49 protein-coding genes, 2 tRNA genes and 1 rRNA gene (1 of these 52 cut by a window edge) are annotated in these 56,058 nt (G+C 55.1%); 22 read left to right on the top strand and 30 right to left on the bottom strand.

Annotated elements, in window-relative coordinates; translation table 11 throughout:
* Positions 1-110, bottom strand: a 16S ribosomal RNA gene (locus ACUVOF_RS16860); the annotation flags it as partial.
* Between the two features lie 485 nt (positions 111-595).
* Complete coding sequence (gene tyrS, locus ACUVOF_RS16855) at positions 596-1,795, bottom strand: tyrosine--tRNA ligase (protein ID WP_447045436.1); 1,200 nt, start codon at positions 1,793-1,795, stop codon at positions 596-598.
* Between the two features lie 142 nt (positions 1,796-1,937).
* Between tyrS and ACUVOF_RS16850 the strand changes: the two genes are divergently transcribed.
* Positions 1,938-3,077 carry an anhydro-N-acetylmuramic acid kinase gene (locus tag ACUVOF_RS16850; RefSeq protein ID WP_447045435.1) on the top strand — a complete coding sequence of 380 codons (1,140 nt, stop codon included), beginning with the start codon at positions 1,938-1,940 and terminating at the stop codon, positions 3,075-3,077.
* A gap of 36 nt (positions 3,078-3,113) precedes the next feature.
* Here the strand turns inward: ACUVOF_RS16850 and ACUVOF_RS16845 are convergent, their stop codons facing one another.
* Positions 3,114-4,157, bottom strand: coding sequence for a type IV pilus twitching motility protein PilT (locus tag ACUVOF_RS16845; protein WP_447045434.1), 1,044 nt, complete (start codon positions 4,155-4,157; stop codon positions 3,114-3,116).
* 32 nt (positions 4,158-4,189) lie between these two features.
* Between ACUVOF_RS16845 and ACUVOF_RS16840 the strand changes: the two genes are divergently transcribed.
* The 6 genes from ACUVOF_RS16840 (at position 4,190) to ACUVOF_RS16815 (ending at position 8,871) form a co-directional block, all read left to right on the top strand.
* Positions 4,190-4,906: a YggS family pyridoxal phosphate-dependent enzyme gene (locus ACUVOF_RS16840; RefSeq protein ID WP_447045433.1), complete on the top strand. Its 717-nt coding sequence runs from the start codon at positions 4,190-4,192 to the stop codon at positions 4,904-4,906.
* Between the two features lie 80 nt (positions 4,907-4,986).
* The gene (proC, locus tag ACUVOF_RS16835) at positions 4,987-5,811 is read left to right on the top strand and encodes a pyrroline-5-carboxylate reductase (protein ID WP_447045432.1); all 825 of its coding nucleotides are present in this window, start codon (positions 4,987-4,989) and stop codon (positions 5,809-5,811) included.
* Positions 5,812-5,852: 41 nt separating this feature from the next.
* Positions 5,853-6,446, top strand: a complete 594-nt coding sequence (locus ACUVOF_RS16830; RefSeq protein ID WP_113269719.1) for a YggT family protein — start codon at positions 5,853-5,855, stop codon at positions 6,444-6,446.
* A 114-nt stretch (positions 6,447-6,560) separates the two neighbouring features.
* Positions 6,561-7,787: a homoserine O-succinyltransferase MetX gene (gene metX / locus ACUVOF_RS16825; protein WP_447045431.1), complete on the top strand. Its 1,227-nt coding sequence runs from the start codon at positions 6,561-6,563 to the stop codon at positions 7,785-7,787.
* Positions 7,787-8,380 (top strand): methionine biosynthesis protein MetW, encoded by a 594-nt coding sequence (gene metW / locus ACUVOF_RS16820; protein WP_447045442.1) that lies wholly within the window; start codon positions 7,787-7,789, stop codon positions 8,378-8,380. Before metX ends, metW begins: the two co-directional genes overlap by 1 nt.
* A gap of 41 nt (positions 8,381-8,421) precedes the next feature.
* Positions 8,422-8,871: a DUF4426 domain-containing protein gene (locus ACUVOF_RS16815; RefSeq protein ID WP_447045430.1), complete on the top strand. Its 450-nt coding sequence runs from the start codon at positions 8,422-8,424 to the stop codon at positions 8,869-8,871.
* A gap of 25 nt (positions 8,872-8,896) precedes the next feature.
* Here ACUVOF_RS16815 and sfsA read toward each other — a convergent pair whose 3' ends face one another.
* Together sfsA and ACUVOF_RS16805 are read right to left on the bottom strand one after the other, a co-directional pair.
* Positions 8,897-9,625: a DNA/RNA nuclease SfsA gene (gene sfsA / locus ACUVOF_RS16810; protein WP_447045429.1), complete on the bottom strand. Its 729-nt coding sequence runs from the start codon at positions 9,623-9,625 to the stop codon at positions 8,897-8,899.
* Positions 9,625-10,785, bottom strand: coding sequence for an aminotransferase class I/II-fold pyridoxal phosphate-dependent enzyme (locus ACUVOF_RS16805; protein WP_447045428.1), 1,161 nt, complete (start codon positions 10,783-10,785; stop codon positions 9,625-9,627). The genes sfsA and ACUVOF_RS16805 overlap by 1 nt, the downstream gene beginning before the upstream one ends.
* Positions 10,786-11,001: 216 nt before the next feature.
* Between ACUVOF_RS16805 and dksA the strand changes: the two genes are divergently transcribed.
* The 11 genes from dksA (at position 11,002) to ACUVOF_RS16750 (ending at position 23,479) form a co-directional block, all read left to right on the top strand.
* Positions 11,002-11,439: an RNA polymerase-binding protein DksA gene (gene dksA, locus ACUVOF_RS16800; RefSeq protein WP_088702211.1), complete on the top strand. Its 438-nt coding sequence runs from the start codon at positions 11,002-11,004 to the stop codon at positions 11,437-11,439.
* Positions 11,440-11,564: 125 nt separating this feature from the next.
* The gene (gluQRS, locus tag ACUVOF_RS16795; RefSeq protein WP_447045427.1) at positions 11,565-12,500 is read left to right on the top strand and encodes a tRNA glutamyl-Q(34) synthetase GluQRS; all 936 of its coding nucleotides are present in this window, start codon (positions 11,565-11,567) and stop codon (positions 12,498-12,500) included.
* A 1-nt stretch (position 12,501) separates the two neighbouring features.
* Positions 12,502-12,678 carry a hypothetical protein gene (locus ACUVOF_RS16790; protein WP_175540387.1) on the top strand — a complete coding sequence of 59 codons (177 nt, stop codon included), beginning with the start codon at positions 12,502-12,504 and terminating at the stop codon, positions 12,676-12,678.
* On the top strand, positions 12,668-15,616 hold the full coding sequence (locus ACUVOF_RS16785; protein WP_447045426.1) for an ATP-binding protein: 2,949 nt from the start codon (positions 12,668-12,670) through the stop codon (positions 15,614-15,616). The genes ACUVOF_RS16790 and ACUVOF_RS16785 overlap by 11 nt, the downstream gene beginning before the upstream one ends.
* Positions 15,594-16,982, top strand: a complete 1,389-nt coding sequence (locus ACUVOF_RS16780; protein ID WP_447045425.1) for a sigma-54-dependent transcriptional regulator — start codon at positions 15,594-15,596, stop codon at positions 16,980-16,982. Before ACUVOF_RS16785 ends, ACUVOF_RS16780 begins: the two co-directional genes overlap by 23 nt.
* Before the next feature lie 886 nt (positions 16,983-17,868).
* Positions 17,869-19,251 carry a polynucleotide adenylyltransferase PcnB gene (gene pcnB, locus ACUVOF_RS16775; RefSeq protein WP_447045424.1) on the top strand — a complete coding sequence of 461 codons (1,383 nt, stop codon included), beginning with the start codon at positions 17,869-17,871 and terminating at the stop codon, positions 19,249-19,251.
* A 9-nt stretch (positions 19,252-19,260) separates the two neighbouring features.
* Positions 19,261-19,752 carry a 2-amino-4-hydroxy-6-hydroxymethyldihydropteridine diphosphokinase gene (gene folK / locus ACUVOF_RS16770; protein ID WP_447045441.1) on the top strand — a complete coding sequence of 164 codons (492 nt, stop codon included), beginning with the start codon at positions 19,261-19,263 and terminating at the stop codon, positions 19,750-19,752.
* Positions 19,753-19,938: 186 nt separating this feature from the next.
* On the top strand, positions 19,939-20,730 hold the full coding sequence (gene panB, locus ACUVOF_RS16765; RefSeq protein ID WP_447045423.1) for a 3-methyl-2-oxobutanoate hydroxymethyltransferase: 792 nt from the start codon (positions 19,939-19,941) through the stop codon (positions 20,728-20,730).
* A gap of 83 nt (positions 20,731-20,813) precedes the next feature.
* Positions 20,814-21,686, top strand: coding sequence for a pantoate--beta-alanine ligase (gene panC, locus ACUVOF_RS16760; RefSeq protein WP_447045422.1), 873 nt, complete (start codon positions 20,814-20,816; stop codon positions 21,684-21,686).
* 28 nt (positions 21,687-21,714) lie between these two features.
* Positions 21,715-22,095 (top strand): aspartate 1-decarboxylase, encoded by a 381-nt coding sequence (panD, locus tag ACUVOF_RS16755; protein ID WP_447045421.1) that lies wholly within the window; start codon positions 21,715-21,717, stop codon positions 22,093-22,095.
* 205 nt (positions 22,096-22,300) lie between these two features.
* The gene (locus tag ACUVOF_RS16750; RefSeq protein ID WP_447045420.1) at positions 22,301-23,479 is read left to right on the top strand and encodes an acetyl-CoA C-acetyltransferase; all 1,179 of its coding nucleotides are present in this window, start codon (positions 22,301-22,303) and stop codon (positions 23,477-23,479) included.
* Between the two features lie 70 nt (positions 23,480-23,549).
* On the opposite strand, the gene ACUVOF_RS16745 is transcribed toward ACUVOF_RS16750, so the two are convergent.
* The 16 genes from ACUVOF_RS16745 to rlmE form a co-directional block, all read right to left on the bottom strand.
* Positions 23,550-24,719, bottom strand: a complete 1,170-nt coding sequence (locus tag ACUVOF_RS16745; RefSeq protein WP_447045419.1) for an MFS transporter — start codon at positions 24,717-24,719, stop codon at positions 23,550-23,552.
* A gap of 138 nt (positions 24,720-24,857) precedes the next feature.
* Positions 24,858-27,026: a polyribonucleotide nucleotidyltransferase gene (gene pnp / locus ACUVOF_RS16740; RefSeq protein ID WP_447045418.1), complete on the bottom strand. Its 2,169-nt coding sequence runs from the start codon at positions 27,024-27,026 to the stop codon at positions 24,858-24,860.
* A gap of 187 nt (positions 27,027-27,213) precedes the next feature.
* A complete protein-coding gene (gene rpsO, locus ACUVOF_RS16735; RefSeq protein WP_007111823.1) occupies positions 27,214-27,483 on the bottom strand; it encodes a 30S ribosomal protein S15 in 270 nt (89 codons plus the stop codon).
* A 122-nt stretch (positions 27,484-27,605) separates the two neighbouring features.
* Positions 27,606-28,526: a tRNA pseudouridine(55) synthase TruB gene (gene truB / locus ACUVOF_RS16730; protein WP_447045417.1), complete on the bottom strand. Its 921-nt coding sequence runs from the start codon at positions 28,524-28,526 to the stop codon at positions 27,606-27,608.
* A complete protein-coding gene (gene rbfA / locus ACUVOF_RS16725; protein WP_447045416.1) occupies positions 28,526-28,942 on the bottom strand; it encodes a 30S ribosome-binding factor RbfA in 417 nt (138 codons plus the stop codon). Before rbfA ends, truB begins: the two co-directional genes overlap by 1 nt.
* 18 nt (positions 28,943-28,960) lie before the next feature.
* Positions 28,961-31,540 carry a translation initiation factor IF-2 gene (gene infB, locus ACUVOF_RS16720; RefSeq protein WP_447045415.1) on the bottom strand — a complete coding sequence of 860 codons (2,580 nt, stop codon included), beginning with the start codon at positions 31,538-31,540 and terminating at the stop codon, positions 28,961-28,963.
* 27 nt (positions 31,541-31,567) lie between these two features.
* Entirely contained in the window at positions 31,568-33,082 is a 1,515-nt protein-coding gene (gene nusA, locus ACUVOF_RS16715; protein ID WP_113269737.1) for a transcription termination factor NusA, read from the bottom strand.
* Between the two features lie 72 nt (positions 33,083-33,154).
* Positions 33,155-33,616, bottom strand: a complete 462-nt coding sequence (gene rimP, locus ACUVOF_RS16710) for a ribosome maturation factor RimP (protein ID WP_113269738.1) — start codon at positions 33,614-33,616, stop codon at positions 33,155-33,157.
* Positions 33,617-33,941: 325 nt separating this feature from the next.
* Positions 33,942-34,018, bottom strand: a tRNA-Met gene (locus ACUVOF_RS16705).
* 189 nt (positions 34,019-34,207) lie between these two features.
* Positions 34,208-34,294: transfer RNA gene (locus ACUVOF_RS16700), tRNA-Leu, on the bottom strand.
* Positions 34,295-34,338: 44 nt separating this feature from the next.
* Positions 34,339-34,698 carry a preprotein translocase subunit SecG gene (secG, locus tag ACUVOF_RS16695; protein WP_022520708.1) on the bottom strand — a complete coding sequence of 120 codons (360 nt, stop codon included), beginning with the start codon at positions 34,696-34,698 and terminating at the stop codon, positions 34,339-34,341.
* A gap of 4 nt (positions 34,699-34,702) precedes the next feature.
* Complete coding sequence (gene tpiA, locus ACUVOF_RS16690; RefSeq protein ID WP_447045414.1) at positions 34,703-35,452, bottom strand: triose-phosphate isomerase; 750 nt, start codon at positions 35,450-35,452, stop codon at positions 34,703-34,705.
* Positions 35,453-35,546: 94 nt separating this feature from the next.
* Positions 35,547-36,896 (bottom strand): phosphoglucosamine mutase, encoded by a 1,350-nt coding sequence (glmM, locus tag ACUVOF_RS16685; RefSeq protein ID WP_447045413.1) that lies wholly within the window; start codon positions 36,894-36,896, stop codon positions 35,547-35,549.
* Positions 36,893-37,807, bottom strand: a complete 915-nt coding sequence (folP, locus tag ACUVOF_RS16680; protein WP_447045412.1) for a dihydropteroate synthase — start codon at positions 37,805-37,807, stop codon at positions 36,893-36,895. The genes glmM and folP overlap by 4 nt, the downstream gene beginning before the upstream one ends.
* Positions 37,808-37,914: 107 nt before the next feature.
* Positions 37,915-39,948 (bottom strand): ATP-dependent zinc metalloprotease FtsH, encoded by a 2,034-nt coding sequence (ftsH, locus tag ACUVOF_RS16675; RefSeq protein WP_447045411.1) that lies wholly within the window; start codon positions 39,946-39,948, stop codon positions 37,915-37,917.
* A 276-nt stretch (positions 39,949-40,224) separates the two neighbouring features.
* Positions 40,225-40,872 carry a 23S rRNA (uridine(2552)-2'-O)-methyltransferase RlmE gene (gene rlmE, locus ACUVOF_RS16670; RefSeq protein WP_447045410.1) on the bottom strand — a complete coding sequence of 216 codons (648 nt, stop codon included), beginning with the start codon at positions 40,870-40,872 and terminating at the stop codon, positions 40,225-40,227.
* 114 nt (positions 40,873-40,986) lie between these two features.
* On the opposite strand from rlmE, the gene yhbY reads away from it, so the two are divergent.
* Positions 40,987-41,313, top strand: a complete 327-nt coding sequence (gene yhbY / locus ACUVOF_RS16665; protein ID WP_113269879.1) for a ribosome assembly RNA-binding protein YhbY — start codon at positions 40,987-40,989, stop codon at positions 41,311-41,313.
* Between the two features lie 96 nt (positions 41,314-41,409).
* Here yhbY and greA read toward each other — a convergent pair whose 3' ends face one another.
* The 5 genes from greA to ACUVOF_RS16640 form a co-directional block, all read right to left on the bottom strand.
* Positions 41,410-41,886, bottom strand: a complete 477-nt coding sequence (greA, locus tag ACUVOF_RS16660; protein ID WP_113269745.1) for a transcription elongation factor GreA — start codon at positions 41,884-41,886, stop codon at positions 41,410-41,412.
* A complete protein-coding gene (gene carB, locus ACUVOF_RS16655) occupies positions 41,883-45,113 on the bottom strand; it encodes a carbamoyl-phosphate synthase large subunit (RefSeq protein ID WP_447045409.1) in 3,231 nt (1,076 codons plus the stop codon). Before carB ends, greA begins: the two co-directional genes overlap by 4 nt.
* Positions 45,114-45,180: 67 nt before the next feature.
* Positions 45,181-46,326, bottom strand: a complete 1,146-nt coding sequence (carA, locus tag ACUVOF_RS16650; RefSeq protein WP_447045440.1) for a glutamine-hydrolyzing carbamoyl-phosphate synthase small subunit — start codon at positions 46,324-46,326, stop codon at positions 45,181-45,183.
* A gap of 411 nt (positions 46,327-46,737) precedes the next feature.
* Positions 46,738-47,544 carry a 4-hydroxy-tetrahydrodipicolinate reductase gene (dapB, locus tag ACUVOF_RS16645; protein WP_447045408.1) on the bottom strand — a complete coding sequence of 269 codons (807 nt, stop codon included), beginning with the start codon at positions 47,542-47,544 and terminating at the stop codon, positions 46,738-46,740.
* A 119-nt stretch (positions 47,545-47,663) separates the two neighbouring features.
* Positions 47,664-47,945 carry a DUF2218 domain-containing protein gene (locus tag ACUVOF_RS16640; RefSeq protein ID WP_447045407.1) on the bottom strand — a complete coding sequence of 94 codons (282 nt, stop codon included), beginning with the start codon at positions 47,943-47,945 and terminating at the stop codon, positions 47,664-47,666.
* 271 nt (positions 47,946-48,216) lie between these two features.
* Here ACUVOF_RS16640 and ACUVOF_RS16635 point away from each other — a divergent pair, with 271 nt between their 5' ends.
* From ACUVOF_RS16635 to ACUVOF_RS16625, 3 genes are read left to right on the top strand one after another with little or no spacing between them, the layout of a single operon-like run.
* Complete coding sequence (locus tag ACUVOF_RS16635) at positions 48,217-49,350, top strand: ABC transporter substrate-binding protein (protein ID WP_447045406.1); 1,134 nt, start codon at positions 48,217-48,219, stop codon at positions 49,348-49,350.
* 4 nt (positions 49,351-49,354) lie between these two features.
* The gene (locus ACUVOF_RS16630; RefSeq protein ID WP_447045405.1) at positions 49,355-50,410 is read left to right on the top strand and encodes a FecCD family ABC transporter permease; all 1,056 of its coding nucleotides are present in this window, start codon (positions 49,355-49,357) and stop codon (positions 50,408-50,410) included.
* The gene (locus ACUVOF_RS16625) at positions 50,404-51,153 is read left to right on the top strand and encodes an ABC transporter ATP-binding protein (RefSeq protein ID WP_447045404.1); all 750 of its coding nucleotides are present in this window, start codon (positions 50,404-50,406) and stop codon (positions 51,151-51,153) included. Before ACUVOF_RS16630 ends, ACUVOF_RS16625 begins: the two co-directional genes overlap by 7 nt.
* Here ACUVOF_RS16625 and ACUVOF_RS16620 read toward each other — a convergent pair.
* The 4 genes from ACUVOF_RS16620 to grpE form a co-directional block, all read right to left on the bottom strand.
* Entirely contained in the window at positions 51,150-52,055 is a 906-nt protein-coding gene (locus ACUVOF_RS16620; RefSeq protein WP_447045403.1) for a DMT family transporter, read from the bottom strand. The two genes, ACUVOF_RS16625 and ACUVOF_RS16620, sit on opposite strands and share 4 nt — an antisense overlap.
* A gap of 91 nt (positions 52,056-52,146) precedes the next feature.
* Positions 52,147-53,289, bottom strand: coding sequence for a molecular chaperone DnaJ (dnaJ, locus tag ACUVOF_RS16615; protein WP_447045402.1), 1,143 nt, complete (start codon positions 53,287-53,289; stop codon positions 52,147-52,149).
* A gap of 151 nt (positions 53,290-53,440) precedes the next feature.
* Positions 53,441-55,375 (bottom strand): molecular chaperone DnaK, encoded by a 1,935-nt coding sequence (gene dnaK / locus ACUVOF_RS16610; RefSeq protein WP_447045401.1) that lies wholly within the window; start codon positions 55,373-55,375, stop codon positions 53,441-53,443.
* Positions 55,376-55,533: 158 nt separating this feature from the next.
* Positions 55,534-56,058, bottom strand: the 3' portion of a protein-coding gene (gene grpE, locus ACUVOF_RS16605; RefSeq protein WP_447045400.1) for a nucleotide exchange factor GrpE. 117 nt of this gene lie beyond the right edge of the window; only the last 525 of its 642 coding nucleotides appear in the window; the start codon falls outside the window, past its right edge; its stop codon occupies positions 55,534-55,536.

Here is a 56,058-nt window from a genome sequence, read left to right as displayed (position 1 = left end):
TCACCCGTCCGCCGCTCGTCAGCATCCCGAAGGACCTGTTACCGCTCGACTTGCATGTGTTAGGCCTGCCGCCAGCGTTCAATCTGAGCCATGATCAAACTCTTCAGTTTAAAATCATTGTGATCCTTACTCGTCACTCGAAAGTAACAAAAGCGGATCAAACTTGGCTCAAGGTTCAAACGAATTCACTGTGATACCTACCTCACCACGTTACTTAAAAGTAACGACATGAAGAGTATCGTTGTGTTCGCCTGCCTTGATATTTAGTGATTTGTCACTAACATCAGCAAGCGCCCACATGAATTACCTGATCAAATTGTTAAAGAGCTGCTTTCGCTGTCGTAAGCTGCGTAAAGCAACCTGGCCGCCGTTGAACTGGCTTGCCTCAGCGAGGAAGGCGTATTCTACGCACTTCCTGGTGATTGTCAAGGGCGTTGTTTTCGATGTAAACCTGACCACATCAAAAACCGCTAACTACCTGACAAACCGAAGGTTTTCACCTTCATTCACCGCTGGTAACGCTTGGCGTCCCCGGCAGCGGATGCGTACTTTACGGATTCGCTGCCGGGTTGGCAAGGGCTTTTTAGCAGAAAGTTCAAATAAGTGTCACACGAGCGTAACGCTTCTTGCCTGCTTGGATCACGTAGCTCTTACCTGTCGCTAACATGGTGTCCTTAGCCACCACCTCACCGTCGACTTTAACCCGCCCATTCCCCAGCATGTCTTTGGCTTGAGCGCTGTTGTTCGCAAGCTCTGCTCTATTGAGTACCGCAGCAATGGGCGCCTGTGCGCCACCTTCAAAATCCACTGTCACTTCCGGCAAATCTTCGGGCAGTTCGCCATCGGCTAATTGGTTACCCGCGGACTTATGGGCATTAGCTGCCGCTTCGTCACCGTGGTAGCGAGCGATCAACTCACGCGCCAGCTCCATTTTCACATCACGCGGGTTCGCCCCCTGTTCCACGCTCTGCTTCAACGCCTCGATCTCTTCGTTGGATTTCAACGAAAGCAACTCAAAGTAGCGCCACATTAAGCTATCCGGCATGGAGACCAGCTTATTGAACATGGAGCCAGGCGCTTCATCGACGCCAATATAGTTACCCAATGACTTGGACATCTTCTGCACGCCGTCCAACCCTTCCAGCAGCGGCATGGTGATAACCACCTGAGGCTCCTGACCGAAGTGCTTTTGGATTTCGCGACCCATCAATAGATTAAACTTTTGATCGGTACCGCCCAGCTCCACATCGGCTTCAAGCGCGACTGAATCGTAGCCTTGCACCAGCGGGTAGAGAAATTCGTGAATCGCTATTGATTGATTGGCCTTGTAACGCTTTTCAAAGTCATCCCGTTCCAGCATACGTGCAACGGTGCTTTGCGCGGCTAGCTCGATCATTTTGGCGGCGGAGAGCTCACCAAACCACTCGGCATTAAAACGCACCTCGGTTTTTTCTGGATCGAGGATTTTGAACACCTGCTCCTTATAGGTTTCAGCGTTGGCTTTAACGTCCTCTTCGGTGAGCGGTTTGCGCGTCACGTTTTTACCGGTGGGGTCACCAATTCGCCCGGTGAAATCACCAATAAGAAATATGACGGTATGCCCCAGATCCTGAAACTGACGCATTTTGGTCAGCAGGACGCTGTGACCCAGGTGCAGGTCAGGGGCCGTGGGATCAAAACCAGCTTTAATACGCAGCTTACGGCCTGAGGCTAGTTTCTTTTTCAACTCATCCTCAACCAGGATTTCATGCGTACCCCGCGCCAGCAGCGCTAAAGCCTGATCCACCTCACTCATTGCCTCTCTCCACTATATAAGAACCGTCCTGGCCGGACGTCAGGTGTTAAATAGCCGACGATGTTACCATGCCCGTTCGCCTTGGTTGAGCCTTCGTTTAGCTCTGGTTTGATCTTAGCCCCCGCTTTGTACGAGTTCGCTTATGAAAACGCCTACCGCTTCGCCGCTTTACTATATTGGCCTGATGTCGGGTACTAGCCTGGACGGTATCGATGCCGCGCTCATCGCCATCGAAAATGACTTACCGCTGCGCCTACTGGCGACTCACGCCGAGCCAATGCCTCATGGCTTGCGGGAGCTGCTACTGACGCTCTGCCATGCGGAGCAGGTGAGCTTTGCCCAGTTGGCCGCGGCCGAACATGCTTTTTGCCAGTGCCAGGCCCAAGCCGTAAAACAACTACTCACGCCGCTGTCGGTAAAGCCTGAGCAGATTAGCGCTATTGGCAGCCATGGCCAAACCATCGAACATGCCCCTGCAGGGCACGCTGGTGGCCCGGCTTACACACTACAGCTGGATAACCCCAGCCTGTTGGCAGAACTGACTGGCTGCACGGTGGTGGCCGACTTCCGCCGTCGCGACCTCGCTGCTGGCGGCCAGGCCGCGCCGCTGGCACCGGCCTTTCATCAAGCGCTGTTTGGGCGAGCGGACGCGCATCAGTTGGTGCTTAATTTAGGCGGCTTCGCCAATCTCACTTGGCTTTCTAGGCAATCAAGCGACCCAGTGACCGGTTTCGATACCGGGCCCGCCAATGTTTTATTGGATGGCTGGTTTGCCCTGCACCAGGGAGGTCGCTTTGATCAGGACGGCGATTGGGCCGCGAGCGGGAAGGTAGATGAAGCGCTATTGGCTCGACTGCTTGCCGAACCGTTTTTCCAGCAGCCGCCGCCGAGAAGTACGGGGCGTGAGCTATTCCATCTGGATTGGCTTCAACAACACCTCAGCGGCCAGGAAACCGCCGCCGATGTGCAGGCGACGCTGGCTGAACTCACCGCCGTCAGTGTCGCCCAGGGGGTTGAACAACTGCGGATCGATAATGGCCCGCTCACGCTGATTACCGCTGGCGGCGGCGCGCACAACGCGTATTTGATGCAACGCATTGCCTACCACCTCCCTCGCGCTACGCTCACTTCGCCAGCGGCGTACGGCTGGCCTGAAGACTGGATAGAAGCCGGCGCCTTTGCCTGGTTGGCACACCAGCGTCTGCACCACCTGCCTGGCAACCTACCCTCGGTCACCGGCGCGTCAGGGCCGCGAGTGCTGGGTGGTATTTACGCCAGCTAATGAACGAAGCCACTATTCGTGCGTGGCGCACGCAGATTACTCATCGATCGACGAGAGCGTACCTTTTGCCTGCGCCTGGGCATCTTCGATGCTCACTACGCCTTCTTTCACTAACCGCGATAGCGCGGCATCCAACGTTTGCATGCCCAGGCTGCCGCCGGTTTGAATCGCGGAGTACATCTGCGCCACCTTGTCTTCTCGAATGAGATTACGCACTGCTGAGGTGGCAATCAGCACTTCATGCGCCGCCACACGCCCGCCGCCCTGACGTTTAAGCAACGATTGAGACACCACCGCCTGGAGCGATTCCGACAACATCGAGCGCACCATGGCCTTCTCTTCGCCGGGGAAGACATCAATAATACGATCAATGGTTTTTGCCGCCGATGTGGTGTGCAGCGTTCCCAACACCAAATGCCCCGTTTCAGCAGCGGTCAACGCTAGTCGAATCGTTTCCAGGTCACGTAGCTCGCCGACCAGAATGACATCCGGGTCCTCACGCAGTGCACTTCGCAGCGCGTCGGCAAAGCTATGGGTGTCACGGTGCACTTCGCGTTGGTTAATCAAACAGCGCTTACTGGCGTGCACAAACTCAACAGGATCTTCAATGGTAAGAATGTGCTCGTAGCGGTGGTCGTTAATGTAGTCAATCATCGCGGCCAGCGTGGTGCTTTTACCCGAGCCGGTCGGCCCGGTCACCAGCACCAAGCCACGCGGTAGCATTGCCAGGCGCTCAAACACCTCGCCAAGACCTAGGGCCTGCAGGGAGAGCACTTGGCTGGGAATGGTGCGGAATACCGCCCCTGCACCGCGAGCCTGCGTAAATGCGTTAACACGAAAGCGCGCAACGCCGGACACTTCAAAGGAAAAATCAATTTCCAAGTGTTCTTCATAGTCGCGCCGCTGGCTATCGTTCATGATGTCGTAGATCAATTTGCGCACATCGTTATTATCGATAGCGGGCACATTGAGCCGACGAATATCGCCATCAACACGTATCATAGGCGGCAAACCGGCCGAAAGGTGCAAGTCAGAGGCATTCTGCTTTGCCGAAAATGCTAGCAGTTCGGTAATATCCATCTCTCTTCCCAGCTGCGGTAAGGTGCTTGAGTATGACAGACATCGCGCTTAACGAGTCACTCGGCTATTCATACGCTCAGGCGCGTGAACGCCTGCGGAGCGCATTAGAAGACGCGGGGCGTGCCAAAGATGCAGCCAAGCTACTGGCAGTCAGCAAAACCAAGCCAGCAGCAATGGTTCGTCAAGCCTGGCAGCTTGGCCAACGTGAATTTGGTGAAAACTACTTGCAGGAAGCGCTGGAGAAGCAGACTGAACTCGCTGATCTTGATGGCATTGTATGGCATTTCATTGGGCCGCTGCAGTCCAACAAGACTCGTTCGGTGGCCGAGCATTTTGACTGGGTGCACAGCGTTGATCGGCTAAAAATTGCCAAGCGCCTCAGCGAACAGCGGCCCACGCACCTTGCGCCGCTGAATATCTGCCTGCAAGTTAATGTCAGCCGCGAAGAGAGCAAAGCCGGTGTACTGCCGGAGGAAGTAGAGGAATTGGCCAAAGAAGTCGCCGCGCTGCCTAACCTGCACTTGCGCGGCTTAATGGCGATTCCCGCCCCGGCGGAGGGTGTCGACGCTCAGCGCAAGCCATTAGCCGCGCTTCGTGAGAGTTTAACCGCGCTACAGCGCACATTGCCCGACGCGCCTCTTGATACACTCTCAATGGGCATGAGCGACGATTTAGAAGCAGCGGTACTGGAAGGCGCCACGCTGGTAAGATTAGGCACCGCGATTTTTGGCGCCCGTCAAATGCCTTAAGCACATAACGACATGCTGCTAGCAAGTGCAACCCGCACGCTGACTGAGTCAGCTATCACACTTCACTAAAGGACACCTATATGGCGAACAAGATTACCTTTATTGGGGCCGGCAATATGGCCAGCGCCATTATCGGCGGCCTCATCGACAGTGGTGTTGAGCCTTCTACTATTACCGCCACCGCGCCGAACGATAGCGAACTGACATTGATTAAAGAACGCTTAGGCATCAATACCGACACCGATAACAACGCGGCGGTGGCGGACAGCGATGTGGTGGTATTGGCGGTAAAACCGCAAATCATGCGCAGCGTCTGCGAAGCGCTGCGCGACAGCATTCAGCGTCAACAGCCATTGGTTATCTCGATTGCTGCCGGTCTGGACGCTGACACTATCGATCAGTGGCTAGGCGGCCAAAACGCCATGGTGCGCTGCATGCCCAATACACCCTCGCTGGTCGGTTATGGCGCCAGCGGCCTCTACGCCAATGCCCACGTCAGCGATGCCCAGCGTGACGTGGCCACCCAGCTAATGGAAGCGGTCGGCATTGTCGAGTGGGTAGAAGAAGAAGCGCTGTTAGATGCAGTAACCGCCGTTTCTGGCAGTGCCCCGGCCTACTTTTTCCTGATGTTCGAAGCCATGGAAGAGGCCGCGGTCAAACTCGGCTTACCTGCCGCCACCGCACGCCGCCTCGCTATTCAAACCGCAATGGGTGCCGCTACCATGGCCCAGCAAAGTGATAAAGACCCTGCCACGTTGAAACAGAACGTCATGTCACCGGGCGGCACGACAGAACGTGCCATTCAGCATATGGAAGAGGCACAATTACGCACCACCATTGCCGACGCCATGCAGGCCTGCGCTGATCGTGCCCAGGCGATGGCCAAGGAACTAAGCGGCCACTAACACGCAGTCGTTCAGCAACGAATCATCAAGGAGACGAAATAATGGGCAATGAATTGGGCAGTGCAGGGTTAATGCTGGTAAATACCCTGATCAATATTTACCTCTTTTTACTCATGCTGCGCTTTCTGCTGCAAGCGTCAAGGGCCGACTATTACAACCCACTCAGCCAGTCGGTGGTCAAGATTACCCAGCCGTTAGTGGGTCTCTTCCAGGGTTTTTTAGGCCCCGTGGCCGGTCGTTTTGACCTCGCAACGTTAGCAGCGGGCTTTGTATTAAAAATAGTCAGCATTATCGCCATTTTTATGGTGATCGGCGTTGGCATGCCCCCCATTGCGGGACTGTTAATCGCAGGCGTGGCGGCCTTAGCGAACGCGATTTTAAAGATCTACTTCTTCGCTCTAATTGTGATGATCATTCTGAGCTGGGTAGCGCCCAACGCCAGCCACCCAGGCGCGCTGCTTGTGATGCAGTTGGTGGAACCGATTATGGCACCCGTGCGCAGAGTCATCCCGTCGTTGGGCATGATCGACCTTTCACCCATTGTGGTGTTTATTGCCATTAACCTGATTGATGGTTTAGTGGTCGGCTCCCTGATCCGTGCTGCGGGTATTTCTGGCGCACTGGTCGGGCTGTGATGGCAATTGCCAATCTTTTGTTCTAATGAATCCTGTTTCAGTTGATTTAGTTTCAATAGTTCTATTCGACAGGCCTCATTCAGTCGTACTCTTTCAGCAGGACTAACGCCTTCAATGCCTGACTCAGATACGCTTGCGTTTGCAGACCAACCGCCGTCTTCCGTCGGCCTTGTTACGCCACATTTAGCGCGCTTCGACACGCCGCTCTCCCTCGCTTGCGGCAAAGTGCTGCCAGCCTACGAGCTGATTTACGAAACCTACGGTACGCTGAACGTTGATCGCAGCAACGCCGTACTGATTTGCCACGCGCTTTCAGGTCACCATCACGCCGCTGGCTACCATAGCGAGGAAGACCGCAAGCCAGGCTGGTGGGACGCCCATATCGGCCCCGGCAAAGCGATCGATACCAACCGATTTTTTGTTGTGTCGCTAAACAACTTGGGCGGCTGCCACGGCAGTACCGGCCCGGTTAGTCATAACCCGGAAACCGGCCGTCAGTGGGGGCCTGAATTCCCCATGGTGACGGTCAGTGACTGGGTGGTCAGCCAGGCGAGACTTGCCGACCACCTAGGGATTGAGCGCTGGGCCGCTGCGGTAGGTGGCAGCCTGGGGGGCATGCAGGTAATGCAGTGGACGATGACTTACCCCGAGCGGGTCGCCAATGCAGTCGTCATTGCAGCGACACCCCGGCTCTCAGCACAAAATATTGCCTTTAACGAAGTGGCCCGCCAAGCAATTCGTTCAGACCCGGAATTCTTCGATGGCTGGTACGCCGAACACGACACCGTGCCCAAACGCGGGCTTAAGCTCGCGCGCATGGTAGGCCATATCACCTACTTGTCAGAAGACGCCATGGGCAGCAAATTTGGCCGCGACCTGCGTAGCGACGACCTCAACTTCGGTTTCGATGTTGAGTTTCAGGTGGAATCCTATCTGCGTTATCAGGGGGATACATTTTCCGCCGCCTTCGATGCCAACACCTACCTGTTGATGACCAAAGCACTGGACTACTTTGACCCAGCGGCTACCCAAGGCGGTGACTTTGCCAAAGCCCTGGCGCCTGCGCAGTGTCCGTTTTTGATTGTCAGCTTTACTACCGACTGGCGCTTTCCGCCTTCGCGCTCTCGAGAACTGGTCGATGCGCTCACCCGCGCGGGCAAAGCGGTTAGCTACGCCAACATCGACTCCCCCCATGGGCACGATGCTTTCTTACTCTCAGAGCCGCGCTACGACGCCATCTTCAGCGCCTTTATGAACCGCGCTGCCCGCGAGCTTCATCTCGCCGAAACGGGCGGAGATGAAGCGGGTAAAGATAAAGCGAGCCTGGAGGAGATGCCATGATGCGCGCCGATCTTGAACTGATTTATGACTGGGTGCCTGAGGGGGCGCATGTGCTTGATCTCGCCTGTGGCAATGGCGAACTGCTTGAGACTCTTGCGCGCAACAAGGGCGTGACAGGTTATGGCTTAGAGATTGATCACGACGGCATTAATGCCTGCGTGGAACGCGGTGTTAGCGTGATTGAGCACAACCTGGATGACGGTTTAAGCAGCTTTTGTGACAATAGCTATGATCAGGTGATCATGACCCAGGCGCTACAGGCGCTACGCCGTCCGGACAAGATGCTCGATGAAATGCTGCGCGTCGCCGAAGAGGGCATTATCACTTTCCCCAACTTCGCCTACTGGCGTCACCGCGTTCATTTGGGTCTGCGTGGCTATATGCCGGTATCCAAATCGCTGCCCCACGCCTGGTACGACACGCCCAACATCCACCTCTCAACGTTCAACGACTTTGAGCATCTGTGCCGCGAGAAGGGTCTCGTCATTGTTGATCGTGCAGTGGGCGTGGGAGATCATCAAGGGCACTGGAAATCACGGCTTTGGCCCAATCTATTTGGTGAAATTGCCATTTTCCGCGTTCGCCGACGCTAGGCTTAGACATTCAACTTATCGATCATCAAAGGAGCCACGCCATGTTACGTAGATTAATGATCGGTGCCGCTCTTGTCGGCACGCTCTTCGCTACCGCTGCTGCCCACGCTGAGCAGTTCGTCAGCGTGGGCGATTACGAGATTCACTACAGCGCGGTGAACAGCAGTTTTTTAACGCCGGAAGTGGCTCAGGCAAACAACCTCCAGCGAAGCGCTAATCGCGGCCTGGTGAATGTCAGCGTACGGGAGCGCCAGGAGGATGGCAGCACACGTCCTGTTAACGCCAGTGTGCAAGGCCAAGTGAGTGGGTTGACGGGCGTTCAGGAATCGCTCAGTTTTCGCACCGTGCACGACGGTGATGCCACTTACCATCTTGCGCCTTTTACCATGCGCGAAGATGAAAGCATGCGCTTTGAGCTAAGCGTGCGCTATGACCGTAACGCCGCCCCCGAGCCGGTGAACTTTATCCAACGTTTTTATATTGACCGTTAGACCTTAACCTTAGCCGCAAAACACCTTATAACCGCACGGGCAGCTTCCGGGTTAACTGCACTCCCGTCGGGTGCCCCTGCTCTCTCTCTATGGTAATACCGTAGGCCAGCACTTCCACCCCGCTGGCCGATGCTTCTGCCAGGGCTGCAGCATAAATTGCGTCGATATGGGCTGCGGCGGCCACGTCAACAATGCCTTCGTGAGCGACACAAAACAACAGCACCGCCCGTTCGCCTTTCTCCGCCAGTACCCTCAGCGAATGCAGATGCTTGGTACCACGCACGCTGACCGAATCGGGGAAGTAGCCGTGGCCGTCCTGCTCTTTGAGGGTGACCTGCTTCACCTCGATATACGCACGCCCCCGCACAGGATCATCGAGCATAAAATCGAGACGGGCATCGGCCACTTTCACTTCTCGGCGCAAAGTGGCATAGCCTGCCAACGGCGCTAATTCGTCCGCCGCCAGCGCCGCTTCCACGATACGGTTAGCGCGGCCGGTATGCACTGAGGCGAGCGCCACCTGCCCATCAGCCTGTGGCAGCTCGATAAACTCCCAGGTCCAGGCTAGTTTGCGCTTAGGGTTATCGCTGGGTGACAGCCACACTCGGCAGCCCGGCACGTTCACTGCTTTCATTGAGCCGGTATTGGGGCAGTGTGCGACTACCTCGCGGCCATCATCCAAGCGCACATCGGTTAGAAAGCGCTTATAACGCTTGATCAGCGTGCCCGGCACCAGCTCTGGATAGGCCAGCATCACAGCCTGCTCACAAAACGCTCAATCCGCGCCACCGCTTCTTCCAAACGGGCGACATCATTGGTGAAAGCAATCCGCACATGGTGTTCACCGCCGCGTACGGCAAAATCAATGCCGGGGGTAATCGCCACATTTTCTTCCAGCAGCAGGCGCTCGCAGAAGGTCTGGCTATCGCGGCTGTAGCGGGAGATATCCAGCCACAAATAGAACGCCCCTTGGGGTGGTAGATCCGGCGCCAGCCCCAAGCTGGCCAAGCCTTTCAACAGCACCTGACGGCGCTCTTTCAGGGTTTCACGGCGCTGTTCAAGAATATTCCGGCACTCGGGCGTAAACGCCGCCAGCGCTGCATGCTGTGAAGGGGTCGCTGCGGCCAAAAACATGTTTTGCGCCAGCCGCGTTAACGGCTCCACGGCATGCTCAGGTGCCACCAGCCAGCCCAAGCGCCAGCCGGTCATGCCGAAGTATTTTGAGAAGCTGTTGACTACAAAGGCGTTGGCCGAGAGTGAGGTCACCGATAGTGGCGCACCATCGTAGTTGAGCCCCTGATAGATCTCATCGACGATAACCTCGCCTTCGCGCTCAGCAACCGCCGTCAGTACGGCAGAGAGCTGCTGCGCGCTCAACGTGTGGCCGGTAGGGTTAGAGGGCGATGCCAGCATGGCAAGACTCGTCTCCTCGCGCCAGTGCTCGGCGACCAAAGCCGCATCTAACTGCCAACCGCTGTTGCGCCCCACGGTTACCGCATCGATCTCAGCGCCCGCCAATGCCATAAAGTGACGATTGCAGGGGTAGTTCGGGTCAGCCATTAGTACTCGTGAGCCGGTTTCGACCAATAGCTGGCTGGCCAACATCAGTGCCCCCGACGCACCTGGCGTCACCAATATACGCGTAGGATCCACCGTGGCATTAAAGTGCTCAGCATAATGCCCGGCGATCGCCTCGCGAAGTGCGGGTAAGCCCGCTGCGGGAGTGTAGCGAGTATGGCCACTGGTCAGCGCCTGCTGCCCAGCAGCAATAATCGGCTCCGGCGTAGCAAAGTCGGGCTCGCCCACCTCCAAGTGGATCACGTCGTGACCGGCGGCTTCCCGCGCCTGGGCCATTTCCAATAAATGCATGACCCGAAAAGGGGCAACGTGATCGACGCGCGAATTCCAGGCCATAACGGCTCCTTCATCTCATCATTTTAAAAAACCGGGCAAATATTGAAAAACTAACTAAAACATGGCGCTAGTCATATTCAAGGCCCGCCTATCGTAGAAAGCTCGCCATTATGCTTGCAACCCAGTCATTTTTCAGCTAAACAAGCATCCCTTTGGCGTGAGATCGTGACAGTCGCTCATGGTCGATCAGTAGTCACATATGTAAGGGGCAGTCCCATGCCAGTAGCAGAAAAGAAACCGGAAGCGTCCAAGTCCTTCACCCCGTATGAGCCAGCACCGGGCGAAGAGTATATGAACGAGCAGCAGCTAGCACACTTCCGTCAGCTGCTGCTGGATTGGAAACAGGATCTCATGGAAGAGGTGGATCGTACCGTACGCCACCTACAAGAGGATGCTAACAACTACGCCGACCCCGCCGACCGCGCTACCCAGGAAGAGGGTTTCAGCCTGGAGTTACGCACCCGGGATCGTGAGCGTAAACTGCTCAAGAAGATCAACGAAACCATCGATAAAATCGATGATGATGACTACGGCTTTTGCGAAGCCTGCGGTGTCGAAATCGGCATCCGTCGATTGGAAGCTCGCCCGACCGCTACGCTCTGCGTGGATTGCAAGACATTGGCGGAGCTGAAAGAGAAACAGCTTGGCGGCTGAGTTCAGATGGAATGTGATAGCCAAGCACGGGCACCTATGGGTGCCCGTTTTTGTTATCGGCGCTCGCCTGACCTACCCAAGAGGGCGCTACTATCTAGGACAATGCTGACTAGGACAACCCTGATATGCCCCGCTCGTCCCGCTACCGTGGCCGCTTTGCCCCTACCCCCTCGGGTCCGCTGCACTTTGGTTCGCTGGTCGCCGCCTTAGGCAGCTATTTAGACGCCCGTGCGGCCGGTGGGCAATGGCTGGTACGCATAGAAGATATCGACCCACCGCGCTGCCCTCAAGGTGCGGCGAGCACTATCCTACGCCAGCTGGAAACCTTCGGTTTCGAGTGGGACGAAGCGATTATTTGGCAACACACCCGCGGCGATGCTTACCAACAGGCTCTCGACCAGCTTATCCAACTTGGCCTTGCCTACCCCTGCAGCTGTTCGCGCAAGCAGTGGCAGGCGTTTGAGATCTACCCCGGCTGGTGTCGCGAGGGTGTTTGCGATGCGAATAAACCGGTGGCCTGGCGGCTGCGCAGCGACCTTGGCAAGCGCCCGACCTGCTGGCAAGACCGATTGTTCGGCGAACAGCGGTTTGACCCGGCTGAACTGGGCGACGTGGTATTGAAGCGCAAAGATGGCCTATGGGCGTATCAGCTCGCCGTGGTAGTAGATGACGCCGAGCAGCAGATTACCGATGTGGTACGCGGGCTCGATTTGCTCGACAACACCCCTTGGCAGCACCAGCTGCAGAGTGCGCTTCAGTTACCGCAGCCACGCTACCTACACTTGCCGCTCATCGTCACTACCGAGGGCCAAAAGCTCTCGAAGCAAAATCTGGCCCCCGCTTTGAGCGAGAATGAGCAAGGCGTGCGCGGCCAGCTTTTTCAGGCGCTTGAAGCGCTGGATCAAACGCCGCCGCAAGCGCTTGCCACTGAGCCACCAGCGACTCAGTTACACTGGGCGATAGCAAATTGGTCGCTGCAACGATTACGGCCCACGGCTCACCGCCAAACGCCAGCATCAATGCCACCATCGACACCATCTTCAGTACCAACAGGAGATTGATATGTACGTCTATCGCATCATGTTGTTTTTGGTGTTCGGCGGTTACTTGCTCTCACCGCTGCTAATGAACGGCTGGAGTGACCCTGAGTCTGCCTGGTACCGCCCGTTTGCCATCTGGGGCGGTTTGATTGCCTTAACGCTCTGGCTGGAGCAAAAGAGGAAGCTTGATGAACGTTGAGTTAATCGGCGTCCTACTGCTTGGATTAGGCTACTTGGCATTACTGTTTGGCTGTGGCTTTGCAGTGGAACGTGGCTGGGTGCCCGTACGCATTACCCACCACCCGATTGTTTATACCCTTGCGCTGGGTGTTTACGCCAGCGCCTGGGCAGTTTACGGCAGCGTGGAAATGGCCGCCCATGCAGGGTTTGGGTTTCTTGCTTACTATCTGGGCGCAGCAGGGGCATTTTTGCTCGCCCCCGTCCTGCTGGTGCCTATTCAGCGCATCACCCGCACCTATCAGTTGACCTCTCTCGCAGATCTGTTTGCTTTTCGCTTTCGCTCACGGTGGGCGGGTACGCTAGTAACCTTAGTCAGTCTGTTGGCAGTGCTTCCCCTGCTCGGTATTCAAGTACAGACCATGGGCGATGCCATCGATTTTTTGAGCGCCAGCCAAGCGGGGAGCAGCGTTGCTCTGCTTTTTTGTGCGCTGATTGCCATCTTTGCAGTGATGTTTGGCGCACGTCACTCTCAGGCTCATGGCCGCCATGACACCCTGCTCAGCGCCATCGCGTTCGAATCCCTCGTTAAGCTGCTGGCAATGCTCGGGCTCGGCGCGGTGGCACTGTGGATGGTTTTTGACGGCCCTGGCGACCTTCACTTATGGCTGGAAGGCCCCGGCGCTGCTCTTCAGCAACAGACACCCCAGCTTGATCCAGCTCAGTGGCGAACCCTGCTACTGCTGTTTTTCGCCGCGGCCTTTATGATGCCGCACCTGTTTCATATTAGTTTCGCAGAAAGTCTATCGCGGCATACCTTGCTACAAGCCAGCTGGGCGCTGCCGCTATTTTTACTGCTAATGGCGCTGCCCGTACCATTGATCTGGTGGGCGGCTCAATCAGTCAATCCCGACATACCCATCGCGGCCTATGCCGCTTTTCTGATGACAGAACACTGGTGGGTAGGTGCGCTAGCGTTTATCGGCGGACTCGCCGCCGCCAGCGGCACCATGATTATGATCGCCCTGGCATTATCTGGCATGTTGCTCAACCACATTGTGTTGGTGGCTAGGCCGCCAGAGGCACGCAGCGATTTATACGGCTGGCTATTGTGGTTACGTCGTGGGCTGATGGTTGCGGTGATCATTAGCGGCTGGCTGTTTTACCAGTGGGTAGGCCGCCATCACGGCTTAATCGGCTTGGGGTTAGCCGCCTTTGTGGGTATGGCCCAATGTCTGCCCGGCATGCTGGCACTTCTCTATTGGCCGGGCGCAAACCGTAAAGGCATGATTGTTGGCTTGGTCGCGGGCGTCATTGTGTGGTTGTGGGGCCTCTGGGTGCCACTTATGTTCTCCCTGCCTGCGCCATCGCTGCCCTTTACGCCGCTTACTCCCGCCGATGCACCACTGTGGTACAACATCACGCTGCTGTCGTTAACAACCAATATCCTGCTACTGATTGTCATATCGCTGTTTACGCGTACTTCTGAAGGGGAACAATCCGCCGCGGAGGCGTGTTCGGTGGATGCGGTGATCCGTTCCAAGCGCTTTCCGTTAGAAGCCGCGACGGCTAGCGACTTTTCCGCCCACCTGGCCCATGCCCTCGGCGATGAAGCCGCCAGCCGCGAAGTTGCTCGTGCTTTGAAAGCGCTCAACTTAACGCCTCAAGAGCGTCGCCCCTACGCACTGCGCCGTTTACGCGACCGCATCCAGGCCAATCTTTCAGGGTTAATGGGGCCATCCGTGGCTCGGGATATTGTTGACCGCTACCTTCCCTACCGCCACGACAACACCCCTGAAACCGACGACATCCACTTTGTCGAGAGCCGCTTGGAAGCCTACCGCTCGCGGCTCACCGGGCTAGCCCGGGAACTTGATGGCTTACGCCGCCACCATCGCCAAACGCTGGCTTATTTGCCTGTAGGGCTATGCGTATTGGGCGATGATGATGAGCTGCTGATGTGGAACCAAGCACTCTCACAGCTCTCGGGGATCAGCGGTGAAAGCGTCATCGGCTCGCGCCGCGACAGCCTACCCGCTCCCTGGCCCAGCCTGCTGGGCAGCGTAATAGAGGCCACGTCAACGCCGCTCTATAAACAGGCCGTTACGCTGCACGGCAAGGACTACTTTCTGACCCTGCACAAAGCGATTCTCAGTGGCCATGACAGCCGCGGCGGTAGTGTCATCCTGATTGAAGACCATACCGAAATGAAGTGGCTGGAAGACGAGCTGGTGCATGCAGCGCGCCTCGCCTCAATTGGTCAACTAGCTGCCGGGGTTGCCCATGAAATCGGCAACCCGATTACCGGCATCTCGTCACTGGCGCAAAATTTACGCTACGACACCAACGATCCGGCGCTGCTGGAAACCGCTGACCAAATACAGCAACTCACTCAGCGAGTCACCAAAATCGTCAACTCACTGGTTGGCTTTGCCCACGGTGGCCGTCAAACGGTGCCACTCCCCAGCTCCCCCGTTGCGCTTGCATCGATAAGCGAAGATGCCTTGCACTTGATCCACCTAGCCCGCTCGGGAGAGGATGTTACTTTAACGTATGCTATACCCGATAATCTGGTGGTACGTGGCGATGCTCAACGGTTAACCCAGGTGATGGTTAACCTACTCAGCAATGCCAGAGATGCTTGCGGCCCAGGTGGGCAAGTGCACATTGACGCAGGCTGCCATGAGCAACTTGCCTGGTGGCGGATAACCGACAATGGCCAGGGCATCGATCCAAAAGTACGTGATCACTTATTTGAACCCTTTACCACCACCAAACCAGCAGGCGAAGGCACCGGTCTCGGCCTTTCACTGGCTTATCAAATTATCGCCGAGCACCAGGGTAAAATAGAGGTGGCCTCACCACCGCCCGGACAGCCTCGCGGCACTGCCATTACTTTATGGCTGCCGCTTTACCAACAGGATGATCAGCTAACCCATGCCCAGGATTCTGATTGTTGAAGATGAAGCGATTATTCGCAGCGCGTTAAAGCGGCTGCTGGAACGTCACGACTACACGGTCAGCGAAGCCGGCAATGCGGAGGAGGCGTGCCAGCTTGAACTTACAGGGTTCGATCTCATTATCAGCGACCTACGCCTACCCGGCGAGCCAGGTACATCTCTGATTGCCGCTGCGACACCCGTGCCGGTATTGATCATGACCAGCTATGCAAGCATGCGCTCGGCGGTAGATGCGTTAAAACAGGGCGCGGTGGATTATGTCGCCAAGCCGTTTGACCACGCCGAACTGCTGGAAACCGTTGAGCGGATCCTACATAAGCAGTCGATGCAGCAAAGCCCGCCGCCGGATATCACTGACGCAGGCGGCGGACGCCAGACCATGATCGGCAACTGCGTTGCCATGCAGCAGGTGTACACCCGCATTCGTAAAACCGCGCCAGCAGATGTCACCGTATTGATTCTAGGCGAGTCGGGCACTGGCAAAGAACTCGTGGCGCGCGCCATTCACCAGCAGAGTAAGCGCGCTAAAGCACCACTGATCAGCGTAAACTGCGCGGCAATTCCCGAAACACTGATCGAATCCGAGCTGTTCGGCCATGAAAAAGGCGCCTTTACCGGCGCTAGCGCAGCACGCACAGGCTTGGTGGAAGCTGCCGATGGCGGCACGCTATTTTTGGATGAAATTGGTGAACTGCCGCTGGATGCCCAGGCGCGCCTGTTACGTGTGCTGCAAGAGGGGGAAATCCGTAAAATTGGTTCGGTAGAAACCCGCCACGTTAATGTCCGCTTAATTGCCGCCACCCACCGTGACCTACGCGCGCTCTCAAAAACCGGCGAGTTCCGCCTCGACCTTTACTACCGCCTGAATGTCATGCAGATCGAGTTGCCCCCCCTGCGCGAGCGTGAGGAGGACGTCCTTGAGATTGCCGATATTCTGCTCGACAAGGCGTGTAAACGTCATGAGCGCACGGGCCTGCGCCTATCCCGAGCGGCCCGCCAGGACCTGCGTGATTACCCTTGGCCGGGCAATGTTCGTGAGCTGGAGAACGCCCTTGAACGCGGGGTCATTCTTGCCGAGGGGCATCTCATCCATCCGGATGACTTAGGTTTAACGCCAACGCCGGCTCGTCCCCATTCCCCTTCCGCCAGCACCTCAGTGCTCAGCGGCGGCGTAGATAAAACCGCTGAAGAGAATGAAGATGACCTCTCTTTGGAAGATTACTTTCAGCACTTTGTGCTCGAGCACCAAGATCAAATGAGTGAAACCGAGCTGGCGCAAAAGCTCGGTATTAGCCGGAAAAACCTCTGGGAACGGCGCCAGCGGCTAGGCATCCCGCGCAAAAAAACTGCCCGCCGCCCAGGCTAATGGCCTGGTATCGGCTCGGCAGCTGCCATCTAAGACCATCGTCTAATATGCTGATTTAAATGGCAATTACCCTCTTCTTCGCGGCTATAAAACTGTTACCTTCCCACTCAACGGCGTGCACAAACGGACGCAAAAGGGGTAACACTTTTCAGACTAAAAAATTCCTCTACTTTTTTTAAAATGCCAACCACCTGAAATTTATGGTTTATCTAACAGGTGGCACAGCGCCTGCAATATTACTGAGTAAGAAAAACAAAATGGGCATAGCGGTAGGTCACTAACAAAAACAACATGACCCGCCCTAACCTGAGCCACAATAAAAACAACAGGGCCAGGTAGAGATAACGGTACCAATAAAAACAACAGGCTTGAGTCTCATTACTTGCTGGCGCAGGCAACACAGGCGCTGACAACAATAATAAAGAGTGTAAGTAGCCCGAAAGGACGCGACGTATACAAGACTTGCATCCTAACAACAACAATAGCAGTCAATGTGTACACCCCGGCGCCAATAATAATTTCCCGGGGGGAGAAAAGTTCGCGGTTGGATTATTGTTTTGAATACGAGGCGGTCGGAACCATCGTGATCCTTACGCCTACCGACTGCGGTGCGTATTCAGGGCGATGTGCCATCATGAAGAAAAACAGCAGCATGGACGCTGATTTGCTGCTTAATAGGGGAGGCTCTCTTAGCCTCCCTTTTCCGTGTCTGGGGCTTGCGTTATCCACGCAAGCGCCAAGCGCTTTGCAAACCGCTCTTTGCAAGCCCCTCTTTGCAAGACATAGAGGGTCGGCTACACTCAGCCACTAACTGTTTATGTTCAGTACTCGTTTGAAGTGCTTAATAATGACTATTTTTTCGTACCCTGCGAGTTGAAATTATCGCATGTTTAAAGGATTTACCCGTTTCCTACACAGCCCGGGGGAGCAATTGAAGACCTTGCTCGATCCCCAAGAGAGCACTACCAACGCACTCTCTCCACGTAACATCCCTCGGTCCGAGCACCCTGTTTCTCGCCAACATATTAGCGATGCTGCTCTAAAAGTGCTTTATCGCCTCAGTGGCGCAGGTTACGACGCTTACTTGGTGGGCGGCTGCATTCGCGATGCACTGCTTGGCAAGATGCCCAAGGACTTCGACGTTGCCACCAACGCCACTCCCGAGCAGGTACGCGATCTGTTTCGTAACTCGCGACTGATCGGCCGCCGTTTTCGGATTGTCCATGTGCGCTTTGGCCGCGAGGTCATCGAGGTCACCACCTTCCGTGGCAAACCCCAAGACGAGCATGGCGATCACATTGCCCACCAGTCCGATGAAGGGTTACTGCTGCGCGACAATGTATGGGGCAATATCGAAGAGGATGCGTTGCGTCGCGACTTCACCGTTAATGCCCTCTACTACAATATTGCCGACTTCAGCATCACCGATTTTGCCAATGGTGCGAAGGACATTGAAACGCGCACCCTGCGTTTAATTGGCGACCCGGCGACGCGTTATCGCGAAGACCCCGTCCGGATGCTCCGGGCGGTGCGCTTTGCAGCCAAGCTGGACTTCACGCTAGCCCCTGCCACCGAAGCGACGATGTACGATCAGGCGCCGCTGCTGCTGCAGATACCGCCAGCGCGGCTATTCGATGAAGTACTCAAGCTGTTTATGTCGGGCCACGGTTTGGTGACCTTTCGTATGCTGAGCCACTACGGTCTATTCGGCATGCTGTTCCCTGAAGCAGAAGAAGCCATGGCCGATGCCGCCTGGGCAGAAGAGCTAATCGAGCAAGCGCTTACCAATACCGACAAACGCATTGCCGAAGAGCGCCCGGTCACTCCGGCCTTCCTGCTGGCAGCATTTTTGTGGGCGCCGGTTAAACAACGCCAGGAAGAGCTGGAGCAAGAGGGCATGCCGGCTATTCCTGCCTTGCAAGCCGCCGCTCAGCAAGTGGTCTCTCGTCAGTTAGAATTCACATCAATTCCCAAGCGCTTTGGTATTCCCATGCGGGAAATTTGGGAACTGCAGCAGCGGCTGCCTCAACGGCGTGGTAAAAAAGCCTTTCAAACTCGTGAGCATCCACGCTTTCGGGCGGGATATGACTTACTCCTGCTACGTGAGCAAGCGGGCGAGATACCGCGCGGTTTGGGCGACTGGTGGACCGCCTTTCAGCGCGGTGATGAGCACGAGCAGCGTCGCTTGCTGCAAAAAGTTGGCGGTGACCCTGCGAGCCAAGGCGATGGACGTCGCAAACGGCGGCGTAAGCCGCGTGCGACAGAATAGCGAGACCCAATAGTGGCATTTCAACTTGCCTATATTGGCCTTGGCAGCAATCTTGAGTCACCCGTTGAGCAAGTTCGTCAAGCCCTGAACGAGCTTGCCACACTGCCGTTGAGTCGATTGACAGCAGCGTCATCACTCTATGTTAGTCGTCCTGTCGGGCCGCAGGATCAACCGGACTTTATCAATGCCGTGGCAGCGCTGGAAACGCGCCTTTCTCCATTGGCCCTGCTTGACCAACTTCAGGCCCTGGAACAACAGCATCGCCGCCGCCGTCAGCGTCACTGGGGGCCCCGCACGCTCGACCTTGACCTGCTGCTCTACGCTAATGACCAGATTAATTCGTCGCGTTTGCGCGTACCACACCCGCAAATGACTGCCCGGGCCTTTGTACTAGTCCCCCTCTCAGAGATCGCCCCCTCTCTCAATTTTCTCCACCAGCCGCTATCTGCATGGCTTGAACGTGTTGAGAATCATGGCTTGGAACGCCTACCCGACGCCTAGTGTGCAGCTAACGCTACCATTTGACACAAATCTCGACACCGACCACCCATTCAGGTAACAATTGCCGGTTACGCCATACACAATAATGGTCGGCTGCCTCGGGTATGTCTGAAAATTCAATAAGCGCAGCACGTTTCAAGCATAGCCTTTGTCGTATCGGCCTTACGTAGAACACGAGAGTACGCCATGAAAACCGTCACCCTAAGCACGCTGCAAGCCTACAAGCAGGCTGGTGAGACATTCAGTTGCCTGACCGCCTACGACGCCTCCTTTGCGCATGCGGCAAGCCAGGCAGGCATTGATGTATTATTGGTCGGCGATTCACTGGGCATGGTGCTACAAGGCCATAACAGTACCTTACCCGTCACTATCGAAGACATCGCCTACCACACCCGCTGCGCGGCACGTGGCAAAGGCCATAGCCTATTGATGGTTGACTTGCCGTTTATGAGCAACGCCACCACCGAGCGCATGCTGGAAGATGCGGGCGTCGTAATGCGTGCAGGGGCGGAACTGGTTAAGCTGGAAGGCGAAGCATGGATGGCCGATGGCATTCGAGAACTGACCCGCCGCGGCGTACCCGTCTGCGCCCATCTGGGCTTAACCCCCCAAACGGTGCATCAGTTAGGCGGTTATAAAGTGCAAGGGCGTGACGCCGCTCACGCCGAACGGATCATTAACGATGCTAAAGTTTTGGTCGACGCAGGCGCCTCGGTGATTCTGCTCGAATGCGTCCCTACCAGCCTGGGCAAAGCAGTAACCGAAGCGCTGGATGTGCCGGTGATCGGCATTGGCGCTGGCCCCGATACCGATGGTCAGATTCTGGTCATGCACGATGTGCTCGGCATCACCCATGGTCGTACGCCGCGCTTCGTCAAAAACTTTATGACCGACGCAGACAACATTCAAGCAGCCTTCGAGCTTTACCATAACGCCGTTAAAAACCGCACCTTCCCGGCCCAAGAACACTGTTTTTGAAAACGGTTTCTAAGGATTGGTTTAAAAGACAGTTTCGCACGGCTCGCCTATCCGCCGCCCTTTAACATTACCTTGAAACGATTATGCGCACTTTGCGAGAAATTGATCAGCTACGCAGTACGCTGCAGGAACACCGCCAGCGCGGTCAGCGCATTGCCTTGGTGCCCACCATGGGTAACCTCCATGCCGGGCATCTAGCACTGGTGGCCTGCGCGCGCCAGCACGCCGATATCGTAGTCTCAAGCCTGTTTGTAAACCCGATGCAGTTCGGCCCAGGGGAAGATTTAGACGGATATCCGCGTACCTTTGATGCCGACCAAGCGCAGTTAACCGACGCCGGCTGTGATGTTCTGTTCGCGCCTGCCGTGAGCACGCTCTACCCAAACGGGTTAAATGCTCAGACTCGCGTCCATGTCCCCACTGTCGGTGAGGGACTATGTGGCGGTTCACGCCCAGGTCACTTCGACGGTGTTTCCACCGTGGTCAGCATGCTGTTCAACCTGGTGCAGCCAGACGTCGCCTGCTTTGGGGAAAAGGATTACCAACAGCTTGCCGTCATTCGTAAGCTGGTAAGCGACCTGCACATGCCGGTCGAGATCATCGGTGTGCCTATCGTTCGTGCTGAGGATGGCTTGGCGCTGTCTTCACGCAATGGCTATTTGAATAGCGAGGAAAGGGCTAAAGCTCCCGCGTTGTATCACACACTATGTACCCTGCGTAGCGCCCTGGAGCGCGGCGAGTCTATCGAAAAGGTACTACACCAGGGCAGAGCCACGCTGTATGATGCGGGCTTTACACCAGATTACCTAGAGCTGCGCGATACCATGCTCGGCCCAGTTAGCTCTGCAACGCGCCAAGCGATACTGCTGGCGGCTGCCAAGCTCGGCCCTGCGCGGCTAATTGATAACCTCCCTGTTCAACTCCCGGCTAGCAATGTCAGTGGTAACAGAGAATAACCAAACAACGGGTCATAAAGGAATTCACATGCATACCATTATGCTCAAAGCCAAGCTGCACATGGCACGCGTTACTCATGCAGTACTCAACTATGAAGGCTCCTGCGCCATCGACGGTGAACTACTCGATCTAGCGGGTATTCGTGAAAACGAACAGATTCAAATTTATAACGTCGAAAACGGAGAACGCTTCACCACTTATGCCATTCGCGGTGAGGAGGGCTCTAAACTGATCTCCATCAATGGCGCCGCTGCCCATCTCGCTGCACCGGGTCATCGCATCATTATTTGCAGCTACGCCCACTACTCTAATACCGAACTGGAAACCCATCAGCCTGCGCTGGTGTATCTCCAGGAAGGCAACCACGTCAGCCACACCAGCAATATTATCCCCGTCCAGTTAGCGTAGTCTTAGCGTATCTAACCCTTTTCGATGACGGGCCACATGTTGGCCCGTTTTTATTTGCCTATAAATGCGTATTGCCGCAAAGCACCCCCTTCCCCTATGCTGAAGAGACGGCTGACAGAGTACGAATAAAAGAGTACGGCTGACAGAGTACGCCTATCGGGCATCTGGCTTCAGACTGTCTGTTATTTATTCCAGGAGTCATCTTATGAAAGAAGTAGTCATTGTTGCGGCTCGTCGCACCGCTGTTGGTGCTTTTGGTGGTTCGCTTGCTGGCATCCCTGCAAGTGATCTTGGCGCTTTAGTGATTAAAGATATCCTCGAATCCACCGGTGTCGCCCCTGATCAAGTTGACGAAGTGCTGCTAGGACAGGTGCTTACCGCGGGTGTGGGTCAAAATCCAGCTCGTCAGGCGTCCATCAAAGCGGGCCTGCCGGATTCCGTCCCGGCCATGACCATCAATAAGGTATGTGGCTCTGGGCTTAAAGCAGTACACCTAGCGACGCAAGCCATTCGCTGCGGTGATGCAGAACTTATTCTGGCGGGCGGCCAAGAGAACATGTCTGCGTCTCCCCATGTATTGCCCAACTCGCGTACCGGCCAACGCATGGGCGACTGGAAAGCGATCGATACTATGGTACACGATGGCTTGTGGGACGCCTTTAACAATTACCACATGGGCATCACCGCTGAAAACTTAGCCGAGAAATACGGTATTACCCGCGAAGAGATGGATAAGTTTGCCGCTCAGTCCCAGCAGAACGCTGCGAATGCTATCAAAGAGGGTAAATTCAAAAGTCAGATCGTGCCGGTACATATCCCTCAGCGCAAAGGCGATCCAGTCGTCTTTGATACCGACGAAAACCCGCGCGAAGTCACTGCCGAAAAACTTGGCGGCATGAAGCCTGCGTTTAAAAAAGATGGCACCGTTACCGCGGGTAACGCCTCCTCACTAAACGACGGCGCTGCCGTGGTGATGATTTGTTCCGCTGAAAAAGCCAAAGAGCTTGGCCTCGAACCGCTAGCGCGAATTGCCGGTTATGCTAACGCTGCCGTTGACCCGGCCATTATGGGTATTGGCCCAGCACCAGCGACACGCCGCTGCCTGGAAAAGGCGGGCTGGAGCCTGGATGACCTGGATTTAGCAGAAGCCAACGAGGCGTTCGCTGCACAAGCGCTTTCGGTCAACAAAGAGCTGGGCTGGGATGTCAGCAAGGTGAACGTTAACGGCGGCGCAATCGCGTTAGGCCATCCTATCGGGGCTTCCGGTTGCCGCGTGCTGGTATCGTTGCTGCATGAAATGATTGCCCGCGATGCCAAGAAAGGCCTCGCGACGCTGTGTATCGGCGGTGGTCAGGGTGTGGCCTTGGCTATTGAACGGTCTTAATAGTTCCTCTCAGGCAACTAGCAAACAATACCCCCGTTTTTACGGGGGTATTTTTTTGGTTCGTTCTTGCTCAACGACGCTTTTCCCCCACAATGCGCGAAGGCGTTCGCCATACCAATAGCGCCCCTAGTAGGAATAATCCTGACGCGGCCCACATGGCAATAGGCAGGCTAGTGCCATCGACAAGTCGCCCACCCAGCATGGCGCCTAGGCCAATCGACATATTGAAGGTAAATGCCATTAAGGCCGTGGCGGCTTCGGTATTGGGCGCGGTGCGCAAAATCCAGGTTTGAATGCTGACCGATACGCTGCCGAATACTGCGCCCCACGCCATTAGCAGCATAACGCCGCTGCTTGGCTGGACACCCAGCAAAGGAAATGCAGCGACGAAGACCAGCAGTAGGCTGGGAATCGCCAGCACTGCTCGGTAAGGATGTCGGCCGGCGAACATGCCTGCCGCAATATTGCCCACAATGCCTGCCGCCCCATAGAGCAGTAGCAAGCTGCCCACATGGCGCTGAGAAATACCACTGATCTCCTGCAGGATGGGGCTAATAAAGGTGTAGGCAGCGAAGTGCCCGACTACCACAAAAGCCGTGGTTAACACCGCCACACGCACACCACGATTGCTAAACTGTTGCGCCAATACACGCAGACGCACTGGCTCTCTTGGCGGTAACGGCGGCAGCCAGCGCCACAGCGCAATGGCCGTCAACATGCTTAGTCCGCCCAACGCTCCAAAGGCCACTCGCCAACTACTGAGATCCCCCAATAGCGTACCCAATGGCACACCCAACACTGAGGCTGCTGCAACGCCACCAAATATCATCGTCATCGCCTTAGGTACCTTCTCCTCGGGTACTAAGCGGGGGGCGATACTGCCAGCAACTGCCCAAAAGCCACCAATGCTGAGCCCTACCAATACGCGAGCGGCAAGCAACAATGCAAAGCTGCTTGCCAGTGCCGAAAAAGCACTGCCCACCACCATCACAACCATGAGTAGCGTCAGCATGATACGTCGATCCAAGCGCCCTACAGCAACCGGTAAAAGCGGGGCTGAAAAGGCCGCAACCACACCAGGAACGGTAACCATTAATCCTGCCATGCCAGGGGTAACATCCATACTCGATGCCACCTGAGATAACAGTCCAATCGGCAGTTGCTCTGCAGTTACCAATAAAAAGATGCCAATCATCACGGCCACCACCGCCCACCAGCGCGGTGCCTGTTCCTGCTCCATAGCTGCTGCTCCCTGCCTAACCAACCTTCGTTTAATAAGCTTGCGCTCAATAAAAAACACCGCCCCCGCAGCCAGAGGCTACGAGGGCGGTGTCAGGAACCTAACCAGCGATTTAGATCGTCATTAATAAATTAACGCTTAAATCGTAGATTCGGTTTCCGTTGTTTCCGCTGCAAAAGCGGCTTTCTCTTCTTCAGTGATCTCTTTCATCGACAGCTTCACGCGGTTGCGATTGTCGATATCGAGCACTTTAACGATCACGTCATCGCCTTCGTTCAAGAAGTCACGTACGTTGTTCACTCGCTCGGCAACGATCTGAGAGATATGCACCAGGCCGTCAGTACCCGGCATAATGTTAACAAACGCGCCGAAATCGGCAATACGCACGACCTTGCCGTGATACAGCTTGCCGATTTCCGCTTCAGCGGTAATCGCCAATACGGTGTCTATCGCCCGCTTCGCAGCGGCTTTATCTTCCGCGTAGATACGTACAGTGCCATCATCGTCCAGGTCGATAGAAGCGCCGGTGTCTTCACAAATCTTGCGAATCGTCGCGCCGCCTTTACCGATAACGTCACGGATTTTATCTGGATCGATTTTAATCGTTGCCATAGAGGGCGCGTTGTCAGAGACATCGCTACGGCTCTGGCTGATCACAACATTCATCTGCTCGAGAATACTCAGACGCGCGGTCAGTGCTTGCTGCAGCGCGAGCTCCATAATCTCTTCATTGATGCCTTCGATCTTGATATCCATCTGTAGGGCGGTGACGCCCTCTTCGGAACCGGCCACTTTAAAGTCCATATCGCCAAGATGATCTTCATCACCCAGGATATCGGTCAATACCGCAAAGCCGTCTGGATCTTTTACCAAGCCCATGGCAATACCGGCGACCGGTGCTTTGAGCGGAACGCCCGCGTCCATCAAAGCAAGCGAAGAACCGCACACTGAGGCCATCGAGCTTGAGCCGTTAGACTCGGTAATTTCAGACACCACACGAATGGTGTAGGGGAAAACGTCTTCTGACGGCAGCATTGCCTGCACGCCACGACGCGCTAAGCGACCATGACCGATTTCACGACGCTTCGGGCCACCCATAAAGCCAGCTTCGCCCACTGAGTAGGGAGGGAAGTTGTAGTGCAGCATGAAGCGGTCTTTACGCTCACCTTCCAACGATTCGATAAGCTGGGAATCACGCAGCGTACCCAGCGTCGCCACGGCAATCGCCTGGGTCTCACCGCGGGTGAAAACGGCAGAACCGTGTGCTTTGGGTAGCACACCTACTTCGATGGCCAAGGGACGCACGGTTTGGTTGTCACGACCATCGATACGCGGCTCGCCTTTGACGACGCGTGAACGCACAACGCGTTTTTCCAAACCCGCGAAGGCGCCTTTGACGTCATCTTTGCTGAACTTGTCGTTAACCGGTTCGCCTTCATCGGCCGCCAGTTGTTGAATCGCCTGGTCTTTCAGCTCCGCCAATGCATCCTGACGCTGCATTTTGTCGGTAATGCGGTAGGCATCGCCCACCTTGGCCTCAAAAGCATCGGCAATGGCAGCTTTCAGCGCCTGGTTCTCTTCGGCAGCTTGCCACTCCCAGCGCGGCTTGCCCGCTTCAGCGGTTAGCTCTTTAATCGCGCTAATCGCAACCTGCATCTCCTGGTGGCCGAACAGTACAGCACCCAGCATTTCGTCTTCAAGCAGCTCTTTGGCTTCGGACTCAACCATCAGCACCGCTTTTTCAGTACCAGCGACGACCATGTCCAGCTCAGAAGTAGCGAGTTCTTCCACGGTGGGATTGAGGAAGTAACCCTGCTCTTCGTTAAAACCAACGCGTGCCGCACCAATCGGGCCACTAAACGGCACGCCAGAGATGCTCAGCGCCGCGGAGGTGCCAAGCAAAGCGGCAATATCCGGATCGTGGTTACGATCGGTAGAAAGAACGGTACAGACAACCTGCACTTCGTTCATAAAGCCCTTAGGGAATAGCGGACGAATAGGGCGATCAATCAGACGCGAGGTGAGCGTCTCTTTTTCAGTCGGGCGCCCTTCGCGCTTGAAGAAGCCGCCAGGAATTTTACCCACTGCGTAGGTTTTCTCTTGGTAATGTACCGAGAGGGGGAAAAAGGGTTGGCTCGGGTTAGCTTCTTTTCTCGCTACCACGGTACATAATACGACGGTATCGTCCATTGTAACCATGACAGCGCCAGTGGCCTGGCGAGCAATACGCCCGGTTTCGAGCGTGACGGTGCTACGACCGTACTGGAACGTTTTCTTTACCGGATTCACAGCGACTTCCTTCAGCATTATCAATATCTACTTGTCTATTCGTTTAGGTCGTTTTGACTCGTTACCATTCTAGGCGCTGGAGCGCGATAGGGCTACCAGTTCCCTCTTTCAGTTCTTTCTTTCGCCTCCCTCTTTGGTAAATGCGGCCCATAAAAAAACGGGCAGCTCCTTGGGAGCTGCCCGTTTCTGATCGTTGCCGTTAAACTTAGCGGCGCAGACCTAAACGCTGAATCAGAGACTGATAGCGTTCGAAATCTTTGCGCTTTAGGTAATCCAGCAGCTTACGACGCTGGTTAACCATACGGATCAGACCACGACGAGAGTGGTGATCCTGCTTGTTGGTCTTGAAGTGGTCCTGCAGGCCATTGATATTGGCACTCAGCAGTGCAACCTGCACTTCAGGGGAACCGGTATCGTTGTCGCCGCGGCCGTATTCAGTAACGATCTCGGCCTTCTTCTCAGCGGTTAAAGCCATCTGTCTCTCCAGTAAGCAATATGCCTAAAAATGAATGGGTGAGACCACGCATATTTGCAGTCTCAAGCTACTACTTTCTACTAGCGATTTTCTCGCACACGGCTGCATCCTTGCAACGCTGCTTACGAGATAGCGACGGTACTTAACAGTCGCTTAGGCGCCACTTCCTGAGCACCTTTCACTACGCCAAGGCCGATAAACGTCTCGGCGTAATAAAGTCGGGCTACTTCGTCCGGAGCTAATGCGCCGGTTTCGAGAGCAGCGGGCTGGCCATGGGCCAAACGAGAATGGGCGGTGTCGTCTACCGTCAGTAACGGTAAATGATCCACCAGCACATCCACGGGCATGAGCTCAGCTTCCAGTGCCGCTTGGTCGGCCAATGCTTCCAAGGCCTCTAGCGTCCACATCGCGTCGGCTAAAAAAGGACCCGTTTTGAGCCTTCTTAACTGACTGATGTGCGCGCCACAACCAAGTGCCAGACCAATATCTTCGGCTAACGTGCGGATGTAGGTGCCTTTGCTGCAGCTTACTTCCAGCTCGAAAGCAGTGCCATCAAATGAAAGCAGGCGCGCATCATACACGCTTACTCGCCGTGCTGCACGCTCTACCTGCTTACCTTCGCGAGCTAACTCGTAGAGTTTTTTGCCCTGATGTTTTAAGGCCGAATACATCGGCGGCACTTGGTCAATTTCACCACGAAAACGAGTGAGTACAGCTTCCACGTCATCGACGCTTAGGCTAGGAACCGCATGCTGCTCAATAATCGTACCTTCCGCATCGCCGGTATCGGTGATCACACCCAGCTCAACCCGGGTGCGATACACCTTGTCGGCTTCCAGCAAGTGCGATGAAAACTTGGTCGCTTCCCCTAGGCAAATCGGTAATAAACCGGTTGCCATCGGGTCTAATGTGCCGGTGTGCCCGGCTTTTTGAGCCTGGAACAGCCGACGAACACGTTGCAAGGCATGGTTGCTGGAAAGCCCTTTGGGCTTGTCCAGCAGCAATACTCCATTGACCGGCAAGCCACGACGTTGACGCGCCACTAGCGAGTTTCCTCACTTTCCTGGTCGTCGGCGTCTTGGTCACTGTCTTGATAACGTGCACGATCCGTGGTCACCGCTTCATCTATCAATGAAGAAAGTTGCTGACCGCGCACCACACTTTCATCGAAATGGAAGCGTAGTTCCGGCACGTGGCGTAGCTTAATGCGCTTAGCAATCTGGCTTCTTAGAAAACCGGCAGCGCGCTTAAGCACCTGCAGGTTCTCTTTAATACGCTCAGGCTCTTGCTCACCCAACAAAGTGACATACACATCGGAGTAGCCAAGGTCGCGACTAACGGTAACACCGCTGACCGTGACCATGCCTAAACGAGGGTCTTTCACTTCTCGTTGAATCAGTACCGCCAGCTCCTTTTGGAGCTGGTCGGCCACCCGGTCGGTACGCTTAAATTCGCGCATGTTTAGCTCCTCGCAGCCTTACAGGCTACGCTCGACCTTCACTTGGTCGAAGACTTCGATCTTGTCACCGACTTGAACATCGTTGTAGTTCTTCACGCCGATACCACACTCCATACCGTTGCGCACTTCCTGCACATCGTCTTTGAAGCGGCGCAGCGATTCGAGCTCGCCTTCGTAGATCACCACGTCATCACGCAGCACGCGGATTTTCTTATTACGATGCACATTGCCTTCGATGACCATACAACCGGCGATGGCACCAATTTTCGGCGCACGGAAGACATCGCGTACTTCAGCAACACCGACAATTTCTTCTTTCCACTCCGGCGCGAGCATACCGCTCATCGCCTGCTTGACCTCGTCGATCAGCTGGTAGATAACGCTGTAGTAGCGCAGATCCAGGCCTTCACGCTCGATGATCTCGCGAGCAGCGGCGTCAGCACGGACGTTAAAGCCGACCACGATGGCTTCAGAAGCCAGCGCCAAGTTGGCATCGGTACCGGTAATACCGCCCACACCCGAGGAGACCACAGCCACTTCGACTTCATCAGTGGAGAGTTCTTCCAGGGCGCCTTTGATCGCTTCCAGAGAACCTTGAACGTCGGCCTTGAGGACGATGTTGACCTTGGCCACTTCGTCTTGGCCCATCTGGCTGAACATGTTTTCCAGTTTGGCCTTCTGCTGACGCGCCAGGCGCACTTCGCGGTATTTGCCTTGACGGAAGTTAGCCACTTCACGGGCTTTCTTCTCGTCGGCCACGACCATGAAGTCATCACCGGCATCTGGCGTGCCGCCCAAGCCTTGAATCTCGACCGGCATGGCCGGGCCAACTTCATCGACTTGCTGGGCAAGCTCGTTGGTCAACGCACGTACGCGGCCGTAGTGCAGGCCAGCCAGGACGATATCACCCTTTTTCAGCGTGCCGTTCTGAACCAGTACCGTAGCGACCGGACCACGCCCTTTATCAAGACGTGATTCCACCACCACACCTTTACCCGGCGCAGAAGGAACAGCCTTAAGCTCGAGTACTTCGGAGGCCAGCTGGATCGCTTCCAGCAGCTCTTCCATACCTTCACCGGTTTTAGCAGAGACGTGAACAAACTGCGTATCACCGCCCCACTCTTCCGAAATCACGCCGTGCTGGGAAAGCTCGTTTTTGATGCGATCCAGATCGATGCCCTGCTTATCGATCTTGTTCACCGCCACTACCATAGGTACTTCAGCGGCTTTGGAGTGCTCAATCGCTTCGATGGTTTGTGGCATCACGCCGTCATCCGCTGCGACAACGAGAATGACCACGTCCGTTGCCTTGGCACCGCGGGCACGCATGGCGGTAAACGCCGCGTGACCTGGGGTATCCAGGAAGGTAACGCCACCGTGGTTATCTTCCACGTGGTACGCGCCAATGTGCTGGGTAATACCCCCGGCTTCACCGGTCGCCACTTTCGCTTTACGGATGTAATCCAGCAGCGACGTTTTACCATGGTCGACGTGGCCCATTACCGTAACAACGGGTGAACGGGTGATCTCTTCGCCTTCGTAGGAGATGCCTTCGAGCATTTCCGTTTCCAGCGCGTCATCTTTCACCAACTTCGGCGTGTGGCCCATCTCTTCCACCACGATCGCTGCTGTATCCTGATCGATGGTTTGGTTGATGGTGACCGCCGCGCCCATGTTAAACATGGCCTTGATCACTTCGTTGGCCTTGATCGACATCTTGTCGGCCAATTCAGCCACGCTGATAGACTCAGGGATCGACACTTCACGCACGATCGGCTGGGTCGGCTTCTGGAAGGCGTGCTTGCCATTGCCGGCCTGGCTGCCACCACGGCGACCACCACGACGCTGCTCGGCACGTTTTACCTTCTTACCACCGCCACCGCGTTTACGCTCCTCACGATCACCACGATCTTCATCGTCACGCCGCCCTTTGGCTTTCGCCGCCGTTTTCTTAGGCGGAGCGGTACGACGGTCAGAGCGACCTTCTTTCGGCGGCGCTGGCGGCATATCGTCGCCGGACGGCGTGTCGTCAATCTCAAGATTGGGCACGTCGATATCGGGCGTTGCTGGCGCTTTTTCAGTTTTCGGCTTGGTTTCAGCTGGCTTCTTAGCGGCGGCTTCTTTCTTGCTAGCAGCCTCTTCAGCGGCTTTAGCTGCCTGAGCCTTCTGCGCAGCGGCTTTTTCTTCAGCGGCACGCGCATCGCTTACCTTACGCTCAGCTTCCGCTTCAGCCATATCACCGACCAACTGGCGTGGGCCTGTATAGCTCGGCTCTGGCGCCTTTGGCTTCTCATTTTCAGCGCTTTTGACGTAAGTTTTCTTTTTACGTACCTGCACTTCGATGGTTTTGCCGCGCTCGCCAGTATTGATGCGGCTACGGGTTTTGCGCGTCAGGGTAATGCGGTTTTTACCTGCATCGCCTGTATCGCTACCACCGTGACTCTTCTTGAGGAAACTCAGCAGTTTCTGCTTATCTTCTTCAGACACGGCATCGCTTTCAGAAGCGTGCTTTAAACCGGCTTCTTTCATTTGCTCTAGTAGGCGAGGCACATCACGGCCCACCTTTACTGCGAAATCTTTAACTGTCATATCTGACATAGTGACCCTCCTCAGCCCGTGACCTGTTTACTGTGTGTTCGAACCCGATGCGTCATCGACTTCAAACCAGGGCGCACGGGCAGTCATGATCAGTGCCGCTGCGCGCGCTTCGTCCAACTCCTCGATATCGACCAGATCGTCGACAGACTGCTCGGCGAGATCTTCCATGGTGACAATGCCGCGACTGGCCAGGATGAAGGCCAAGTGACGCTCCATGCCATCCATCTCCAGCAGATCAGCTGCTGGCTGGGCGCCGTCTAGCGCTTCTTCCGAGGCGATTGCCATCGTTAGCAGTTCATCTTTCGCTCGTGCACGGAGTTCTTCTACCAAATCTTCATCGAACTCTTCGATTTCGAGCATCTCTTCCAGCGGCACGTAGGCGACTTCTTCTAGGGTTGTGAACCCTTCTTCTACCAACAGGCGGGCGACATCCTCATCCACTTCAAGGTGCTGGATAAAGGAGTCCACCAGGCTATCAATCTCTTGGTCGCGCTTAGACTCAGCTTCCTCTTCGGTCATGACATTAATTCGCCAGCCGGTGAGTTCAGAAGCCAGCCGCACGTTCTGACCGCTCCGACCGATGGCTTGAGCAAGGTTATCCTGAGCAACCGCCACATCCATCGCGTGGGCATCTTCGTCCACTAGAATAGACCCTACATCGGCAGGCGCCATGGCATTGATGACCAACTGGGCGGGATTGTCGTCCCACAGCACGATATCGACGCGTTCGTTTTGCAGCTCGGAAGAGACTGCTTGAACACGCGAACCACGCATACCCACACACGCACCAACAGGATCAATGCGGCGATCATTGGTCTTAACTGCAATTTTGGCGCGCGAACCGGGGTCACGCGCAGCACCTTTAATCTCAATTAACTGCTCAGCAATTTCAGGCACTTCAATTTTAAACAGCTCAATGATCAGCTCGGGGCATGTCCGTGATAGCTGAAGCTGGGCGCCGCGAGCATCTGGGTCCACTTTAACCAACAGGGCGCGCACCCGCTCATTCATGCGGTAACGTTCACCGTGAATCATTTCGTTGCGCGGTAAAAACGCTTCAGCGTTTTCACCCAGGTCAATGATCAGGCCATCGCGAGTGGTCTTTTTAACAATCCCTGCGACCAGCTCGCCTTCACGGTCGGCATATTGGCGAACGACTTCTGCCCGCTCAGCTTCGCGTACCTTTTGTACGATAACCTGCTTAGCAGTTTGCGCCGCAATACGGCCAAATGCAGCGTTCTCGATGCTTTTCTCGACCACATCACCCAGTTTCAGCGGCGGATCGCGCTGCTCTGCAATGCTTTCTTTAATCTCGTAATCTGGCGTTTCGAATTCGTCATCTTCCACAACGGTCCAAAAGCGGAAGGTTTCGTATTCACCGGTACGCCGGTCAATATGCACGCGCACATTGGCTTCTTCTTTTTCAAAACGCTTACGTGACGCACTCGCAAGAGCGGCTTCTACCGCTTCGAAGATGACGTCACGAGGGACGCCCTTCTCATTGGAGATCGCGTCAACGACCATTAAAATTTCTTTACTCATGCGTATGCCTCGCCAGAAAACCTATCCTTATGTGCATCACCCCGGCAGCCTGCCGGCAGCGCCGCTACCCGGTTAATCGTCGAACTGCGGTACAATGTGAGCGGAATCAATACTTTCTATAGGAAAGCAGTACTCTTCGCCATCCAGTTGTAGGAGTATTTCGTCCCCTTCAACACCGACCAAAAGCCCTTGATACTTGCGCCGCCCGTCAAAGGCAGTGCGCAGCTTTAGCGCGACGTGATGACCTTGAAAGCGGGCAAACTGATCCAGGGAGTACAAGGGGCGTGCCATGCCGGGCGAGGAGACTTCCAACCGGTACTCACCGGCAATGGGGTCTTCTACATCCATGACAGCACTGACTTGGCGGCTAATATCTGCGCAGTCTTCCACGCTGACACCACTCTCGCGCTCAATATAGATCACCAGCCGCGAATTCTTGCCCTGGGAAAGATGGTCGATGCCCCAAAGCTCAAAGCCCATAGCGGCAACAACAGGTTCAATCAGCGCGTGAAGCGCAGCGTGTTTAGTGGCCACAGACAAAGCTCCTATAGCCGTTGCATCAGGCACCTGGCCAGGAGTTATTAGAAAAGCTAGGTGGCTGATTGGCGTTACTCGGAAATGTGCATCCATTCATACGGACGCATCCGCTATTAAGATTACTCGTGTCAGCGTCAAGCGGGCGTTAGCCCAGCGCTATAGCTAACCAAAAGCTGCTAACAAAAAGCCCCTTCACTGGAAGGGGCTTTTTAAAAGAAACCTTAAGTACCGTTTCAGCAACATGCCCCAGGATTAACCTGATAGCCGCTATTTTCAATCTACACAAATAGAGAAAACAGCTGACGAACATGGCACTAGAAAATGGTAGCGGGGACCGGATTTGAACCGATGACCTTCGGGTTATGAGCCCGACGAGCTACCAGACTGCTCCACCCCGCATCAATCTAGGTCGACGATAATAGACACTTAAGCCCCTTACGTCAAGAACTACTTGCTTCAAGAACTGCTTATTTCAAGGATTACTAATTTCAATAGCACGTACTTAAAGCTGTTTTTTTCGCCTAAAAACCAAACCTGGCATTCTGACAATAAAAACATTCTGGGAAGCTGGCGAACCAGCAAAACAGATGGTGCCGAAGGCGGGACTTGAACCCGCACGACCATACGGTCACTACCCCCTCAAGATAGCGTGTCTACCAATTCCACCACTTCGGCATCAGGGGAGACTAAAAAATAACAGCGACCGAATCATCAACTACTTACTCGCTGCTTTCCTCTAGCACTGGCGCGGTATTATCCACATCCGCAGGCCTATCGTCAAGCGTCGGAACACTCTGCTGCTGCTCGATCAGACGCGAGTCTGGGATGCCGGCTTCCGGCGCCTGTCCGGCTTGAGTCGCGAAGTAAGCCAACGCCATGGAAGTAACGAAGAAACCCGCCGCTAAAATGGCCGTCGTGCGCGACAGAAAGTTACCGCTACCCCGTGAGCCAAACACGGTTTGTGATGCACCGCCCCCAAAAGCAGCACCGGCTTCAGCGCCTTTACCCTGCTGAAGCAGGATGAGTACCACCAGGGCGACCGCAATCACCACATGAATCATAAGAATTGCAACTTGCATGGCGTTATCCTGCTGACTGACAAATAGCATAAAAATCATCGATCTTAAGTGAGGCTCCGCCCACTAGACCGCCGTCGATATCCGGCTGAGCGAGTAGCTCAACCGCATTGCTTGCATTCATACTGCCACCGTAAAGCAACCGCAGTTGATCAGCGAGCTCCTTATCAAAACCCGCTTGGTAGGCACGAATACCGGCCATGACCTCTTGGGCTTGATCAGGCGTCGCCGTGCGCCCAGTACCAATCGCCCAAACGGGCTCATAGGCAATCACCACCTGTTTGCGCTGGCCCGGCTCCAGGCGAGACATTACATACCCTACTTGGCGAAGCACCACATCCATCGTGCGCCCCGCGTCCCGCTCCTCCAGTGACTCCCCGACACAGAGAATCGGCGTGATATCCACGCTTAATGCCGCTAGCAGTCGTGCAAATATCTGCTCATCACTCTCTTTATAAAGCTGACGCCGCTCTGAATGCCCAACCAATACATAAGAGACCGCAAACTCTTTGAGCATGCGACCACTTACTTCCCCGGTATGAGCTCCTGAATGAATGGGGTTCAGCGTCTGCGCACCCAATGACAGCACCGTGCCCTCGAACGCATTACGCGCCGCATCCAAATAAGGGAACGGCGGAATGATAACGGTATCCACTTTCGTTGGCGATACGGCTTCGGAGAAGGCCCGGCCGAATTCATTGATCAACGCCACGGAACCGTTCATTTTCCAGTTGCCGGCAATTAAGGGCGTACGCATCGACTTTCCTCACTCAAGGTGGAGCGAAATGGTATAGGAGCGGCCTTGTCAAGACAACCGCTGTTACAAGCACAGACCCGGTTTATTGGACACGTTAGCTGAGCAAGGCCTGCACCTGATCAGCCAAGGTACGCGCCAACTGGTCTACCTCCAAATGAGCACGTCCTTCTACCATCACACGAATTAAAGGTTCTGTGCCCGACGGTCTTAGCAACACACGCCCCTCATCGCCTAACTCTTGCTCTAACGCGGCAACCGCTTGCTGAAGCGGTGCAGACCCCATTACATCGCTCGCATTTGCACCAGCAGGTAAACGCACATTGACAAGAGCTTGCGGCACTTTTTCCAATGCTTTCAGCAATGTTGGTAGGCTCTTTTGCTCGCGCATCATCAGGGCTAATACCTGCAGGGCCGAGACGACCCCATCGCCCGTGGTTTGTACATGGCCGCATACAATATGACCTGACGACTCACCACCCAACTCCCAACCCTTGGCGGCCATGCGCTCCATCACAAAGCGGTCGCCCACCTTAGCCCTCTCAAAAGGGATACCCAACTTATCAAGCGCCATTGATAGGCCAAAATTAGTCATCAAGGTGCCTACTACGCCACCTTGAAGCAAACCACGCTCGTGGCGATCACGGGCAATCAGGTAGAGAATATCGTCGCCGTCGACTTCGCGCCCGTCGCCATCTACCAGCAGCACGCGGTCGCCATCCCCATCAAAGGCGATCCCCAAATCCGCATTTTGCTGAATAACGGCAGCGCGTAGAGCCGCGGGGTGCGTTGAGCCCACCTGCTGGTTAATGTTTAACCCATCAGGTGCAGAGCCAATGGTGGTAACATCAGCCCCCAGCTCGCGGAACACATTGGGCGCGATATGGTAAGTGGCACCGTGAGCACAGTCTAAAACGATTTTAAGGCCGTGCAGGCTAAGCCGGTCAGGCAAGGTCGATTTACAAAACTCGATGTAACGGCCTGCGGCGTCGTCGATGCGCGTTGCCTTACCCAGCTGCGCGGCCTCGGCTGTGGTCAGCGGCGCTTCCAGCATGGCTTCAATACGATCTTCCGTTTCATCGGGTAGCTTTTTACCCTCTGCGGAGAAAAATTTGATGCCATTGTCATCGAAGGGATTGTGCGAAGCGGAGATAACAATACCCGCGTCGGCACGGAACGTGCGCGTTAAGTAGGCGATACCCGGCGTGGGCATCGGCCCCAACAGAGAGACATCGACACCTGCCGCTGAAAGCCCGGCTTCCAGAGCGGACTCGAACATGTAGCCTGAGATACGCGTATCTTTGCCGATCAGCACCCGCGTTCGACCTTTATCACGGCGCAATACTTGCCCCGCCGCCCAGCCTAACTTGAGCATAAAATCAGCCGTAATGGGCGATTCCCCCACCGTGCCACGGATACCATCGGTACCAAAATAGCGCCTTGTCATGCGTCAGACTCCTTGTTAAGCGGCGGCTCGCATCCTTCTTGTAATACCGCCCACGTCATATTAACGGCATCTACCGTTGCAGCGACATCATGTACACGCAGAATATTCGCTCCACGCTCCACCGCCATGGCCGCTAGCGCCAAGCCACCGGAGAGACGTTCTTCCACCGGACGGCCCAATACTTTTCCAATCATACTCTTGCGCGACATACCCACCAGCAGAGGAAGCTCCAGCGACTGAAGAGTCTCCATATATTTCAACAAGCGTAGATTGTGCTCAACGCGCTTACCGAAACCAAAGCCAGGGTCAATTAATAGTCGATTACGGCGCAGGCCAGCCGCTTCGCACTCGGCGATTCGGCGTGTCAGATAGTCAGCCACTTCCTCCTCTACTGGACGCGCATAAGCGGGCGCCTGCTGCATATCCTGGGGCTCACCCTGGCGATGCATTAAGCAAACCGGCAGACCACTACCAACCGCTGCCAGCAATGCACCTTCCCTCTCTAATGCACGCACATCGTTGATCATCCCAGCGCCCAATTCACTCGCCTCGCGAATAACGGTTGGGCAGCTGGTATCCACCGATACCAACGCATCCAACTCGCGCACCAGGATTTCCACCACCGGAGCAACCCGATCCAACTCTTCCTGTGGGCTGACAGGGACAGCGCCAGGACGGGTAGATTCCCCCCCCACATCAATTATCGCCGCGCCTTCCGCCAACATTCGCTCGGCATGACGCAATGCGTCATCTAACGCCACGTGCTGCCCGCCATCTGAGAAGGAGTCCGGCGTTACGTTAAGTATGCCCATGACACGGGGAAAGGATAGATCCAGCAAATGGCGCCCACAACGCAGCTGGAAAGCATTTTCAGTGTTTCGGGTAGAAGAGGTGTCCAGAAGTGATTTCATGCTGCAGCCTGGTCAAGAAAAGAAACATTGCAGTGATAGGTGTATAGCATAACAAAAAAGGCGCCCCATGACGGGACGCCTTCGGCGCATAGGGGGGCTGCTGGGGCTTATGAGCCTGCAGGGCCGCCTAGCGGATCGGAGGGGCGACGACGCGGTTCGTCATCATCCTCTTCTTCACCATCATCTCCAGAAGCATCATCTCCAGAAGCATCATTTCCAGAAGCATTAGAAGAAATATCGTCTTCGGCCTTAGCTTTTGGCTTATCATCGTTGATCGGCGTACCACCGCCAGATGAATCACCGTCATCCCAGCCTTCAGGCGGCCGCGGCTCACGCCCTTCCATGATGTCCTTCAACTGATTGGCATCGATGGTCTCGTATTTCATCAAGGCTTCTGCCATGGCGTCTAGCTTATCGCGATTGTCCGTCAGAATCTGACGTGCCTGCTCATAACAATCATCAATAATCTTACGTACTTCTTTATCAAGACGCGTCGTGGTGTCACCGGATTTCATTTTGCCGCCACCCTGACCCGGACCGCCGAGGAACTGATGCGACTCGTCCTCGTCGTACATGATCGGGCCCATCTCATCCGACAAGCCCCACTTAGCGACCATGTTGTGGGCAAGCTCAGTAGCACGCTTGATATCGTTAGAAGCGCCGGTAGTAACACCGTTCGGCCCCAACGTCATCTCTTCAGCAATACGGCCACCAAACAGCGAGCAGATTTGCCCAAGAATTTGCTGGCGCGACAGGCTATAGCGATCTTCTTCGGGCAGGAACATCGTCACGCCGAGCGCACGTCCACGAGGGATAATGGTCACCTTGTAGACGGGGTCGTGCGAAGGCACAACCAAACCGATAATCGCATGGCCCGATTCATGATAAGCGGTATTGAGCTTCTCTTTGTCGGTCATGACCATCGACTTGCGCTCAGCGCCCATCATGATCTTGTCCTTAGCAAGCTCCAGCTCCTCCATGCTAACCAAACGCTTGTTACGACGCGCGGCAAACAATGCAGCCTCGTTCACCAAGTTAGCCAAATCTGCCCCGGAGAAACCTGGGGTGCCACGCGCGATCAACTGCGGTTTGACGTCATCTGCCAGCGGCACTTTACGTAGATGAACACCAAGGATATGTTCGCGGCCACGAATATCCGGCAAGCCAACGGTTACCTGGCGGTCAAAACGGCCAGGACGCATCAAGGCGGGGTCAAGCACGTCAGGACGGTTGGTCGCCGCAATGACAATGATGCCTTCGTTAGCTTCAAAACCATCCATTTCGACCAGCAGCTGGTTCAACGTCTGCTCGCGCTCATCGTTACCGCCGCCCATACCGGTGCCACGCGAACGGCCCACGGCATCAATCTCGTCGATAAAGATAATGCACGGCGCCTGCTTCTTGGCCTGCTCGAACATATCACGCACACGGGATGCACCGACACCGACGAACATTTCAACGAAGTCAGAACCCGAAATGGAGAAGAACGGCACTTTGGCTTCGCCAGCAATCGATTTGGCCAGCAGCGTTTTACCGGTACCCGGCGGCCCCACCATCAGCACGCCGCGGGGAATCATGCCGCCTAGACGCTGGAACTTGGTCGGGTCACGCAGGAAGTCGACTAGCTCTTCTACTTCTTCCTTGGCTTCATCACAACCAGCCACATCGGCAAACGTCGTCTTGATCTGATCTTGTGAGAGCAGCTTAGCCTTCGATTTACCAAAGCTCATGGGGCCGCCTTTACCACCGCCGGCTCCGCCCTGCATTTGGCGCATAAAGAACATAAAGATGCCCAAAATCAGCAAAATCGGGAAGCTAGCGATCAGCAGGCGCGTCCAGATACTTTGCTGTTCTGGCTCCTTACCGACGACCGTCACGTCATTGCTCAGCAGATCATCCATCAGCTTCGGATCTTCCGCCGCTGGGCGGATCGTCTGGAACTGAGAGCCATCTGTGCGCTCACCCCTGATGGTATAACCATCAATTGTCACGCTTCTTACCTGCTGATTTTGCACCTGCTGCACAAACTGAGAGTAGTTCGTGTTTTGAGGTGCGCTTTCCGTACTGAAATTATTGAACACTGTCAGTAGGACGGCCGCGATGACCAACCACAGAATCAGGTTCTTCGCCATATCGTTCAAGGGGCTACCCTCATTAACAAGAATCCGTCAGTTAAACGCTGATGCTTAATAAAGCCTGATACTAATAAGCTTAGTACTACGACACTACACCAGCATCAATCGTTCAACCATTGCCAAAGCGTCTTATGCCTCGGGCCATCTGTGTCACGTGCGCTGATTGCGGCTAATGTGACACACGTTGCGCCTGCCTGTCTGGCAATTGCGCTGATAAAACTTGGCTATGAACCATACGTCCAATACCGAACCCCAAGAGCAATTATCGAACCACACCGATAGTTACCCACGAAACCCTTCTGCCAGAAAATACACTTCACGGGAACGCGCTCGAGATGCATCTGGCTTGCGCGTTACCACTTTATTAAAGCTGCCGCGCAGCTCTTTTAAGTAGGCGTCAAATCCTTCCCCTTGGAATACTTTAGCCAAAAATCGACCACCAGGTGACAACGTTTCGCGCGCCAGCTCCAACGCTAGCTCCACCAAGTACATCGCCTGAGGCTGATCAATCGCCGCCATACCACTCATATTGGGGGCCATATCCGACATCACAAGGTCTACACGGCGATTATCCAAGCGTTTTAATATCGCCTCCAGCACCGATTCTTCGGTAAAATCGCCTTGAATAAAATCGACGCCAGCTAGCGCATCCATCTCCAGAATATCAGAAGCAATAACCACCCCTTCCGGCCCTACCTTCTCAGCGGCAATTTGGCTCCAGCCACCGGGCGCTGCGCCCAAATCAATCACCGTCATGCCAGGACGCAGTAGCTTATCCTTTTCATCCAGCTCAATCAGCTTATAGCTGGCGCGGGAGCGGTAACCATCTTGCCAACTCTGCTTAACATACTGGTCGTCAAAATGCTCCTTCTTCCAATTATTACTGGTCTTGCTGACTGAATGTTTACGGTTCGGGGGCTTTTGCTGCATGTGGGAATCTAACACTAGAATAAGAGATGGGCGCATTCACGCGATCGCTTTCACTCGGTGACGTTTCACCGTAAGATGGAGCGTTATGCGCTAACCGGGATACCGCAAGATACCATGAGCTTGTCACAGGCACAAAAGAAAGCATTTCGTAGCATTGGCCACCACCTTAACCCCGTGGTCACCGTTTCTGAGAACGGCGTCTCCGAAAATTTGCTCGCAGAACTTAACCGCGCACTTACCGATCACGAACTGATCAAAGTGAAGCTCGCCCTTCCTGAGCGTGATGATCGTGCTGCCATGATCGCCGAACTGATCGCCAACAGCCGCGCAGAACTCGTGCAAACCATTGGCAAAATGGCGCTTCTTTATCGCCGGAACCCACAGGTGAACCCGAAGCTTTCTAATGTTACTCGCTTTGAGAATCACCACGGCCGGCATTAACCGCTAGCTTGTAAGTTCTCTTTTAGCGAATATGCCGCTGCCATCAAATGCCCCTTCAAGCGACCTAACCAACGTCCATTGAAAGGGCATTTTTCATCACAAGTGCTCGACACTACCTACTTCATACTCCACGTCGCCGCCGGGTGTTTTAACCACGACAACATCGCCTTCTTCTTTGCCGATCAACGCACGAGCAATTGGCGAGGTGACCGAGATGCGACCAGACTTAATATTCGCCTCATCTTCGCCGACGATTCGATAAGTGACTTCGGCATCAGTATCTAAATTAAGCAGCGATACGGTCACACCAAAAATCACTTTGCCGGTTTTCGGCAGTTTAGTGACATCAATCACTTGTGCGACAGAAAGCTTACTCTCGATCTCCTGAATACGCCCTTCGATAAACCCTTGCTGCTCGCGAGCAGCGTGATACTCGGCGTTCTCTTTAAGATCACCGTGCTCGCGCGCTTCAGCGATGGCCGCGATCACCTGCGGACGCGCTTCGCTTTTAAGGTGGTCGAGTTCTTCACGAAGGCTTCTTTCTCCCGCAACTGTCATCGGGACCTTGTTCATTGACTTGCTCCTGCATGCAGATCCTGAAGGCGCCGCACCGTAATCTCCCTACCGTACTCAAGCGCCATGCAAACAGCATTAGCGCCCGCCAAGGTGGTCGCATAGGGCACCTTGCGCGAGAGAGCAGTACGGCGAATGACCGAAGAGTCATTAATTGCCTGGCGACCTTCGGTAGTATTCACAATGTAGGCGATTTCGTCGTTCTTGAGCAGATCGACGATATGGGGACGACCTTCGTAAACTTTATTGACGTGCTCCACGGCTAGCCCGGCAGCTTCCAAAGCAGCCGCAGTTCCTCGTGTTGCACATAGCGTAAAGCCTAATGCTAACAGAGAACGCCCCACTTCGATAATCCCCGTCTTGTCGGGCTCACGTACAGAAAGGAACGCTTTACGCTCCCCGGTCAGCCCAGGAATGGCCTCGCCTGCCCCCAACTGCGCCTTGAAGAAGGCCTCTGCAAAGGTGTCGCCAGAGCCCATCACTTCACCGGTGGACTTCATTTCCGGCGACAGAATCGGGTCGACACCGGGGAATTTATTAAACGGGAAAACGGCCTCTTTAACACTATAGAAGTGCGGCACGATTTCGCGCTCAAAGCCCTGTTCAGCCAGGGTTTTACCCGCCATGCAACGCGCCGCGATCTGAGCAAGCGAGGTGCCGATGCACTTGGACACAAAGGGCACGGTACGCGAGGCGCGTGGGTTCACCTCAATCACGTAGATCTCGCCATCCTGCCAGGCAAGCTGCACGTTCATTAAACCTTTCACGCCCAACTCAACGGCCATCTGCTTCACCTGCTGGCGCATTTCGTCCTGCACCTCGGCCGGCAGGGAGTAAGGCGGCAGCGCACAGGCGGAATCACCGGAGTGAACGCCCGCTTGCTCTACGTGCTGCATGATGCCGCCGATCACGACTTGCTGGCCATCCGACACCGCATCAATATCGATCTCAACCGCGGCACTCAGAAAGTGATCAAGCAGCACTGGCGAGTCGTTGGACACTTTCACCGCGTGGGTCATGTAATTTTCTAGCTCGGAGGCGTCGTAGACGATCTCCATCGCCCGACCACCCAGTACGTAGCTGGGGCGAACCACGAGCGGATAACCAATCGCTTCCGCCTTATCGAAGGCTTCGGCAAAGCTACGCGCCGTGGCATTGGGCGGCTGCTTCAGGCCCAGTTTATCGATCATTACCTGGAAGCGTTCACGGTCTTCGGCGCGGTCGATGGCATCCGGCGTGGTGCCGATAATCGGCACGCCAGCGGCTTCAAGCTCACGCGCCAGTTTCAGCGGCGTTTGGCCGCCGAACTGAACAATCATCCCTACCGGCTTCTCTTTATCGGCGATTTCGAGCACGTCTTCCAGCGTCACCGGCTCAAAGTAGAGGCGGTCAGAGGTGTCGTAATCGGTAGAAACCGTTTCCGGATTACAGTTAACCATGATGGTTTCATAGCCGTCATCACGCATAGCGAAAGCAGCGTGAACACAGCAGTAGTCAAACTCGATCCCTTGGCCGATACGGTTGGGGCCACCGCCCAGTACCATAATTTTCTGGCGATCAGACACATCCGCCTCGCACTCCTCTTCATAAGTGGAGTACATGTAGGCCGTGTCCGTAGCAAACTCAGCGGCGCAAGTGTCGACACGCTTATAGACCGGGCGAATGCCGGCGGCCTGACGCGTTTGACGGAATTCTTTTTCGCTGACATTGAGCAGCTTGGCCAAGCGTGCATCGCCAAAGCCTTTGCGCTTGAGCTGGTAAAGCTCACGGGCGGAAAAATCGCTCAGTGTTCGCTTGGCAACGGCGCTTTCAGTCAGTACTAAATCTTCCAGCTGGACCAGGAACCAAGGGTCGATATTGGTCAGCGCAAACACGTCATCAACGCTCATGCCGGAACGCATGGCATCTGCCACGTAGAAAATACGCTCGGCGCCAGCGGCCTGTAGCTCGCCCTGGATAATCGCCATATTATCCGCTGAGAAGTCGGTAATGATCGGATCAAGACCATCGTTACCGGTTTCCAGCCCGCGCAGCGCTTTCTGCAGCGATTCTTGGAAAGTACGGCCAATCGCCATTACTTCACCCACTGACTTCATCTGCGTGGTCAGACGGTCATTGGCCTGAGGAAACTTCTCGAAGGTGAACCGCGGTATCTTGGTAACCACGTAGTCGATGGATGGCTCAAACGATGCCGGCGTACGCCCACCGGTAATATCGTTTTGCAGCTCATCCAGGGTGTAGCCAACCGCCAACTTGGCCGCGATCTTGGCAATCGGGAAACCGGTCGCCTTCGAGGCCAGCGCCGAGGAGCGCGACACCCGCGGATTCATTTCAATCACCACCAGGCGCCCGGTCTTGGGGTCCATACCAAACTGGACATTGGAGCCACCGGTCTCTACGCCAATCTCGCGCAGTACCGCGAGGCTGGCATCACGCATGATCTGATACTCTTTATCAGTCAGTGTTTGCGCCGGGGCCACAGTGATAGAGTCACCGGTGTGCACGCCCATGGGATCGAAGTTCTCAATCGCGCAGACGATGATGCAGTTGTCGTTTTTATCACGCACCACTTCCATCTCGTACTCTTTCCAACCCAGCAGCGACTCGTCAATGAGCAGCTCGTGGTTGTTGGAAAGCTCGAACCCGCGCGTACAGATCTCTTCGAACTCTTCCTTGTTGTACGCCACGCCGCCGCCGGAGCCGCCCATGGTGTAGGAAGGACGAATAATGGTCGGGAAGCCCAGCTCAGCCTGAATTTCCCACGCTTCTTCCATGGTGTGCGCCACTTTCGCTTTCGGGCACTCCAAACCAATGCGCTTCATGGCCTGATCGAACAGATCGCGGTCTTCAGCCATGTTAATCGCATCGGCGTTGGCACCGATCATCTCAACGCCGAACTTCTCCAGCACGCCATGCTTTTCAAGTTCAAGGGCACAGTTCAGCGCCGTCTGGCCACCCATGGTGGGCAGAATCGCATCGGGGCGCTCAGCTTCGATGATTTTCTCGACCGCCTGCCAGGTAATCGGCTCGATGTAAGTAGCATCCGCCATGGCCGGGTCGGTCATGATGGTGGCTGGGTTAGAGTTAACCAAAATAACCCGGAAGCCCTCCTCGCGCAGCGCTTTACACGCCTGGGCGCCGGAGTAGTCGAATTCGCAGGCCTGGCCGATCACAATCGGGCCAGCGCCAATGATCAAAATACTATTGATGTCGGTACGCTTAGGCATAACGGTTCCCGCAAAAAATGGTGACGATGAGCGACAAATAAGGCGATAGGTTGATGCGAGGAGCGCGTTAGCGGCGTGCCTGCATCATGGCCACGAAGCGATCAAACAGCGGCGCCACATCGCGCGGACCGGGGCTCGCTTCCGGGTGGCCCTGAAAGCTGAATGCCGGTCGGTCAGTCAGCTCAATCCCTTGTAAAGTGCCATCGAACAGCGAACGGTGCGTTGCGCGCACGTTCGCAGGCAGGGTCGCCTCATCCGCCGCAAAGCCATGGTTTTGGCTGGTAATCATCACTGCGCCAGTATCGAGATCCTGCACCGGGTGGTTGGCACCGTGGTGACCGAGGTTCATTTTGACTGTCTTCGCCCCTGCCGCAAGCGCCAACAACTGGTGACCTAGGCAGATACCAAACATTGGAATATCAGTTTTCAGCACGTCCTGGATCGCTTTGATGGCGTAATCACAGGGCTCTGGGTCGCCTGGGCCGTTGGCTAGTAAAATACCATCAGGCTTCATCGCCAGCACCTCGTCAGCGGGCGTTTGTGCTGGCACCACCGTCAAGCGGCAGCCGCGCGCAGCCAGCATGCGCAGGATGTTAAATTTCACGCCATAGTCGTACGCGACCACGTGGTAAGGGCGTTCTTGCTGAGTGGTATCGGCGTAGCCTTCACCCAAGGTCCATTCGCCTTCGCTCCACTCATACGCTTCTTTACAGGAGACCTCTTTGGCGAGATCCATCCCCTTCAGCCCTGGGAATGCCCTGGCGGCTTCCAGCGCCCGCGCGACCGCCTCCTCGCCTTCAGCATCAGCGCCCGCCAAAATCGCACCGTTTTGCGCGCCTTTATCGCGCAAAATGCGTGTCAGGCGGCGAGTGTCAATATCGGCAATGCCCAGCACATTCTGACTTTCCAGATAGTCCGACAGCGATTGTTCAGAGCGAAAGCTACTGGCCATTAGCGGCAGATCGCGAATCACTAAACCCGCGACGGCGATAGAGGCTGACTCCACATCTTCTGCATTAATACCGGTATTGCCGATATGGGGGTAGGTGAGCGTTACTATCTGGCGGACATAGGAGAGGTCAGTGAGGATCTCTTGATAGCCGGTCATGGCCGTATTGAACACCACCTCACCGCTGGTTACTCCCTCCGCGCCAATAGCGATTCCGTGGAACACGCTGCCATCTTCCAGGGCCAATATCGCGGGTTTGCTCAATGCGGGGTTATTCAAAACAAGATCCTCCCATGCTGGTGGGAGCCTGTTGGGCGCAGGCTCAGCAAATTCTTCATGATTCACGGCACAGAATATTCAGAATATTAAACTATTCATTATCAAAACTGAGGCCGTAAAAAAGCGGGACGAAGCCGATAAAAAAATCGGTTTCATCCCGCTTGTTGTTCTATGCCCTTCAGAGCCGCTTAGCTTATTAACTTAATAAGAGCAAACGCGGGGGCAGGCTTTGGGCTGGCCAACGCAACAAGCGCGCCGTCTAAGGTCTGTAAGTCAGAGCTTCTAAGCCACCCGGCCAAAATTTTTGAAATGTTACAGGATTTATTACTCTATGACTACCCCTTAAATTTCGGGACTCACCCAGCAATAGCCATGAGAGGGCTGAGCTAGCTCTCGTCACTCCAGACCTAGCACATCCTGCATATCATAACGGCCATTCTCCTTACCAGCGACCCAGCGCGCCGCGCGCACAGCCCCTTTGGCAAAGGTCATTCGGCTGGAGGCTTTATGAGTAATCTCAATACGCTCGCCTTCGGTAGCAAACATCACCGTATGCTCGCCAACGATATCGCCCGCCCGCACGGTGGCAAAGCCAATCTCTTTATCAGTGCGTGGGCCGCACTGCCCTACTCGCTCGAACACGCCGTGCTCTTTTAGATTACGCCCTAGGCTTTCTGCAATCACTTCGCCCATTTTAATCGCCGTACCCGAAGGTGAATCCACTTTGTGGCGATGGTGGGACTCAATTACTTCAATATCGTAGCCTTCATCGCCCAACGCTTTGGCAGCGGTTTGGAGCAGCTTCAGAGTCAGATTAACGCCGACGCTCATATTAGGGGCAAAGACCAGCGGCACGCGATCACGATAACTATCCAGAACCTTCAGCTCGTCATCGCTCATGCCGGTGGTGCCAATCACGATGCGCTTGCCGTGCTCGGCGCAGAACGCCAGATTGGCTAGGGTGACTTGCGGGGCAGTGAAATCGATCAATACATCAAAGTCATCAGCAATCGACGCTAGAGAATCGACTGCGACAACGCCTCGCTTCCCCACACCGGCAAGCTCGCCAATGTCAGCACCGGCTAAGGAGCTACCTGGCTCCACGATGCCACCCGCCAATGTTGCCTCCGCATCTTGCTCTACAGCATTTACCAGCGTACGGCCCATGCGGCCAGCCACACCTACAATGGCAATTCGGGTCATGCGAACTCCTGCGCTCTGCGTTTCAGTGCGTAATACTTATGTTTTTCAAAAATTGCCGCGATTATAGCAGACGCACCAACGCCTTCGACGCTCTCTTTATTATTACCAAGAGAAAGGGATTAGTTCTCCCACACAATTGCCAGCTCTTCATCCCCGGCCATACGTACCAGGTGTCGCTCAACGACCCCCTCAAGCTCATCCAAATGCTCCTCCTCAAGGGTTTCGAGGGCCACCACTAACTTGCCTGGCTCAGCAACCATTAAGCAGGTACCGGTAGCAAACTTAATGGTCGCTTGCTGGTCGTTTTGCTCAACCTCAAGCTTATGCGCCCAGTGTTTACAGAGACGATTGATTAACCGCTCAGCCGACGTGGTTTCGATTTCTGCACGGGATAAAGGCATAGTACTGCTCCATTATGTGATGACTCACAAACTTAAAGTTGTCCATAAACATTAGCATTATGGATGAAAAAACGCTGAGCATTCTCCGCCACATGGATGCCCGTATCATTTCGATAGCCCGTATCATTTCAATAGACAGGGGCATAATGTTGCCCTACAAACAGAACGCGAATCAGTTACAATAACAACTGCATCTCTCTGCGAACAAGTCGCCCTCGTACGTAAGAGACGCCAATCCATTGTTTAACCATACCGACCAACGAGTCATTAAATGCTCAACTCTCATCGCTTAAAACTCCTGCTTGGCACACTCATCACTTTTGGTTACTGCACCACTGTTATGGCTGGAGATATTACCGTCACCGATATCGCAGGCCGCCAAGTCACTCTAGACGCGCCTGCTGAGCGGGTTATTTTAGGTGAAGGGCGGCAAATTTACCTGCTGGGGTTGCTCGAACCGGAAGCGCCTTTTGCTCATGTGGTCGGTTGGCGTGAAGATTTTTCTCAGGCAGACCCTGATAACTATGCCCGTTATCTGGAGCGATTTCCGGAAATCGAATCAATATCTACCTTTGGTGGGTTTAAGGATGGCACCTTTGATGTTGAGCAGGCCGCCTCGCTGAACCCCGACGTCGTGCTGATGAATATCGAGGCAAAAGCCGCCACGGAAGACGCTGCCTACGACGATAAGTTGGCACAACTTGGCATCCCTATTATCTATGTGGATTTTCGTGAGGATCCGCTAGAGCACACGATTCCTTCCATGCGCATCATCGGCCAGATTATGGACGATGAAGCCGCGGCCGAAGAGTTCATTGAGTTTGCCGAGACGCAGTTGGCACGGGTAACCGATGTGATCGCCGAGGCTAATCCAGAACGCCCCAGCGTATTTATTGATCGTGCAGGTGGCTACTCCGACGAGTGCTGCATGAGCTTTGGTCCTGCTAACTTTGGCGAGTATGTCACCCTTGCGGGTGGTAGCAATATTGCCGAGGGCATCATTCCGAACAGTTTCGGCAATTTGAACCCTGAACAGATTATTGCTGCCAATCCTGATCATGTTGTTGTTACCGGCGGCAACTGGGACGCCTACGTGCCAGGCGGCAACTGGGTTGGCGTGGGGCCGGGGTCAGATATGCAAAACGCGCGTGCTAAGCTTGAAGCGCTGACCGAGCGGACCGCGATGACCGGTATTGAAGCGGTGGAATCAGGCAATTTCCACGCTATTTGGCACCAGTTTTACAACAGCCCTTACTACTTCGTGGCCGTGCAACAGCTGGCCAAGTGGCTACACCCCGAGCTGTTTGTCGACTTAGACCCCGATGCCACAATGGAAGAGCTGCACGAGCGCTTCTTGCCCATTGACTATGAACCCGGCTATTGGGTCACGCTGAATGACGATTAAAACGATGAGCACCCAAGAGCTCTCTCAGGGGCGCGCTTTTTATCGCACCCAGGTTTTTCGCCGCCAAATCATATTGGCGGCGCTGGTGGTGGCCCTGTTTTTAAGCCTCTGTGTGGATTTAGCTCTGGGCCCGGCCCGCTATAGTCTGAATGAGGTGATCGCAACGCTATTGTCGCCAGACAGTGTCAGCCAGCAGGCGCGGGTAATTCTCTGGGAAATACGTATGCCGGTGGCACTGATGGCACTCGTGGTGGGCGCCAGCCTGTCGGTGGCTGGCGCACAAATGCAAACTATACTGAGCAACCCATTAGCCAGCCCCTTTACCCTGGGGATTTCTGCAGGCGCGAGCTTCGGTGCAGCCCTGGGGCTGGCGTTTGGCGTAGCGATCATTCCTGCCGCCATTGAGTTTGTAGTGCCCATCAATGCCTTTTTAATGGCAATGGTCACCGCGTTTCTTATTCATGCACTAAGCCTTAAGCGCGGCGTCACGGTCGAAACCATTGTGTTGCTCGGCATTGCGATGGTGTTTATCTTTAATTCGCTGATGGCGCTGATTCAGTTTTTTGCCAGCCAGGAAGCCGTCTCAGCAGTCGTGTTCTGGACTATGGGCAGCTTAACTAAAGCGACCTGGCCCAAGTTCTGGATCGCTCTGGGGATACTGACTGCGGTAATGCCTTTACTTGCCCGCCACGGGTGGGCATTAACCGCCATGCGCCTGGGTGATGCCAAGGCAGAAAGCATGGGTGTCAATCCTCGCGCGTTGCGCTTAGAAGTGCTGGTGCTAGTGTCGCTGCTCGCGGCTATCGCGGTGGCGTTTGTGGGCACGATTGGTTTTATCGGCCTGGTGGGTCCGCATATTGCGCGTATCTTACTGGGCGAGGATCAACGCTTCTTCTTACCCGGCTCGGCCCTATGCGGTGCGCTGATTCTGTCGGTGGGCTCGGTGATTTCCAAAATTATTATCCCGGGCACCATTATTCCCATTGGCATTATTACTTCACTGGTGGGCATCCCCTTCTTCTTATTTCTCGTGCTTAACCACAAGAAGGCCTCATGGTAACCCTGAAATTAAACCGCGTATCGGCGCGTTATGGGCGCCGCGCCATTTTACAAGAGATCACTACTCCTCCCTTTAAGGGCGGGCAAATTGTGGCCTTACTCGGCCCTAACGCTGCCGGGAAATCGACGCTTTTTCGACGTATTTTGGGCCTACTGAAAGGCGAAGGGGAGGTCATTATCAGCGGCACCAGCGTCGAGCGCCCGGTGGCCTATATGCCCCAGGACACCGGCGCCAGAGCGGTACTAACGGTTTATGAGTCAGTGCTATTGGCGCGCATGCAGGGTCGCAGCCTTAAAGTGCAGCCAGAGGATCTGGCCCAGGTTGACCGTGCGCTTGCTGAGCTTTCGATTACCTCACTAGGCGAACGCGACCTCGGCAACCTGAGCGGCGGGCAACGTCAGCTTGTCAGCGCAGCTCAGGCGCTGGTGCAGGAGCCTGAGATTTTAATGTTGGATGAACCGACCTCAGCGCTCGACCTCAATCGCCAGATCAACCTGTTATCGGTACTGAGGCGGCTGGCGGATGAGCGCAACATGCTAATCCTGGTGGCGCTTCATGATTTAGGCCACGCATTGCGCTTTACCGATGCTTCGATGGTATTAGAGAACGGCCATCTGATTGCCTGCGGCCCCACCGAAGACGTCATTACGCCCGCGCTATTGCATCAGGTGTATAAAGTCACCGCCCGCATTGAGCCGTGCTCTAAGGGCCGGCCTCAGCTTATTGTCGAAGAGGCTATCTAGCCATTAGCCTTAGCCCTGAACTTAAGCCGCCGCCCCTCCATCGCCGCTAGCGCTACCCCACTTAACATTAGCGGTAGCGCTAGTAAGAAACCGCTGGAAACGGGAATACCAAAAAGCACCCAGTCAGCGACGACAGGCCAGGCCAGCGCCACATACTCAAAGGGGGCCAGCCGCGAGACTTCGGCGTAGCGAAACGCCAACGTCATGGCAATGTGCCCCGCCCCGCCAAATAATCCTGAAAGCACTAACAGGCCAAACTCGGTGTGGCTAAGTGAGGTCCACCCCAGCGGCAACGTCGCAAGCCCAGCCAACGACGACACTAAAATAAAGTAGAACGCGATGGAGCCGGCGGTCTCGGTACGCGAAATGCGCCGAACGGTGAGTAGCGCCCCGGCGGTGAGCAGCGCCCCGAACGTCCCCAATACATAGCCCAGCAGCCGACCATCGCCCGCTTCGGAATTAAGATTGGGGACGACCAGCACCGCCATGCCGGCCAGCGCCAATACAATGGCGCCCGCGCGATAAAACGAGAACCGCTCGCCTAATAGCAACACCCCGCCCAGCGCCATAAAGATCGGCGCCAGCTGGACTAACAGCGTCGCCTCGGCCACCGGCAAGAACGCCACGGCGGAAAACGAGAAGAACATCGCCGCCGCGCCCAGGCCTGAGCGCAATAAATGGCCCAGCGGACGGCGGGTGGCTAGCGCTTTAGGAAACTCCCGACGGATCATCAAAAAGATAACGATCGGGAACAGCGCAAACAGCGAGCGAAAAAACACCGACTGCCCCACCGGCACGTCGTCACTGACGGCTTTAATACACACCAGCATGCCGGTAAACAGGGCACCTGACAGTATCCGAAGCAAAATGCCCTTTGTGGGCTTTTCCTGAAGGTTATCCATTGCGCGCAGCATTCCCTAAACAGCAAAAACCCCCGGCGAACCGAGGGTTTTTTTTGAGACAAACAACTAACGTCTAACCATTATCTCAGACTTACGGCTTCATATCTTCAAAGAAGCTCTTCACGCTGTCGAAGAAGCCGGTTTTCTTCGGCGAATGGTTGTGGCTGTTGCTGCCATCAAAGCTTTCCTGGAGCTGGCGCAATAGATCACGCTGCTCATCGTTAAGCTTCACCGGTGTTTCCACCACCACCTTGCACAGCAGGTCGCCGGGCATACCACCACGCACGGGCTTCACACCCTTACCGCGCAAGCGGAACAGCCTGCCGGTTTGTGTTTCCGGCGGAATCTTCAGTTTCACACGGCCATCTAGCGTGGGCACTTCAAGCTCGCCACCTAGCGCTGCATCCACAAAGTTGATCGGCACATCGCACTGCAGGTGCTTGCCGTCACGCTGGAATATATGGTGCGGCTTGATGGCTACCTGAACGTACAGATCCCCAGGCGGGCCACCGTTCACACCGCTTTCGCCTTCGCCATTCAAGCGAATACGGTCACCGGTATCGACACCCGGCGGAATCTTGACCGACAGCGTGCGCGTCTCGCGTACGCGGCCTTCACCATTACACTTATGGCACGGTACTTTGATGTGCTGGCCAGAACCATGACAGGTCGGACACGTTTGCTGCACGGCGAAGAAGCCTTGCTGCATACGCACTTGACCATGGCCATGACAGGTAGGACACGTCTCTTTAGAAGAGCCCGGCTCAGCGCCACCGCCATCGCAACGGTCACACTCGATATGCCGTGGAACACGGATATCGACTGTGGTACCGGAAACAGCGTTCTCAAGATCCAGCTCTAGGTTATAGCGCAGGTCGGAACCGCGTGCCGGGGCATTGGGCCCACGACGCCGGCCACCGCCTCCGCCAAAAATATCGCCAAATACATCGCCGAAAATATCACTGAAATCACCAGCACCAGCACCGCCGAAACCACCGCCACCTTGGCCATCAACGCCTGCATGGCCGAACTGGTCATAAGCAGCGCGTTTTTCGCTGTCGCTCAGCACTTCGTAAGCTTCGGACACATCGCGGAATTTTTCCGCTGAGGTGGTATCGTCCGGGTTTCGATCAGGGTGGAATTTTTGCGCCAGACGGCGATAGGCCTTCTTGATCTCTTTCTGATCGGCCCCTTTTTCGACACCCAGGACTTCGTAATAATCGCGCTTGGACATGGGCCCTACGCCTCCTGGTTAGCTACGCACTCAACTGCACATTTAGCTACATATTTATAACTACGCATTTAGCCACGTGCGTCTTGGCCGCGGAAACAGCAACGCGGGAGTAAGCTCCCGCGTCACCGCTTTCCTTGGCAGAAAGAGGTTGTTACTGCTTTTTCTGCTCGTCGTTGACTTCTTCGTACTCTGCGTCAACCACGTCTTCTTCCGGCTTGGAGCCGGTGCTCTCGGCACCTTCGCCGCCCTCTTGCTGAGCAGCCTCTGCCTGCTCGGCGTACATCTTCTGAGCAAGCTTTCCAGAGGCTTCGGTCAATGCATCCAGTTTCTTCTGAATGTTGTCGACGTCGTCGCCTTTAACCGCTTCTTCCAGCTCACTGATGGCTGTTTCAATCGCCTGTTTTTCGTCGTCAGTCGCTTTGTCGCCTGCTTCTTCCAACGTTTTACGTGTGGCGTGAATCATGCCATCGGCTTGGTTACGCAGCTGTACCAGCTCTTCGAACTTTTTGTCTTCTTCGGCGTGCGCTTCGGCATCGCGCACCATCTGCTCGACTTCTTCCTCGGACAAACCGCTAGAGGCCTTGATGACGATGGACTGCTCTTTACCGGTAGCCTTGTCTTTCGCCGATACGTTCAGGATACCGTTGGCATCCAAGTCGAACGCGACTTCGATCTGAGGCACGCCGCGCGGTGCCGGCGGAATGTCGGCAAGATCAAAACGACCCAGCGACTTGTTCTGCGACACTTGCTTACGTTCACCCTGAACAGCGTGGATGGTCACCGCCGTTTGGTTGTCATCCGCCGTTGAGAAGGTTTGTGTCTTCTTGGTCGGGATGGTGGTGTTCTTCTCGATCAGCGGCGTCATTACGCCACCCAGGGTTTCGATGCCCAGGGTAAGCGGGGTAACGTCGAGCAGCAGAACGTCTTTAACGTCGCCACCCAGTACACCGCCCTGGATCGCTGCACCCACGGCAACCGCTTCGTCCGGGTTAACGTCTTTGCGTGCTTCTTTACCGAAGAAGTCAGCCGCTTTCTTCTGCACCATCGGCATGCGAGTCTGGCCACCGACCAGGATCACTTCATCGATTTCAGAAGCGGACAGGCCAGCATCTTTCAGGGCCATTTTGCACGGCTCGAGCGAGCGCTGAACCAGCTCTTCTACCAGCGACTCAAGCTTGGCGCGTGTCACCTTAACGTTAAGGTGTTTCGGGCCAGTATTGTCGGCAGTGATATAGGGCAGGTTCACGTCGGTCTGCTGAGCGCTGGACAGCTCAATTTTGGCTTTCTCAGCAGCTTCTTTCAGACGCTGCATGGCAAGGTTGTCGCCAGAAAGATCAATACCGCTGTCAGACTTGAACTGGTCAACCAAGTAGTTGATCAATGCCAAGTCGAAATCTTCACCACCCAAGAAGGTGTCGCCGTTGGTGGCCAACACTTCAAACTGGGTTTCGCCGTCGACATCGGCAATTTCGATGATTGAGATATCGAAGGTACCGCCACCCAGGTCGTAAACCGCGATGGTTTTGTCGCCGCGCGATTTGTCCATACCGTAAGCCAGTGCGGCAGCGGTCGGCTCGTTGATAATGCGCTTAACGTCTAGACCAGCGATGCGGCCAGCATCTTTGGTGGCCTGACGCTGGCTGTCGTTGAAGTAGGCCGGCACAGTGATGACCGCTTCGGTGACTGTTTCACCCAAGTAGTCTTCGGCTGTCTTCTTCATTTTCTTCAGCACTTCCGCGCTAACCTGCGGCGGTGCCATTTTTTTGCCTTTTACTTCAACCCAGGCATCACCGTTATCGGCTTCGGTGATCTTGTACGGCACCATCTTAATGTCTTTCTGAACAACGTCGTCTTTAAAGCGGCGGCCAATCAGACGCTTGATAGCATACAAGGTGTTTTCTGGATTGGTGACGGCTTGGCGCTTGGCCGCCTGACCGACCAGCGTTTCGCCATCATCGGTATACGCGATGATAGAAGGTGTCGTACGGCCACCCTCGGCGTTTTCAATAACTTTAGCACTGTCACCATCGAGCACAGCCACACAAGAGTTAGTGGTGCCCAGGTCAATACCAATTATACGTCCCATAGCAATACCTCGAATTCGATTGTTACAAAACTGAAAATTAAGTTTTAGAACTGATTTTTTTAAAACTCAGTTGCGGGTTTCCCCGCGGGGTTGCCCTTTATTTGGGGGCCGCCGCTGACATTTCAAGGGCTTTTTTCACTCCCTGTGCAGCCAGTGGCTTAATTGGCTTTTTGACTGACCACTACCATGGCCGGGCGCACTAGGCGTCCATTGAGCAAATAGCCCTTCTGCATAACATCCATCACGGTATTCGGATCAAGGTCTGGGTTAGGCACCATGGTCATTGCTTCGTGCACCTGCGGATCGAAAGGCTCGCCGTGAGGCTCGATGCTTTCGACGCCGAATTTATTGAGCACATCCAGCTGCATTTTCAACGTCATGGAAACGCCTTCGCGGTGAACTTCGGAGGCGCCCTCTTCCATTGTCTCAAGTGCTTTTTCCAGGCTATCCACCACCGGCAGTAGTTCTTTCACAAACTTCTCAAGCGCGAACTTGCGAGCTTTCTCAGCTTCCTGCTCCGCACGGCGACGCACGTTTTGTGCTTCCGCTGCGGCGCGCAGGGCTTGATCCTTGGCGTCGGCCAAGCTCTGCTCTAACTCGCCTACTTGGGCAGCCAGCATTTCCGCTTCAGGGTTGTCGACATTGCCTTCTAACGGCTCTTCATCATTGATCAACCCTTCTAG

The organism is Vreelandella sp. H-I2 (genome assembly GCF_052959335.1).
This window is presented reverse-complemented; position numbering and strand designations above follow the sequence as displayed.

Coding starts and splice junctions, on each gene's coding strand:
- ACUVOF_RS16620 (WP_447045403.1), bottom strand. CDS start 52,055: ATGGATAACCTTCAGGAAAAGCCCACAAAGGGCATTTTGCTTCGGATA.
- ACUVOF_RS16630 (WP_447045405.1), top strand. CDS start 49,355: ATGAGCACCCAAGAGCTCTCTCAGGGGCGCGCTTTTTATCGCACCCAG.
- proC (WP_447045432.1), top strand. CDS start 4,987: ATGGCGAACAAGATTACCTTTATTGGGGCCGGCAATATGGCCAGCGCC.
- metX (WP_447045431.1), top strand. CDS start 6,561: ATGCCTGACTCAGATACGCTTGCGTTTGCAGACCAACCGCCGTCTTCC.
- panD (WP_447045421.1), top strand. CDS start 21,715: ATGCATACCATTATGCTCAAAGCCAAGCTGCACATGGCACGCGTTACT.
- ACUVOF_RS16830 (WP_113269719.1), top strand. CDS start 5,853: ATGGGCAATGAATTGGGCAGTGCAGGGTTAATGCTGGTAAATACCCTG.
- ACUVOF_RS16805 (WP_447045428.1), bottom strand. CDS start 10,785: ATGGCCTGGAATTCGCGCGTCGATCACGTTGCCCCTTTTCGGGTCATG.
- yhbY (WP_113269879.1), top strand. CDS start 40,987: ATGAGCTTGTCACAGGCACAAAAGAAAGCATTTCGTAGCATTGGCCAC.
- gluQRS (WP_447045427.1), top strand. CDS start 11,565: ATGCCCCGCTCGTCCCGCTACCGTGGCCGCTTTGCCCCTACCCCCTCG.
- panC (WP_447045422.1), top strand. CDS start 20,814: ATGCGCACTTTGCGAGAAATTGATCAGCTACGCAGTACGCTGCAGGAA.
- tpiA (WP_447045414.1), bottom strand. CDS start 35,452: ATGCGTACGCCCTTAATTGCCGGCAACTGGAAAATGAACGGTTCCGTG.
- ACUVOF_RS16815 (WP_447045430.1), top strand. CDS start 8,422: ATGTTACGTAGATTAATGATCGGTGCCGCTCTTGTCGGCACGCTCTTC.
- ACUVOF_RS16790 (WP_175540387.1), top strand. CDS start 12,502: ATGTACGTCTATCGCATCATGTTGTTTTTGGTGTTCGGCGGTTACTTG.
- greA (WP_113269745.1), bottom strand. CDS start 41,886: ATGAACAAGGTCCCGATGACAGTTGCGGGAGAAAGAAGCCTTCGTGAA.
- ACUVOF_RS16845 (WP_447045434.1), bottom strand. CDS start 4,157: ATGGATATTACCGAACTGCTAGCATTTTCGGCAAAGCAGAATGCCTCT.
- dapB (WP_447045408.1), bottom strand. CDS start 47,544: ATGACCCGAATTGCCATTGTAGGTGTGGCTGGCCGCATGGGCCGTACG.
- infB (WP_447045415.1), bottom strand. CDS start 31,540: ATGTCAGATATGACAGTTAAAGATTTCGCAGTAAAGGTGGGCCGTGAT.
- rpsO (WP_007111823.1), bottom strand. CDS start 27,483: ATGGCTTTAACCGCTGAGAAGAAGGCCGAGATCGTTACTGAATACGGC.
- ACUVOF_RS16635 (WP_447045406.1), top strand. CDS start 48,217: ATGCTCAACTCTCATCGCTTAAAACTCCTGCTTGGCACACTCATCACT.
- ACUVOF_RS16780 (WP_447045425.1), top strand. CDS start 15,594: ATGCCCAGGATTCTGATTGTTGAAGATGAAGCGATTATTCGCAGCGCG.
- rbfA (WP_447045416.1), bottom strand. CDS start 28,942: ATGCGCGAATTTAAGCGTACCGACCGGGTGGCCGACCAGCTCCAAAAG.
- ACUVOF_RS16840 (WP_447045433.1), top strand. CDS start 4,190: ATGACAGACATCGCGCTTAACGAGTCACTCGGCTATTCATACGCTCAG.
- pnp (WP_447045418.1), bottom strand. CDS start 27,026: ATGCTGAAGGAAGTCGCTGTGAATCCGGTAAAGAAAACGTTCCAGTAC.
- sfsA (WP_447045429.1), bottom strand. CDS start 9,625: ATGCTGGCCTATCCAGAGCTGGTGCCGGGCACGCTGATCAAGCGTTAT.
- ACUVOF_RS16625 (WP_447045404.1), top strand. CDS start 50,404: ATGGTAACCCTGAAATTAAACCGCGTATCGGCGCGTTATGGGCGCCGC.
- dnaJ (WP_447045402.1), bottom strand. CDS start 53,289: ATGTCCAAGCGCGATTATTACGAAGTCCTGGGTGTCGAAAAAGGGGCC.
- tyrS (WP_447045436.1), bottom strand. CDS start 1,795: ATGAGTGAGGTGGATCAGGCTTTAGCGCTGCTGGCGCGGGGTACGCAT.
- dnaK (WP_447045401.1), bottom strand. CDS start 55,375: ATGGGACGTATAATTGGTATTGACCTGGGCACCACTAACTCTTGTGTG.
- carB (WP_447045409.1), bottom strand. CDS start 45,113: ATGCCTAAGCGTACCGACATCAATAGTATTTTGATCATTGGCGCTGGC.
- ACUVOF_RS16850 (WP_447045435.1), top strand. CDS start 1,938: ATGAAAACGCCTACCGCTTCGCCGCTTTACTATATTGGCCTGATGTCG.
- dksA (WP_088702211.1), top strand. CDS start 11,002: ATGCCAGTAGCAGAAAAGAAACCGGAAGCGTCCAAGTCCTTCACCCCG.
- metW (WP_447045442.1), top strand. CDS start 7,787: ATGCGCGCCGATCTTGAACTGATTTATGACTGGGTGCCTGAGGGGGCG.
- ACUVOF_RS16785 (WP_447045426.1), top strand. CDS start 12,668: ATGAACGTTGAGTTAATCGGCGTCCTACTGCTTGGATTAGGCTACTTG.
- folP (WP_447045412.1), bottom strand. CDS start 37,807: ATGAAATCACTTCTGGACACCTCTTCTACCCGAAACACTGAAAATGCT.
- rlmE (WP_447045410.1), bottom strand. CDS start 40,872: ATGCAGCAAAAGCCCCCGAACCGTAAACATTCAGTCAGCAAGACCAGT.
- glmM (WP_447045413.1), bottom strand. CDS start 36,896: ATGACAAGGCGCTATTTTGGTACCGATGGTATCCGTGGCACGGTGGGG.
- ACUVOF_RS16640 (WP_447045407.1), bottom strand. CDS start 47,945: ATGCCTTTATCCCGTGCAGAAATCGAAACCACGTCGGCTGAGCGGTTA.
- nusA (WP_113269737.1), bottom strand. CDS start 33,082: ATGAGTAAAGAAATTTTAATGGTCGTTGACGCGATCTCCAATGAGAAG.
- ACUVOF_RS16745 (WP_447045419.1), bottom strand. CDS start 24,719: ATGGAGCAGGAACAGGCACCGCGCTGGTGGGCGGTGGTGGCCGTGATG.
- pcnB (WP_447045424.1), top strand. CDS start 17,869: ATGTTTAAAGGATTTACCCGTTTCCTACACAGCCCGGGGGAGCAATTG.
- panB (WP_447045423.1), top strand. CDS start 19,939: ATGAAAACCGTCACCCTAAGCACGCTGCAAGCCTACAAGCAGGCTGGT.
- secG (WP_022520708.1), bottom strand. CDS start 34,698: ATGCAAGTTGCAATTCTTATGATTCATGTGGTGATTGCGGTCGCCCTG.
- ACUVOF_RS16750 (WP_447045420.1), top strand. CDS start 22,301: ATGAAAGAAGTAGTCATTGTTGCGGCTCGTCGCACCGCTGTTGGTGCT.